Source organism: Micromonospora sp. NPDC000442, from assembly GCF_042898635.1.
In the GTDB taxonomy this organism is placed as follows: Bacteria; Actinomycetota; Actinomycetes; order Mycobacteriales; family Micromonosporaceae; genus Micromonospora.
Genome location: NZ_JBIAYZ010000015.1, coordinates 56,418 through 113,752 on the forward strand (window position 1 = coordinate 56,418; position 57,335 = coordinate 113,752).

Genomic DNA, 57,335 nt, shown 5'->3' on the forward strand with positions numbered 1-57,335 from the left:
CACACCGCCGAGGTCGGCTACCGCTACCTGCGCAACCTGCGGTTCTGACGAGTCGCCCGGGCGTCAGGGCCGGCCGTGACGGGCCCTGACGCCCGGACACACTCCGGAATCTCGACCGGGATGACCGCCGTAAGGACCGGCTCAAGGACTCCATCGGCGAGGCCTACGTTGCGCAGCTCAGCAGGGCCAGCAGCGGACTCAACGACGCTGCGGCCGAGGCCCCCTCCGGCCGACGATGGCGGGCGGGGTTTCTGGGATCGCACTTGTCCGACCGGTGGCGCTGCCCCTACGTTCACGGTATGGCGCGCCGGCTGTCACTGTGGATGGTCTGCGCGACGGGGTGGTGGCTCGGGTACGGCTGGATCGCCGCCCGGAACTACCAGCAAACCACCGCGGAGTGGGGCATCTACGTCCCGTGGTCGGAGGTGCTCACCGCCGAGCTGATCACGGCCGTGCTGTGGATCCCGCTGACCGTCCTCGCTCTCGCCCTGGCGGCCCAATTCCCCCTCGGCCGGCCGACCCCGCTCGCCCTGGGTGTGCATCTGGCCGGGCTGGCGGTGGCGGTCCTCGGACGCTCGTGGGTCGTGCACCGGCTCGACGAGTGGTTGGGCTGCTGGCCAGCCTTGCCGCTGCTCGCCGAGTTGGCCATCGACCAACGCCAGGAGCACGCGTTCACGTACGCGTTGCTGATCGGGGTCGGTCACGCGCTGCACTACGCGGCGGCGCACCGGCGGCGCGAGGCCGAGCTGGCCCGCGCCGAGCTGGCCCGGCTGCGCGCACAGATCCGGCCGCACTTCCTCTTCAACGCGCTCAACGCGATCGCGGCGGTGGTGCACGAGGACCCGGACCGCGCCGAGCGCATGGTCGTCAACCTGGGGACACTGCTCCGGCAGGCCCTGGAGCACGGCGACGACCGGCCGGTGCCGCTCTCCGCGGAACTGGAGCTGACCCGCTGCTATCTCGACATCGAACAGCAGCGCTACGGCGGCCGGCTCCGGGTGTCCTGGGATGTCTCCCCCGACGTGGCGGAGGCACTGGTGCCGCCGCTGGTGCTTCAGCCGCTCGCCGAGAACGCCGTCCGGCACGGGCTCGCGCCCCGGGCCGGCGGCGGCCGGGTGCGGATTGTCGCGCACCGCGAGGGTGACACGCTGCGTCTGGCGGTCGAGGACGACGGCGTCGGTCCGGGTGCCAGGTCCGGTTCGGGTGGCATCGGGCTGGCCAGCGTCCGTTCGCGGCTGCGCGCCGCGTACGGTGCCCGGATCGAGTTGACGGCCGGCGTGCGGCCGGGTGGCGGGTTCCGGGTGCTGCTGCGCGTGCCGTGGCGGTCGGCGGGCGCGCAGCAGGTGTCCGCGTCGTCCACGGCGGGCGTGCGGTGATCCGGGTCCTGGTGGTCGACGACGAGCCACCGGCCCGCCGACGGCTGATCGCGCTGCTCGGGCACCATCCGGATGTCGCCGTGACCGGTTCGTGCGGCACCGCTGACGAGGCGGTGCACACGATTGCCGCGGACCCGCCGGACGCGGTCTTCCTCGACGTGGCGATGCCGGGCGGGGACGGCTTCGCCGTGCTGGACGAAGTCGCCCACCCACCGGCGGTGGTCTTCGTGACCGCGCACGGCCAGTACGCTACGCGGGCCTTCGACGTCGCCGCGGTGGACTACCTCGTCAAGCCGTACCACCGGGAACGGCTGGCGATGGCGCTGGACCGGCTCCGCGTGCACCTGCGGCAGCATCGGCCTGCGGTCGGGCGGCTCGCGGTCGGGACCGGCGGACGCACCCACCTGCTCGACCCGGCGGAGGTGGACTATCTGCGAGCCGACGGCAACTATGTGCGCGTGTACGTGGGCACCGCCAGCTACCCGGTGCGGGCCACCCTGACCGGGCTGCTGTCCACCCTGGATCGCACCGCGTTCCTGCGGGTGCACCGGTCGCTCGCGGTCCGCCTGGACCGGGTGCGTGACGTGCAGACCCTGCGCCACGGCGAGCTGGCGCTGCGGCTGCGCACCGGGGCGTTGCTGATTTCGGGACGGGCCTACCGTGACGAGGTACGGCGGGCACTGGGCCTGCACGCCTGACCGCTCCCGTTCATCCCACACCCGCTCCCACCCGTCACGCCCGTGGGCCGAGGTCGAACCGTGCGGCGGCACGATCGGCCCATGCGTGAATACGTGGCGTCGATGGTGACAGTGGCACTTTTGGGATGTCCGGGTGGCTCCGGGCCGTGGGGCGATCCTCCCGACACACCCGAACCGGTCGTGCCCGGCGTCATCTCGACCGACGCGTACGAATGGCGGCTGGCACTGACGCCGGATTGGCGGACGGTGTACTTTCCGCGCAGCGAGGGCTTCTTCCCGGCCACCCGGCAGGCGACCATCATGGTCTCCCACTGGACGGGTAACGGTTGGACTGCACCGAGAAGGGCACCGTTCTCGGGACGGTACCCGGACATGGATCCGGTCCTCAGCCCCGACGGGCGGACCCTGCACTTCTCCTCGATCCGTCCGGTGAACGGGCAGGAGCGGACCGACGCGGACCTGTGGCGGGTACGGCGTACGCCCGGTGGTGGGTGGGGCGAGCCGGAGCATCTGGGAGCGGTCAACAGCTCGGCCGACGAGTTGTACTCGTCGGTCGCCGCGGACGGCACGCTCTACTTCGCCAGCGATCGGGCGGGCGGCCTGGGCGGATGGGACATCTACCGAGCACGACCGCGACCGGGCGGTGGGTACGGCCCGGCGGAGAATCTGGGCGCGCCGGTCAACACGGCCGGCTGGGAGTTCAACCCGACGGTCACCGCGAACGGTCGGATGCTGCTGTTCACCGGGTTGAACCGGGCCGGCGGTGCCGGCAACGGCGACATCTGGGCCAGTCGCCGGGTAGCGGACGGCTGGTCGGAGCCCACGGGTGTCGGGCCGGTGGTGAACACGGCAGCCGACGAGTACCACCCGTCGTTGTCGCCGAACCAGGACCGCCTCTTCTACGTCGTCGACGGGGACATCCACCAGGTGGCGATCGACGCGCTGGAGCTGCCCCGCTGATCATCCTGGTCGCGCCGAACCGATCGTCGCGGTCAGTCGGCGAGCCGTCGATCCCACGGCTGCTTCCCGGAATCGGGGGTGGAAGCCGCCGCTGAGGCCCGCGGACAGGTACCTGTCCGCGGGCCTCAGGTCGGATCGGGTGGCGGGCTCGGGTGGCGACCCCTCCGCGGCGACAGCCGACCAACGGCCAGCTGAGCTTGACTGTACGTAACAGTCACGTTCCGGATAGAGGTCTCCCAGTCGCAGGATGACCGTTGTCGACACTTTGCTCTGCTTCACCCCACGCAATGGCTCCTGAGCAGGCCCGACAGCCGCCGGGCTGGTGGCACCGCCGCCGACCGATCGACCACGCGGACTGGCCTATCGCAGTCGGCGGGCGGGGAAGCGCGTCGGTGGGTCGGCGATGGCGGCCTGGGCGGCGATCAGTTGGAGTTCCCGGGTGCCGGCCGCCAGGGTGGCCTCCAGCACCGCGAAGATCGATGCGGTGGTGCGTTCCAGCGCCGTGGCGGGCGAGCCCGTCGTGGACAGGTGCGCCAGGTACAGGGCGGCGGTGACGTCGCCGCCGCCGTTGGGGGTGATCGGCAGCAGCGGGGTGGTCACCGCCCAGGCGCCGGCGTCCGACACGGCCACCACCTCCAGCGAGCCTGCCGGCAGGTCGCCGTGCAGCACGCTTGTCACCAGGACGTGCCGGGGCCCGGTCGCGCGTACCGCGTCGACGGCCGCCAGCAGGTCGTCGATCGTGTTCGTCGGGCGGCCGGCGAGGAACTCCAACTCGAACTGGTTGGGGGTGACGATGTCCGCCCGCGGCACCACCACGTCGCGCAGGTACTCCGGGATGCCGGGCCGGACGAACATGCCCCGGCCGACGTCGCCCATCACCGGGTCGCAGCAGTAGAGGGCGTCCGGGTTGGCGGTCTTGACCAGGGTCACCGCGTCGAGGATCACCGCACCCATCGCCGGATCCCCCTGGTAGCCGGAGAGCACCGCGTCGGCGTCGCCGAGCACACCACGGTCGGCGATGCCGGCGATCACCTCGGCGACGTCGGCGGGGGCCAGCAGCGGGCCGCGCCACGCGCCGTAGCCGGTGTGGTTGGAGAAGTGCACGGTCAGCACCGGCCAGACCTCGTGGCCGAGCCGCTGCAACGGGAACACCGCCGCCGAGTTGCCGACGTGACCGTAGGCGACCGAGGACTGGATGGACAGGATCTTCACCGTCACATCATGGCGGTCGGCGACCCTCGATGGGGCCGGGGTCCCGCTACCCAGCCGCGGCGGCAGCCGGGCGACCGGGCGGCGCTGAGCCGACCGGGCGGTAGTGAGCCGACCGGGCTGGTGGCGGCTCAGCGCCTCGGCATGGTCAGCACGATCCGGCCGGCTGCCCGACCGTCGGCCTGCCGGGTCCACGCGTCGGCGACCTCGGCCAGTGGCACGGTCTCGTGGGTCGCGGCGAGTCGGCCGGCGGCGACGTGGTCGGCGATCTCCCGGATCGCCTGCGCCCGTTGCACCGGGTCCAGTTCGTTGTTGGTGTAGCCGAGGATGCGCAGGGAGCGGCTGCGTAGCGTCGCGGAGTCGAAGGGTGCCTGGTCGCCGGCCGAGCTGCCGAGGTTGACCAGCCGGCCGTGCGGGGCGAGGGTGCGCAGCGCCGCGGCGGCCGGTACGCCGAACAGCGGGTCGAGCACGACGTCGGCCGGCCCGTCGCAGGCGTCGACCAGCCGGCCGGCGAGGGTGTCCACGTCGTCGGTGTCGGCGAGGGGCACCACGGCGTCGGCGCCCAGCAGCCGGGCCCGTTCCCGGGCGGCGGCCGACCGGGCGGCGGCGACGACCCGCCGGGCGCCGTGCAGCCGGGCCAGTTGCACGGCGGCCTGACCGACGACGCCGCCGGCGCCGAGGATCACCACCTGCTCCCCCGGGCTCAACTCGCCACGCCAGGTCAGTGCCATCAGGGCGGCCACCGCGGAGAGCCCGAGGGCCGCCAGGATGGTGTCGACGCCGTCGGGCAGGACGACCACGTCGGCGTACGGCACGACGCAGTGTTCGGCCATGCTGCCGTCGCCGGGACGCATGCCGGCCGCCGTGGCGAACCACACGGGCGTGCCGTCGTCGAGGTGACCGACGCCCTGGACACCGGGCACGTACGGGGTGGCGGGCGGGCCGAAGTACGAGGTGCCGGTGGCGCAGAGGACGTCCAGCGGGGTGATCGGGGCGGCGGCCACCCGGACCCGCACCTGCCCGTCGCCGGGTCGCGGTGGTTCGCGACGTGCGACGGCGGGCGGGCGGCCGCAGGCGGTGATGACGGCGGCGTCCATCAGGTGGCGATGTTCGGGTACGGCAGCGAGAAGTGCGCCAGCCGGCGGGCGTACTCCTTCTGGAACCCCAACGGTTCGGGGTGGTCGCGTTCGAACATGGCGATGAACAGGGTCAGGGTGAGAAACGGGTGGGCACCCAACTCGAACAGCTTGACGTAGTCGTGGGTGGTCAGCGCCTCCCGTTCGATCTCGTCGAAGCGTAGCCAGGTGCTCGCCTCGGGGACGTGACAGTTGAGGATCTGGTTGGCGCGTTCGGCCTCCCACCAGGTGACCGTGCCGCGCGGGTCGTCCCGGTAGCGCTCGACCAGGTCGGGGTCGCGGTCGACGGTGTAGAGGAACTTGTTCAGCAGGTACCTGCTCACGACGTCACCGTCCCCTGGTCGCCGCCCGCCGGCACCCCGTCCGGATACCAGGTGAAGTACGCCTCCATGGTGTGGAACAAATCGAGCGTGTCGACGTAGTCGGCCTTCGCGCCCTCACCGGCGACGCCCATCATCAGCATGAAGTCCATGAAACCGTGGGTGGCGTTGCCGGGGGCGTGCAGGCTGTCCAGGGTCACCTCGGACAGGCAGCCCTCCAGGTCGCCGCTGGCGATCCACTCCACCGCCCGGCGGTCGAACTCCGGGTCGGGGCCGTGCGGGCCGAACTGCCGTGGCCCGCCCAGTTCCAGCGACAGGTGTCCGGTGCCGACGACAGCGACCCGCTGGTCGCCGGGCCAGGACTCGACAAGTTCGCGGATGGTCCGGCCCAGTTGCACGAAGCGTTTCGGCTGCGGCAACGGCGGGGCGAAGATGTTGGTGTAGACCGGCACGATCGGCAGGTCGGCCTCGGGCCGCAGGGTGATGATCGGGCAGGTGATGCTGTGGTCGATGCGCAGCTCGTTGCTGTACGCCAGGTCGAAGCCGGCGTCGAGGCCCTCGCGGAGCAGGTACGCCGACAGGTCCTCCTGGCCACGCAGCACCATCCGGGGCAGGCCGAACTCGCGTTCCTCGTTGTACCAGTTGGCGTCGTAGAACGGCGCCTTGCCGATGAGGAACTGCGGCATGTTGTCCAGCCACAGCTGGTGGAAGTGGTCGGAGCCGACCATCACCAGCACGTCCGGCCGGGCCCGGGTGAGCGTCTCCCGGAATGCGGTGATCTTGCGTACCCATTCGTCGGCGAAGGGTGGCCGGTCCTCACCCTGGGCGGTGCTGGCCCGGTAGTAGAAGGGGTGGTGGGTGGAGGCGATGACCGCGGCCAGTGTGGCCATGGACGGCTCCTCTCAGGACGGGTCGGGCGTGGTGTAGGTGGCGTTGCGGTCGACGGTCAGGTAGACGTCCATGCCGATCGGGGTGCGGCGTTCCTCGGCGAGGTGCCCGAGCAGGCCGGCGGCGCGGGCCAGCAGCGCGAAGCCGCGCAGCAGGTCGACCGGCAGGCCCAGGTCGGCCATGGCCGCGCCACACACCCCGGCACCGTTGAGCGGCAGGGTACGGCCCAGCACCTCCGGGTGGACCCGACCGATCGCCTCGAACAGCCGCAGGTGCGGCCCGCGCAGCTTCTCCTCCTCGGCGATGCGGATCAGGACCGGCGTACGCGGGTCCTCGGTCTTGTGCACGGGGTGACCGAGTCCCGGGACCAGCCGCCGGGCGGACCGGGCGGCGGTGACGGCGTCGCGGGCCAGGTCGTCGAAGCCGGCGTCGTCGGTGGGCAGGGGGCCGTCGACGGCGGCGAGTGTGTCGGCGAGGAACCGGCCGCAGTCCTCGGTGACGCCGAGGAAGCGGGAGCCGCCGCCGAGCAGTCCGGCGGCGAGGGCTCCCTGAAGTGACTCGGGGGCGCTGAGGTAGGTCAGTCGGGCGGCGATGGCCGTCGGGGTGAACCCGTGGTCGGCGAGCGCGACCAGCACCGCCTCGAAGACGCGTACCTCCGACGGGGTGGGGCGACGCTGCGCGACCAGCCAGAAGGCGAGTTCACCGAAGCCGACGCGGCCCATCAGGTCGGCGGCGAGATCCTGGCCGAGCAGCCGGATGGTGCTGGTGTCGGAGGTGCCGATCGACGTCGGGAAGCTGGTCACGGCTGGTCCTGCCTCTCGGTGAGCCACGTACGGATCTCGGTGCCGTGCTCGTCGAGACCGGGCGGTGGCAGGTCGTAGCGGGCCGGGGTGGCGGAGAAGGTGATCGGGTGCCGGACGCTGGGTACCGCCCGGTCGCCCGCGCCGACCTCGACGACGGGGTGGAGGTCGAGTTCGTCGGCGAGCGCCACGCCGCCGTCGATGGTGTTGATCGGCGCGCACGGCACGCCCGCCGCGATCAGGTCGCGGAACCACTCGTCCTTGCTGCGGGTACGCAGCCGCTCCAGCAGCAGTGGGCGCAGTTCCTCGCGGTTGGCGGTGCGGTCCTGGTTGCGGCCGAAGCGTGGGTCGGCCACCAGCTCCGGTACGCCGAGCACCTCGCAGAGCTTGGCGAACTGGCCGTCGTTGCCGGCGATGACGACCAGTTCACCGTCGGCGGTGGGCAGTGGCTCGTACGGGAACAGGCTCGGGTGGGCGTTGCCCATCCGGTAGGGCACGGTGTCTCCGGCGACGTAGGCGCTGGAGTGGTTGACCAGGCCGGACAGCGCCGAGGAGAGCAGGTTGACCTCGACGTGCTGGCCGTCGCCGTCCGCGCCCCGGTGGTGCAGGGCGGCGAGGATGCCGATGGTGGCGTGCATGCCGGTCATCACGTCGAACACGGAGATGCCGGCCCGGTACGGCGAGCCGTCCGGGTCACCGGTGAGGCTCATCAGGCCGGAGATCGCCTGCACCATCAGGTCGTAGCCGGGCAGGGCGGCACCAGGGCCGGTGCCGAAACCGCTGATGGAGGCGTAGACGATGCGCGGGTTGGCGGCGGCGACCGTGTCGTAGTCGAGGCCGAAGCGGCGCAGCCCGCCCGGCTTGAAGTTCTCGATCAGCACGTCGGCGCGGCCGGCGAGGGCTTGGGCCACCGCCAGATCGTCGGGGTCGCGCAGGTCCAAGGCGATGGAGCGCTTGTTGCGGTTGATCCCCAGGTAGTAGGTGGAGACGCCGTCGCGTACCGGCGGCATCCAGGTGCGGGTGTCGTCGCCGCCGGGGCTCTCCACCTTGACCACCTCGGCGCCCATGTCGGCCAGCAGCATGGTGGCGTACGGCCCGGCCAGGATCCGGGAGAAGTCGGCGACCAGCAGGCCCCGTAGTGGACCACCGCCCGCCGTCGGTTCCGGTTCGCGTCCGTGCTCGACTGCCATCGACATCCCACTCCTGACCGCTAGGCGGACATCTGTCCGTGACTGCCGAGTATTCGAGCGGATGTGCGCCATGTCAACCGTTGACACCTCCGGGAAAAGGCACCCACACTTGCGCCCAACGTAGGTCCGCCCGCAGTACGGACAGATGTCCGCAGACGTGGGCCGGATTGACCACCGCTGGGAGTTGACCGCCATGAGCGCACCCGTATCAGGCCCGAGTCCCGACCGTCCCCTGCTGTTCCGCAATGCCCTCGTCCTGACCATGGACGACACACACCGCGTCCTGCCCGGCACCGACGTCCTGGTCGTCGGCGAGCGGATCGCCGACGTCGGCGTCGGGCTGGCCGCCCCCGACGGCGCCACCGAGATCGACGCGTCCGGTGGCATCCTCATGCCCGGAATGATCGACACCCACCGGCACATGTGGCAGACCGCGATGCGCGGCTACGGTGCCGACTGGACACTGACCCAGTACTTCGTCTGGTACTACCTGGAGTCCGGCAAGCTGTTCCGCCCCGAGGACATCTACGCCGGCAACCTGCTCGCCGCCATCGAGGCCATCGACGCCGGTGTCACCACCACCGTCGACTGGTCACACGGGCTGCAGAGCACCGACCACGCCGACGCCGCCGTCGACGCCCTGCGGGAGGTGCCCGGCCGATTCGTGCTCGCGTACGGCAACATCCAGCAGGGGCCGTGGGAGTGGTCGACGAGCCCGCAGTTCCGCGACTTCGTCGAGCGTCGTTTCCACAGCCGGGACGACATGCTCGGCCTGCAACTGGCCTTCGACGTCACCGGCGACCCGGCCTTCCCCGAGCGGGCCGCGTTCGAGGTGGCCCGGGAACTGGACCTGCCGGTCACCACGCACGCCGGGGTGTGGGGCGCGACGAACGACGACGGTATCCGGCTGATGCACGAGAACGGCTTCATGACCCCGTCCACGGTGTACGTGCACGCCGCCACGCTCACCAACGACTCGTACCATCGCATCGCCGCCACCGGCGGCTCGGTGTCGGTGTCGACGGAGAGTGAGCAGAGCGCGGGGCAGGGCTACCCGCCCACCTGGGCGCTGTGCCACCACGACATCCCGGTGTCGCTGTCGATGGACACCAGCGTCTGGTGGAGCGGCGACCTGTTCTCCGCGATGCGGACCACGCTCGGCGCCGACCGCTCGCGTGAGCACCTGGAGGCCCACGCCCGGGCCGACACCGTCACCCACTGCCGGCTGCGCGCCGAGCAGGTCGTCGACTGGGCCACCCGGGGCGGCAGCCGCGCGCTCGGCCTGGACGACGTGGTGGGCAGCGTGGCGACGGGCAAGAAGGCCGACCTCGTACTGATCAAGAACGACCGCTCGCCGGTGATGTTCCCGATCCTCAACCCGTACGGCCATGTCGCGTTCCAGGCGCAGCGCGGCGACGTGCACAGCGTGGTGGTCAACGGTCGACTGGTCAAGCACGACCACCAGCTGCTCGGGGTGGACCTGGCCAAGGCCCGCCGGCACGTCGAGCAGACCATCGACCACCTGGTCGGCGAGATGGGAGCCGAGGCCTGGGCCAAGGGCATGAACCCCGACATCCCGGAGACGAAGATCCAGGAGAACCCGTACACCTACACCGAGTGGGACGCCGGGTCGGCGCAGTGGAAGCATTGAGCGGCACGTGACCCTCGGAAGGCAGGCAGTGATGGCACGCGACGCCCGACCCGACTTCATCGAAGCCCTCGCTCGTGGCCTCGACGTCCTGCGCTGCTTCCAGCCCGGTCGACCGGTGATGACGCTCAGCGAGATCGCCGGTGCGACCGGGCTGGCCCGGCCGACCGTCCGCCGGATCCTGCTCACCCTCGAGGACCTCGGCTACGTACGCTCCGCCGAACGGGGCTTCGCCCTCACCCCCCGGGTGCTCGAACTCGGCATGACGTACATCAACGCCCTGGGCGTGTGGGAGGTCGCCCGGCCGCACATGCAGCGGCTCGTCGCCCAGACCAACGAGTCGACGTCGATGGCCCAGCTCGACGGCAGTGACATCGTCTATGTCACCCGGGTCGCCGTACCGAAGATCATCACGCTGGGGGTGAGCATCGGCACCCGCTTCCCCGCCCCCGCCACCTCGATGGGCAAGGTGCTGCTCGCCGCCCTGGACGAGGAGACTCTCGACCGGGTGCTCGCCGTGCCCGGCCGGTCCGGCATCACGCCCCGCTGGCAGCCCGACCGGGCCGCCCTCGACGCGTCGCTGCGCGAGGTGCGGGCCCGGGGCTGGGCCCTCGCCGACGAGGATCTCGCCCCGGGCATCCGGTCGGTCGCCACCGGCGTCCGCGACGGCCGGGGGCGGGTGGTGGCCGCCATCAACGTCACCGTCCACGCGGCCGAGACGTCGGTGCGCACCCTCACCGATGAGCACCTGCCGCGCCTGCTCTGCACCGCCGCCGACATCAGCCGGGACTGGGCGCTGCTCGACGCCGTGCCCAGCGCGCTCCAGGACGCGACCGTCGAGCCCGCCCCCGTTCCCGCCGCCCGGGTCGACGCCGGCACCTGACCTGTCGAGCTGACCGCACGAACGGATCGCGCCGGGCGACGCTCCCGCCGCTATCGCCCGTCGCGCAGCGTGAGCACGTACGTGGCGGTGAGCGCGACCGTGCGGTCCGCGTCCTGGGACAGCTCGGCGAGGGCACGCGCGGCCGTGGCACCGGGGATGTCGGCGAGCGCCTGGGTCAGCCGACTGCGTACGGGTGAGGCGACGCCGTCGGCGCCGAGGCGCGCGACGAGTCGGCCGGCGATCTGCTCCGCCAGGGCGGGCTCGCCGGCCAGCGCGGTCAGTGCGTCGGCCGCGTCGGCCTCGTTCGTCTCCTCGACGACCATCTCGATCAGGGTCGGGATCGCCTCGGCCACGCCACGTGCCCCGAGCGCGAGCGCCGCGTACCTGCGGACGACGAGGTCGGGGTGGGTGAGGGCGTCCCGCAGCAGCGCGGTCGCGGCACCGTCCGGGATCTCGGCGAGGGACTGCACGGCGCGTTTGCGTACCTCGGCGTCGGGTGCGTCGAGGCCCGGTGCCAGCAGCGCGGGTGCGCCGTCGGCCGATTGCGCCAGCGCCCAGCGAAGGGCGCCGGCGACATTCGGGTCCGACTCGCTCAGTACCGCCTCGACCAGGGCCTCCACCGGTACCGCTGCCTCGCCGGCCGAGGACAGGGCGGCGCGTTGGCGTCTCCCGGCGTGCTCCGAACCGAGGGCGTGGAGCAGGGCGACGGTCTGGAGCACCTCCGCCCAGTCGGCGGGTTGCGCGGCACCGATCCGGCGCAGACGGGTGAGCAGCTCCGTCTGCGCCGCGATCCGCTCCCGGGTCTGCTGGATCAGGTCCGCCACGAGCTGTGCGGGGGCGAAGCCGGGATCGTCGAGCGCCCGCCGGACCTCCCGCAGCGACAGCCCCAACGATCGCAGGCTCTCGATGTGGAAGATCCGCCGGATGTCGTCGCTGGAGTACTCCCGGTACCCGACGCCGCTGCGTCCCGTCGGCTCCACCAGGCCGAGCGACTCGTAGTGCCGGAGCATGCGGGCGCTGACCCCGGAGCGTCGGGCCACCTCACCGATCAACACCGCCGGTCACCGCCGCCGATCGTTGCCGCCGAGGGCCACCACGCGCGTCGCCTCCTCGATCGCGAACTCGAAGCCGGCGTCCGGGTCGCGCAGCAGACGCTCCGTGGCGCTCGCGTGCTGACGCACCCCGGTGTCGGGATTCCGCACCGCGGCCTGCAGGATCGGCGTGATCACCTCACCGAGCGCGATCAGCGCCCGGCTGAGGCTCAACTGCGTCTCCCGCCCACCGCGCCCGAACTGGGTGGCCAGCACGTCGGCGAGGGCGGCCTCGTCACCGTCGGGTACGAGGACTACCGCCGCCCGCCAGGCGCTGCGGGCCACCTCGTCGTCGGCGTCGGTGAGCAACGCCCGGCTGATCGCCGGCCACGCCCGCCGGTCCCCGATCTTGGACAGGGTGTGCAGCGCCTGGCTTCGTGCCTGGGCCGACGCGGAGCGCAGTTCGTCGACGAGTCTGGGGACGGTCAGTGCGGCCGGGTGGCGGGTGAGTGCCCAGGTGAGCATCTCGCGCACCGAGAACTCGGGCTCGACGGCGCACCGCGCGACGAGGGTGTCGATCGCCCCCGGGTCGGGGCTCGTGCCGACGGCCAGCGCCGCCCGCAGCCGCACCGACGGGTTACCGCTCTCCAGCCCACGCAGAATCCGTACCGCGTCCGTGGCCTCCTGTGGCTTGCTCATGCCAACCACCTCCCTCGGCACAGTGAAGACCTTGTCACTCTGTCAAGGTCAAGCCGTCCTCGCCGGAAACACCGGGAGAAGGTGGTGGCCGGGCCGGGTGCGCGAGCCCGGGGGGCCGCGACCGCTCGGCGGCGGTCGCGGCCCTCCGGACCGGGTCAGCGCTTCGGTGCCTTGACCTTCTGCTTGTTGTGGTTGTTGCCCCGGCCGTCGGGCTTGTAGTTCTTCTCCACGTTGCCGGCCGCGTCCACCGAGAACCAGTGCACGGTCGTGCCGGCGGGAATGGTGAGCGTCTCACCGCCCTCCCGGATGCCGGCCGAGCCGTAGAGCGTGGAGTCGTAGGTGGGTCGGCTCCGGTCGAGGGTGTAGAACACCGCCGCCGGTTCGCTTGTGGAGAAGGTCACGTCCACCATGCCCGGGGTGGCGCTCGCGCTCACCGACAGCGAGCTTCTCGGCCTCTTCCGGTCGGTGTCGAAGTCCCGCGCCACCCGCAGCATCTCGGTCAGGCCGTTGGAGAACTCCATCGTCTCGGCGTGCGCCTCGGCCCAGGCCGGTTGGAACGACGTGCCGACCTCGAAGTTCCAGGCGTAGATGCCGTACTTGTACCAGAGCATGTCTCCGGAGTTGCCGGCCGCCGAGTACAGCACGTCGGCGATCGGGCCGGTCCGGGCCGGGGTGACCGCCAGGTTGCGGTGCCGCTTGATGGCGGTCAGGATCCGCGACGACGCGCCCCAGAACAGCGACTCCTCGGCCAACGTCGGTCGGGGTGCGGAGACCCGGCCGGGGACGGCGTACGAGCCGGGCGACCACATGAAGTAGTTGCCGGACGAGTGCAGGTTCATCGAGAACGTGATGTTCGGCCGAGACGCCAGCCAGTCGACGTTGCGGTTCTCGGGCTCGGACAGCTCGCTCGGCCCGGCGTAGGTGCCGCTGGTGCAACTTGTCGACGCGCCCGCATAGCCGTCGAACAGGCTGTACTCGGTGTAGTTGCGGTTGTTGTCCACGCCCCACGAATTACGGCCGAGGAAGTCCGCCGACCCGTCCTGCGGGCAGTGGTTGGTCATGTTCTTGCGCTGGGAGTTGAAGTCGTAGAACGAGTAGTGCCCGCCGTCCGGGTTGACCGACGGAGCGATCCAGATGTCGAGGTTGTCGACCAGCTCGCGGGTCTTCCGGTCGTGCGCGTAGTTGCGCAGCAGCCGCTCGGCGGTCTCGATGGTGACCAGCGGCGGTACCCACTCCCGGGCGTGTTCCTGGGCGTAGGCGAGCACCCCGAGCCGGGAGCCGTCGCGGTGCTTGCCGATCCGGATGGCGTACACCGGATGCGGGTCGCGGGAGACCGAGGCCGGTGCGGCGAGGCCGTCGGAGAGCGCGGTCCGCGCGACCGGCGCGACCACGCCGGTGCCCGGGCTGCCCCGATAGGTGTACGCGGTCAGCAGCGTCCCCGCCTGCGCGTTGAGCGCGGCGACGACCTGCTCGGCGGTGCTGGTGACGGTGCCGCTGCCGTCGGTGGCGAGGTCGACGTGGACCTGGGTGCCGGTGACGGTCACCGTCAGGGGTGCGTCGGCGACGCCGGGGTCGGCGAGTTCGACGGAGATGTCGTTGCCGCCCTGGTGGCCCCAGGCCAGCGAGTCGACCGCGACCCGGCTGGCGTTCGCGGTGCCGAGCACGGCCTGCGCCTTACGCCGGTAGCCGTTGGTCCGGTACGGCAGCTCGACGATCTCCGAGATTTTCGGGTACTGCGCGGACAGGGCCTTGATCCGGTCGTACAACTCGGTGGGGGTCAGGTAGCTGGCCACGAAGTCCTTCATGTAGCCCGGCCCCTCGGGATCCTCGGGCGGGATGGGCAGCCACTCGTTGACCTTGGCCACCGCCACGTCACCACTCGGGCTGGTGATCCGCACGTACGCCGGACGGCTGGTCACCTGCGCCGCCCCCCGGTGGTAGAGGTAGACACCGGCGTCGACGAACCGGGAGATCGTCTGGGTGCCGCCGGAGCCGATCTCGGTGCCCGGCCCGCTGTCCCGCTCGACGGTCAACGGGCTGGCGTCGGTCTGGCCCTGCGCCCATTTCGCCTCGACCGAGAGCACCTGCGTGTCGCCGGAGGTGTAGTAGTCCGCCCGGATGATCGTGACGTCGGAGACCGTGGACCGGGCCGAGAAGTCGGCTGCGGCCGCGTACTCCCGGTTCTCGGCCAGGTGGGCGGCGATGGTGGCCTCCCGCTCGGCCACCCGCTGCGCCGCGTCGTCCGGGGTGTGCAGCACCTGGCCGAAGGTGAAGCCGGCCCGGGTCAGCGTGGCGACCTCGTTGCCGGTCACCACGGCGTGCACGACGATGCCGTCACCGGTGTGGGTGATGTGATGGTCGAGGTCGACGCCGGTGGCCACCAGGGCGTCCAGTTCGGCGCTGTCGGCCAGGATCACCTCGACCACGCTGGCCCGCTCGTCGGCGAGCCGGCCGAGGTCGGCGGGCGCGGTCACCGGCGCGGCGGCCTGCGGCACGATCGCCGCAGCGGGATTGACCAGCAACAACACGGCCGCGGAGGCGGCCAGGACGGTGGCGGCGGGCAGCTGGGGTCGCCAGCGCAAGCCCGTACGGACCTTGGACATGAGGCGGTCGCCCCTCTTCTCGGCGCGCGGCACGGAGGCAGCGGGTTCAGCGCGGATCCGCCGGGCCGCCCAGCCTGCGGGACGGCCACGGCGACGCGCTCGGCGGTCGACGCTGCCCGCATCGCCGATTACGCAGCGTCGCGCATCCGGGTCGTTGGAGTGATCGAGATGCCGACATCCTTCGCCCGCAGATAGGGATCTGTCAATCGTCGGCGGCCCCGCCCCCGGTGACCGCGCCCACCTCGCCCGACCGTCCCGGAACTCGTGTTTGACCTGCGTGCAGACTGGAGATCAAGAGCGTGAGGCTCGACTACGAGGGGGATCACGCGTGTCCGAGAACGCCACCGACCGGCACCACCACACCACCGACCGTCCGGCCGGGGTCACCGACCCACTGCTGTGGCGGCTCGCCCTGGACGTCGCCGACGCGCACGCACCGGGCGAGGACGGTGGCTGCACCCACCTGCTGTGCTCCGGCCAGAACTGGCCGTGCGAGCCGTGGCAGCAGGCCCAGCGGGCACTGAACCTCGCCCAGGGCGGTGCGGACGACGAGACCACGGCCCCTGCCTCCGTCCAGGAGGACAACTGGACGGCCCCGACGACCCGGCCGACCTGGTCGACGGACGGCTCCCACCACCAGTCCGCCGCCTGAGCGTGCCAGCCCGTCGAGGGCTGTCAATGTAACGTTGACGAGTGCCTGACCCGCTCGATCAACTCGCCGGCATCCCGGTCACCCGGGAGCGGCTTGACGACACCGAACTCGATCTCATCGACCGGGCCCGGCAGGATGGCGCGACCTGGAACCAGGTCGCCGAAGCCCTCGGACTGGGCAGTCGGCAGGCCGCCGAACAGCGCCGCCAGCGGCTGGCCGCCGCCCGTGCGGCTCGCCGGACCACCTCCGACAGACGCTGGCCAGCCGAGGTCGGGGCGTTACGCGCCCTGCTCGCCGAGCTGCGGCGCTGGACCGACGCCGACCGCCGCTGGGACGCTCGCTTCCCCCGGGCCGCGCTGACCCGCCGTACCATCGCCCTCGCCCTGGAGGCCGAGCCGGGCGCCCTGTTCGACCTGGCCGCGCGGATCCGCGCCGACCTACCGGTAGCCGATCCCGGCCTGCCAGTCCCGGTACGCGACGTCGCCCGCAACCTCACCATCGCCCTGTCAACCAGACGTTGACATTGGCGTCCGCATATTGCCTCGATGCGACTCAACACCCGAGGCTGTGAGCCACCTTTACTGCTCAACACCCGAGGTGGCTCGTGCGTCGGAACGCGATCCTGTTCGTGGCGGTGTCCCTGCTGTCCGGTCTCGGCGGCAGCGCCATGGCCCTGGTCGCCGGGATCTGGATCCTCGACCTCACCAACTCCCCCGGCCTGGCCGCGCTCGCCGGCCTCTGCGGATACGCCCCCACCCTGGCCGGCCCGTGGCTCGGCGCCGTCGTCGACAGGTTGCCCCGCCGCCCGCTTGTCATCGCGACCAACCTGACCGTCGCCGCCGTCCTGCCCAGCCTGCTGGCGGTCCGTGGCCCCGGCCAGGTGTGGCTGCTGTTCTGCGTGGCCACGGTCTACGGCATCGCGTACGTCCTGGTCGACGCGGGCGAGAGCGCCCTGCTGCCGGCCGCCCTGTCGGGTGTCCATCTCGGGCAGGTGAACGGGTGGCGCTCCAGCGCCCAGGAAGGCGTCAAGCTGGTCGCCCCGCTGGCCGGCGCCGGCCTGTACGCCTGGCAGGGCGGCCAGCTGGTCGCGCTGCTCGCCGCCGTCCTACCGGCCCTCGCCGCGGCCGGCTACGCGGCGCTGCGCCTGACCCGCACGCCGCCGCCGGTCGCGCCCCCGGACCGGGGGGTCAGAGTCGGGCTCACCGTCCTGTTCGGCGCGGTGTCGATCCGGCGGCCGGTGATGCTCGCCGCGGTCGCCATCGGCATGTCCGGTTTCACCACCGCCGCCGGCTACGCCGTCGTCACCGACACGCTCGGCCTACCGGCGACGTTCCTGGGTGTACTACTCAGCGCCCAGGGTGCCGGCTCGGTCGCCGGTGGACTGGTGGTCGGCCGGATGATCGCCCGATTCGGCCCGACGGCGGTGGCCCTGGCCGGGGCCGAACTCTTCGCCATCAGCTGCCTGGGCAGATGCCTGCCGTGGTGGCCAGCGGTGGTCGCCGCGTCGGTGGTGACCGGTCTGGGGTTGCCGTGGGCGCTCGTCGCGGCCGTCACCGCCGTCCAGACACACAGCCCCGACGCACTGCTCGGCCGGATCGCCGCCACCGCCAACACGATCATGTTCGGGCCGATCGCGGCGACGACTCCGCTCGGCTCCGCCGCCGTACAGCTCGGCGCCCGGCCACCGCTCGTTCTCGCTGCCGCCGTCTGCCTCACCGCCTGCGCGCTGACCTGGCGACGTCGGCGCGACCGGACACCGTCGCACCCCTCCCCCGTGTCAGCCGGTCGTCCCGGGCTCACGCCGTGCGCCGAGACGCCGGACGGCCTCAGTGCGAGAAGGGCTCCAGACACCCGAATTCGGCAGCCGAGCCGCGGACCTCGACCATGACTCGTTCGGGCCGCACGTCCCCGATCACACAGCCCACGTCCGCGAAGCGCACCGCGTACACCGCACCCGGCGGGGGTGTGGTCTCCTGCCCGATCGGCGTTCGCATGGCGGTGACCTCGATCGCGTCTGCCGTGATGCCCAGGTCGAGCAGCACTCGCTGAGTGGACGCCGGCGCGAAGTCCCCGGCCGCGCGTAGTGCCTCAAGCTTGGGCCGGATCCGCGCGGCGAGCTTCTGCCCGGTGCGCTGGTCCGCGGCGGAGAGCTCGTGCCGTCGCTTCCAGCCGTTGTTGTCGGCATGGTTGGGGGGTGCATCCCCCTGCGGAGCGACCGGCTTCGCCAGCGCGGTGGGCGACGCCGACGTGCTCGTCGGTATCGCCTGCGCGTCGTCGCCCCCGGTGCCCGGGGCCGCGCAGCCGAGCAACAGCACGGCCAGCGAAGCAGCAGCCACCGACAAGCTGGTCTTCCCTGCCCGCATCATCGACCCCCGTCGTTTCGAATCCGAGGATCAGATTGTACGAGGCTCGGGCGGGTCCCGGCGGTCACCGCTGACTCTGGCCGCTTGTTCGTGGGCCTGGTTGAGGATCGCCTCGGCCTCCCGTCGGGCTGCGGTGACAATCGCCTCGCTCTCGCGCCGCGCCTCGGCGCGGTGGTCGTTGGCCTGTTCCTCGGCGAGTTTGAGGACCTGTTCCACCCGGGTGCCCAGGCCACCGAGACCGGGTCGCGGACGGTTCCGCCGTCGTGGGGCAATGACCGTTGCACCTGTGCTCGTCGCATCGCCTGCCACTCCGGCGTCCTCGTCGCGGTCCACCGGGTCGTCCCCGACGAGATCGGATTTCTTCCTACCGACCAGGAAGAACACGACACCGAGCACCACGATCGCGACGCCGGACCAGAACGCGGTCGCACCAAGGGCAGGACCGGTTACCACGCCGACGCCGAGCCCGACAAGGACGGCGGCAGTCGTGACCGGCTTGCGCATCGGTTCTCCTCGGATGGTTCGTCGGCATACGGTTCCAGCATGACCAGCACGTCAACCCGGCTCGTCCCCGACGGCCGCCCTGACGCAGGAGGAAAGTTGGACCAGCCGAGGTCGTAGCCCTTGCGGAGGCTTGGGCGACGGTGGCCCGGCGCGGTCCGTGGATGATGGACGCGTGAAGCCCGCATTCGTACTCCTGCACAGCCTGTTGCTGGGGCCTCTGACCTGGGCTCCGGTGGGGTTGGGAGTCACCAGCCGGATAAGCCAGGCGTGGGCGGATATCCGAGACGGGTCCGGGCCCACGCCACGATGCGTTTGGTGACCCAGTCGTCCATCGGCCTGGTGAGCTGACCTCGGTACCGCCACAGTCCTGGCGGTCCGGGGTCGCGGCGTAGCAGGTGGGTGAGGTCGGTCGGCACTTCACCGTCGAACGGGCCGGTCACGAGTTGGCCGATGCGTGCGACGTCGGCCGGGTCGACCTGGACGTCCTTGTCGCCGGTGATCGCCAGCACCGGCCTGTCGATGGCGGCCAGGTCCGGGCCCGGGTCGTGGGCGAGATACTCACGTAGCCAACGGTCGGTGAGGCGCGAGCGGGGCATCCGGTCGTGTCGGACGGCGGTGGACCGGCGGATCCGGTCGCGCTCGCGGGCCTGACGGCGCACCAGCACCGGGCCCAACGGCCGCAGTAGCCGTGGCAGCGTGGCCGCGATCCGGTCACTCTGCCAGGCCATCACCTGGTCGCCGGGCTGTGCAGCACCCGCGAGCAGCACATATCCGGCGGGCGGTGGAACCGCCCGTACGAGGTTGGCCGCCACCACCGCTCCGGTCGAGTGCCCGACCACGAAGACCCGCTCCGGGTCCACCGCGGGGCAGGCGCGCAGCGCGGCGAGGGCGGCTGCGGCGTCGCGGCACTCGTCGTGGAAGCCAGTGCTCAAGTAGTCACCCTGCGAGGTACCCACGCCCCGCTTGTCGTAGCGCAGAACGACGCAGCCGTCGTGGGCCAGTGCCACCGCGAGTGCCCGGCCCAGCCCCAGCGCCATCCCGGACATGGCGGAGTCGCGGTCGAGTGGCCCGGAGCCGTTGATGAGCAACGCGCAGGGGTGCCGGCCGTCCACGTTGGGCCGGGTGAGCGTGCCGGCCAGCACCGCTCCCACAGCTCTGATCTCGACAGTGTGCTCCCGCACCGGATCCACCTTCATTCTCACTTCTGAGAATCAGAGGGTTCAAGTTAACATTCTCGATTGTGGGAATCAATGCCGAGCCGGCGAGATCCAGCGCCGGAATCGTGGAGACCGTGCTGCATCCGGGCCGGTTGCGCATCGTGCACGCGCTGATGCACCGCGAGCTGACCGCGCGCCAGCTCAGCGCCGAACTCAGCGACATCCCTCAGGCGTCGCTCTACCGACACGTCGGACGCCTGGTCGACGCGGGGGTGCTACGGGTGACCCGCGAGGAGCGGGTACGTGGCGGCACGCAGCGCACGTACACGGTGGTGGAGTCCGCGGTCACCCTCGGCCCCCACGACTTCGACGCCGCCACACCAAGCGACCACCAGCGCTACTTCGCCGCGTTCGTCGGCGCGCTGGTCGCCGGGTTCGAGCAGTACCTGCGGGCGACCGACGCCGCCCCCACCCGCGACGGCGTGGTGTACCAGCAGATTCCGCTCTGGACCACTCCTGCCGAATCGCGCCAGCTCGCCGCCGCGATCACCGATCTCGTACGACCCCTGCGGACCCGGTCCGAGGGTCAGCGACGGCGCCGGACGACGTTCGCCATGGTGCTGCACCCCGACCCAGCCACGTAGCGGGCTTCGCCGACCAGCGCTCCGGTCGATGGCTACCCGACCGTTGCGTTCAACCCCTCGCCGCCGTGGCCGTCCGCGATGAGCGCTTCGACCCGCGCCGCCACCTCTGCCAATCCGCCATCGCCGAGACGTCGGTCGGCCCGCAGCGCGATGAGATGACGGACGACCGTCAAATGTTCAGTGAGGTCTGCCGGACCTGGCGGGTAGGTGGCCCGCTGCATCTCCGAGACGGTGGCGGGAACCGCCGCCACGACGTGGCCGAGTTGAGTACTCGCCGTACGGGAGAACTCGACCACGTCGACACCAGCCGCGCGTGCCGTTTCCAGGGCTCGTAGCAGGCCGAGTTGGGCGTCGTACCAGACGCCGAACAGGGCGAGGTCCCACACCGCAGCTCCTTCCGGCGCTTCACCGACAAAGCGTGGCGTGCTCAGCAGACCGAGGATCGTCCGGTGCTGCTCGAAGGCGTACGAAGATCCGCTGTACAGGATGGTCGCGGTATCCGTGCCGATCATCTCGGGCGAGGCTTGGATCCCCGCGTCGAGGTAATGTGCGCCTGCGCTGGTGACCCGCCGGGCCGCTACCCGCGCCTCACTGGCGGTCCCCGTGTACATCCCGACAACCGTACGCCCGGACAGGTCCATGTCGATCTGGGCAAGGCACTGCTCAACCGCTGCGAAGTCCTTGAGGGTCAGGAACACGAGGGAGCTTGCTGCCACCGCCTCCCGAATGGACCGCGCTGGTAGTGCCCCGGCGGCCACCAGGTCGGTTGCCCGACCTTCGGTACGGTTCCACACCGTGACATCGTGTCCGCTTCGCAGTAGGCGATATGCCACCGCGCTACCGATCGCTCCGGTGCCGATGATCGCGACCCTTGCTGCCGACTTCTCGGTTCCACCCATGGCGCGATCCTCGGACCTCAACCTAGCTTGAGGTCAAGCGGACGACGGTGGTGAGCCGGGGATCAGATGGTGAAGCCGCCGTCGACGTTGATCGTCGCCCCGGTGATGTAGCGCCCGTCCGTGCTGGCGAGGAACGCCACCGTGGCAGCCACGTCAGCGGGGTCCGCATAGTGGCCGAGGGCGGTGAACCCGTTGATCGTCTCGGCGTTGGGGCCGTCGGCCGGGTTCAATTCGGTGTCCGTGGCCCCTGGGTTCACCAGATTGACGGTGATCGCCCGGCCACCGAGTTCGCGTCCGAGTGCCTTGGTCAGTCCGATCAGGGCGGTCTTGCTCATCGCGTACAACGAGAAGCCCGGAAAGACTGCCCGCTCGGCCACGTTGCTACCGATGTTGATAATCCGCCCACCGGCCGACATGTGGCGCACCGCAGCCTGGGAGGCGACGAACGGCGCCCGGACGTTGACCGCGACGGTCTGTTCGAACTCGTCCATGCTCAGGTGCTCCAGCGGGCCGAGCAGGAACGCGCCGGCGTTGTTGACCAGGATGTCCAACCGACCCCATTCGTCGGCGACCCGGTCGACCGCGCCGACCACGGCCGCCGGGTCGGCGCTGTCCGCCCGCACGGCGACAGCCCGCCGTCCCGCGGTCTTGATCTGATCGACCACGTCGTCGGCGCGTTGCTGATTCCGCTGAAACGTCAGCGCCACATCGGCGCCCTCCTCGGCCAGGCGCAACGCCACCGCTGCGCCAATCCCACGACTACCGCCGGTGACCAGAGCCACCTTGCCGTCAAGTGCGTTGTTCATGACGCAAAGCCTGGTCGACCGAGGGTCAACTGTCCGGCGGAGATCGGACGCCGCGTTCGCAGCCGACACCAGCGGCCCCACCGGTCCGCTGGCGACCGGTCATCCGTAGTGGTATCGATAGCCGCCGCCTCCAGCGTCACGCCCCTCACCGCGATGCCGGCGCCTCCTCGGCGTCCCGGTCGGGGCAGCAGACGGTCAGGGCGGCGGGCACGGCCCGTACCTTCAGCTTCCGTGCCGTGCTGCGGGCGCCGCCGTCCAACTCGTACGTCTTCGGCTCGGCGAATCGGACCTTGACCTTGCGTCCCCGGGTGATCCGCACGAACTTCGAGTCCTCGGAACGGCCGGTGGCCATCTTGCCGAGGGTGCGCGCCCAGTCGACGGCCCCGCTGGCGGTGGAGACCCCGATCTCCAGCGCGCCGCTGTCGGGGCGGGCATCGTCGAAGGCGGGAATTCCGCCGGTGATGGTGCCGACGTTGCCGAACAGCACGCAACTGGCCTCACCGTCGAACCAGAGGGCACCGTCGACGGTGATCCTGGTCCGGGTCAGCTCGCCACGCACGTGGCGCAGCCCGGTCCACACGTAGGCGAGCCGGCCGAGGCGGCCCTTCATCTCCCGGTCCGCCTCGCGGATGAGATCACCGTCGAACCCGGCACCGGCCATCACCGCGAAATGCTCGCCGTTGAGCTTGCCCAGGTCGAGGCGGCGACGCCGGCCGTGCAGGCCGATCCGCACCGCCTCCCGCAGGTCCTCGGGAATGCCCAGGTTGGTGGCGAAAAGGTTGGCGGTGCCGGCCGGCAGGATCGCCATCGGGACCCGGGATCCGGCGAGGGTGTCGGCGCAGCGTTGGACCATGCCGTCGCCGCCCCAGACGAGGACCAGCTCGGCACCCTTGTCGAGCGCCTTGCGGACCTTCTTCGGCGCCTTGCGACTCTTGGGCACCTCGTACCAGAGCAGGTGCTCGACGCCCGCGCCGACGAGGGCGGCGCGCAGCTCGTCCAGGCCGCCACCGAGGTTCTTCTTCCGGTGGGCCACGACCGCGACGGTGCCCACCGCCACGACGGGGGCCGGCCGGTCCGGATCCACAAGCACACTCGCACTCATGCCGGCGACTGATACCCAGCCACCAGAAACTCCACTCCTGGGTGCTACTACCGTGGTTTCGGCGCAGCGAGCCAGGCGAGGGGTTGACCGGTGAGGGCGGCGTCGGCGAGGCGGTGAGCTGACGCCGTCTTCAAGGCGGCTCGGGAGCTGTCGATCCACCGCTGAACATCACCGATGCCCTGGTGGCGATATTCCACGGCTTGGACAAGGCATTCGAGTTTGTCGGCGTCACGAGCGACAACGGCTTCGAGAGTCTCGCCGGCCTCGTACTCGGCTACCGCCGCGGTGATGGCGTCGGCCACGGCGGGTGGACAGGCGGCGACCTGGTCGGCGGTGACCGTGGTGTTGGGCACGGCGGTCAAGTACCGCTTGGCTATGTGGGGGATGTCGGTGGTCCGGGTCTCCTGGGTGTCGTGCAGCACACACAGCATGGATACCCGGGCGGCATCGGCGCCCTCCATCGCCGCGAGCATCATGCCGATGAGCGCGGTGCGGAACGAGTGCTCGGCGATCGACTCGGGGTGCGCGACACCGGCAAACCACCAGCCCGTGCGGGTCGCTCGCTTGAGCACACCCGCCTCGAAGATGAAGCTCATCGCCCCAGCGGCCGCGTGGTCGTCGCTCATGTGACCGTCCTCGTGCCCGTGATTCCGTCCGCCCGCAGGCTGTAGACGATAGACGTTAGTTCCTGCCTGGACTGAACCGAGATGCTGTCGCTGTCGAGCAGTACGGCGCTGCGGGCGGCCAACGCATGTCCGGTAGCAGGGTCATCGTGGGCAAGTCCGCGTCGAGCAGCGAGCAGAACCCATACATTGTGAATGTTGAGGTCCACGAACGGATGTTCAGGGCGTAGACGCGCAACCAAGTGACGGAGAAGATGTGAGCCGCGCCAGTCGGCCCGGGCGGTGGGCATAAAAAAGTCGTTTCGCTGACGATAGGGGATTTCACCTACCCAGTAGGCCGAGTAGTTCAGCGCCGCGTTATGGCAGGCGTCGTCCGGGTGGGCCTCAGCGATAAAGGCGCGGAGTGGCTCCGGATCGCCTTGGTTGGCCAGCGAGGTGACCACCGATCGGGCGTTGGGCCACATCGCTGACCAAGTTTGGATGCGGGTTATCCTGCCGGCCGTCCGGGCGTTGTTCTGCGCGAGCCAGATGGCGGATTCCTTCGTGGGATCTGTGCCGGCAAGGAAGCAGGCCTGTCGGTGCAACAGGATGTGCGGGTGCCGGCCGGCCGCGGCACGTTCGACAAGTACGTGAAGGTGCTCGAAGAAGATGCGACGCTCATCGGCCGCGAGGATTGGTCCACTGGCTACCGGGCCTCGCCGAGGGTGGGGCGACGAACAATCTCTGACGAAGCTCGGTGCCCGGCCAAGAACCGCCCAGACGATCAGATCGCTCAGTTGATGGGTGAGCACCGACCAACCGAGAGGTTGCTCAGCAAGCTCGCTTCGTTCCACCTGCTCATCAAGGACGCGAGACAGGATGAAGTCCGCTTCGGCAGCATCGTCGACCGCAGCAAGCATGCGCGAGCTGGCGCCTAGCATGCCGAGTTTTTGCCGGATCGTGATTGCGTGCCCGAAGGGTACGGCGGTGAAAGGCCGCCGCCCGGACTCCCAGCTCTGCACGGTCGCGCGGTCGACCCCCAGCTTGACGGCCACCTGTTCCTGCGTCATTGGAATGGACTCACGGATCAGTTTCAGCAGGTAACCCGTCACCCAGCCGCGCGACCTGGGGGATCGACCGTCAACCTTCACCCGCAACCCCCACGTTGACCGGCAGTCGACGTTCATCCGCCGATTGATTACCTCCATGCGCCGGGATGCCGTGCCCACCCGTACTGCTGGTGAGTCCAACCACCGTCGCCGCGATCGTAGCCTCGCAGTTACCGAGCGTGCCATATCCGGGCTGCAACTCGGGCCAACCTGCCAGGAGGGACACAAGGATGCCGAAGGCACCCAACAACGAGTCAGCGGTCGCCCGGGGCGAGCAGGTCGAGGCGGCTGAGCGGGACGCCGCGCGGCGGCGGCTGCTGGAACAGGCCGAGGCGGAGCGCGTACCCGTGGAAGACATCACGCGGGCGGTGCCGGATCGGCGGTGGCGGCGTGACCGGTAGGGGCGAGGTGCCGATCGGGCGGCGGGTGGCGCAGTGGCGGGCCCGGCGGCGGATGACCCAGCAGGCGCTCGCCGACCGGTTGGGCAAATCGAAGAGCTGGGTGGACAAGGTGGAACGGGGTGCCCGCGCCCTGGACAAGTTCTCGCTGATCCGGCAGATCGCCGACGTGCTGCGGGTCGAGCCGGCGGTGTTGCTCGGCGAACGGCCGGCGACGTTGGTCGGCGCAGTGCCGGTGGACGGGCTCGACGGGGTGCGGACCGCGCTGGCCCGCTACGGAGGGCTCCCCCAGGTGGGGTGCCAGGTGCCGGCGGTCGAGGTGCGCCGGCAGGTCGGGCACGCCTGGCTGAGCTATCAGCATGCGCGGTATCCGCAAGTGGTCCGGCTACTGCCGGGGCTGCTGGACGCCGCCCGGGGCATCCCTCGCGACGACGCCGAACTGCTGGTGCAGGTGTACCGGATCGCCTCGGCGGTGCTGGTGAAGCTGGGCGAACCGGATCTCGCCTGGCTGGCCGCCGACCGAGCGGCGACGGTGGCGGGTGGTGACGCGCTCCTGGCCGGCACGGCGGCCGTCGCGGTCGGGCAGGCGTTGCGCGCCGCGGGTCGGGAACGGCTCGCGTTGACGGCGACCTTCGACGCCGCCGTACGGCTGGTGCCGACGCTGACCGGGACGGCGGGAGACGCGCCGGAGCCGACACCGGGTGCATCTGCGGTGGGTGGCACCCTGCTGCTCCAGGCCGCCTTCGCCGCCGCCACCCGCGGTGAGGTCCGCCAGGCCGGGCAGTTGCTCGACCGGGCCGCCGACCTCGCAACCGGCGCTCGGGATCGTGCCGGTGTCGGCCAGAACGGCGAGCAGCATCCCGGGGAGGACGGGCAGCGCACGTGTTTCGGGCCGGTCGTCGTGGAGTTGGCGCGGGTGCTGGTGGCGGTCGAACGGGGCGACGCGGCCGAGGCGGTGTGCCGGCACGAGATGGTGATCCGGCGCGACGGGTGGCGACGGCTGCCGGCCGAGTACCGGGGTGCCTACCTGGTGGACGCCGCACGGGCGTACCTGCTCGCCGGTGACCTGCTCGGTGCCGGCCGGATGCTGGTCGCCGCCGACGCGGTGGCACCGGCCGAGGTCCGGTCGCGGTCGTCGGCGCGTACGCTGCTGGCCGACATCGCCCGAGGTCGACCCGCACCGGCCGGCGTGGCGCGGCTGACCACGCTCGCCGGCCTCACCCGCTGACCTGCCGCCCCGACGACACTGGAACCGACATCGTCCCCCTCTCGGACGAGCCGCAGCTCCGACACGTTCCTGACGCCCACCGCCACGGTCATGCCCGCTGCCGGGATCGAGTTGGTGCCACTCGATCCCGGCAGCGGGCGCGATTCCGACCGCGGGCGCGGCTACAGGGTGCGGGCGAGGCGGTCGGCGAGGATCCGGGCGAACCGCGACGGGTCGGCCAGGTCACCACCCTCGGCGAGCAACGCGGTGCCGTAGAGCAGCTCGGCGGTCTCCGCCAGGGAGTCGCCGGTGGCGCCCTGCTCGTGTGCCTTGCGCAGGCCGGTGACGAGCGGGTGGGTCGGGTTGATCTCCAGGATACGCTTCACCTTCGGCACCGCCTGCCCCGTCGCCCGGTACATCTTCTCCAGGGTCGGGGTGAGGTCGTGGGCGTCGCCCACCACGCAGGCGGGTGAGGTGGTCAGCCGCGACGACAGCCGGACCTCCTTGACGTTGTCCGCCAGCACGGTGCTCATCCAGCCGAGCAGGTCGGCGTACTCGGTGCGCTGCCGCTCACGTTCGGCTTCGGCCTCGGTGCGCTCCTGCTCGGTGTCCAGGTCGACCTGCCCCTTGGCGACCGAGCGCAGTGTCTTGCCCGCGTAGCTGCCCACCCGCTCGACCCAGACCTCGTCGACCGGGTCGGTGAGCAGCAGCACCTCGTAGCCCTTGGCGCGGAACGCCTCCATGTGCGGGGAGTTCTCGATGGTGGCCCGGTTCTCGCCGGTGGCGTAGTAGATGTCGTGCTGACCCTCGCGCATGCGTTCGACGTAGCCGGCGAGGTCGGTCTGCTCGGCCGGGTCGTGGGTGGAGGCCACCGACAGGATCTCCAGCAGGGTTTCCTGGTTGTCGGTGTCCGCCAGCAGGCCCTCCTTGACCGCCGGCCCGAACTCGGACCAGAAGGTGCGGTAGCGCTCCGGCTGGTCGGTCTTGAGTTCCTTGACCGTGGCGAGGATCTTCTTGACCAGGCGGCGGCGTACGGCGCGGATCTGCCGGTCCTGCTGGAGGATCTCCCGGGAGATGTTCAGCGAGAGGTCGTGGGCGTCCACCACACCCTTGACGAACCGCAGGTAGTTGGGCATCAACGCGTCGCAGTCGTCCATGATGAACACGCGCTTGACGTAGAGCTGCACCCCGCGGCGCCCCTGAGGGGAGAACAGGTCCAGCGGCGCGTGGGAGGGGATGAACAGCAGCGCCTCGTACTCGAAGGTCCCCTCCCCCCGCATGTGGATGGTTTCCAGCGGGTCCGCCCAGTCGTGGCTGACGTGCTTGTAGAACTCGTGGTACTCGGCCGGCTCGACCTCGCCGCGCGGGCGGGCCCACAGCGCCTTCATCGAGTTGAGCGTGACCGTCTCGATGGTGGTGGGGGCGTCGTCCGCGCCCGGACGCTCGACGGTCATCCGGATCGGGTGGGCGATGAAGTCGGAGTAGCGTTTGACGATCTCCCGGATCGTCCACTCGGCGGTGTAGTCGTGCAGGTTGTCCTCGGCGTCGGCGGGCTTGAGGTGCAGGGTCACCGCCGTGCCCTGGGGAGCGTCGTCGAGCGTCTCGATGGTGTAGGTGCCCTCGCCGGTGGACTCCCAGCGCGTACCGCCGCTCTCACCGGCCCGCCGGGTGACCAGCTCGACCCGCTCGGCGACCATGAACGCGGCGTAGAAGCCGACGCCGAACTGACCGATCAACTCCTGCGAGGCACCCGCGTCCTTGGCCTCACGCAGTTGCCGCAGCAGCTCCGCGGTGCCGGACTTGGCGATCGTGCCGATGACGGAGACGACCTCGTCGCGGCTCATGCCGATGCCGTTGTCCCGCACGGTGAGGCTGCGGCCGTCCCGGTCGACCTCAATCGCGATGTGCAGGTCGCCGGTGTCGACGGCGAGGTCCTTGTCGACCATCGACGCCAGGCGCAGCTTGTCCAGCGCGTCGCTGGCATTCGAGATCAACTCGCGGAGGAAGACATCCTTGTTCGAGTAGATCGAGTGGACCATCAGCCGGAGCAGCTGACGCGCTTCGGCCTGGAACTCCAACGTCTCGGCCCGGTCGTTCACACCAAGTCCCTTTCCGATCGTCAACACGACGGTTCGCGGAAAGGATACGAGTCGTCGCGCTACGCGTGCGCCGGGTGGTCCGGTCCGTGGGCATCGGCACCGCGCGTGTCACCGGTCGGTGCCCGGCACGGCGCCGGCCCGCCCCGGGATTCGGGGCGGGTCGGCGTCCGGGACCGGGTCAGCGTCGACGGCCATAGGTGCCGGCGACCAACGAGACGCCGACGGCGGCGAAGGCGATCTGGATGAACAGCTCGATCCAGTCGATGCCGGCGGTCTCGTCGACGCCGAGCACGCCGGCGAGCAGCGTGCCGAGGATCGCGGCGACGATACCGATCAGGATGGTCAGCAGGATCGGAATGCGCTGGCGGCCCGGCACGACGAGCCGGCCGAGGGCACCGATGACCAGACCGATGAGGATGGCGGTGAAGAAGCCACTGATTTCCACGAGAGCCGTCCCTTCGATTGTCAGAGTTGAGCGACGATGAGGTGCCCTGCCCCGCAGGGCCGGCAAACGCCGCACCGGACCTCCGCGGCCGTTGTCACGCAACCGTCGTGCAACCGAAGGGCTTCCGTCATCCGGACCGTCAACGCGGGTTGATCAGCACTGCGTAGTCGGCCGCGGTGAGCGGCCCGGACGACAGTGAGCCGTCCGCCCGGGGGACGCTCAGCGGCGTGTCACCCTCCAGGAACAGCACCGCCGTGACGTCGGTGCGGGCGCTGAGCGTGCAGACGATCTGACCGTACGCCAGCCGACCGTCGCTGCGGCCGGTGTCCACGGCGGTCAGCCCGACGGTGACCCGGGCCAGCCCGTCGACGAGCTCGACCACCGCGCTGGTGAAGGCTCCCGGCAGGGCACTGGTCAGCCCGTCGTCGCGCTCGGCGGGGGTCGGCCCGGCCAACAGGCCCCGCAACTGCGCGTCGAGCGCGGGCACCTGGTCGGCGCGACGGATCACCGGCACCAGGCGTTCGTCTCGGGAGAAGTAGAGCACCTCGGTGACCGCGCCGGTCTCCGCCGCCGTCGGTGCCGCCGTGGCGGTGGACGGGAAGGGCACGGGTGGCGGGGTGACCGCGCGGGGTCGGTCCTCGGCGGGCACCCCGCAGGCCCCGAGCAGGGCGAACACGGCGGTGCCCACCGCAACCCCGGCCATCCGACCGGCGCGGACGGTACCCCCGGCCCTGGCGGTCCGCCCGACCCGGACGGTGCGCGCCGCTCGGACGGTACGCCCGAACCTGACGGCGGCGGAGGGGGTCATGAGATGCTCCCGGGCAGGGTGATGCGGAACCGCGCGCCACCCTCGGGGCGGTCGCTGACGGAGGCGTCTCCGCCGTGCGCGGCGGCGTGTTGGGCCACCAGGGCCAGCCCCAGGCCGGTGCCGTCGCCGCCGCCGCGGTAGTTGGCCGCGCGACCACGGACGAAGCGGTCGAAGATCATCTTGCGGTCCTCCATCGGCACTCCCGGGCCCTCGTCGTCGACCTCGATCACGCCCACGTCCGCGGCGTGGGACAGCCGCACCCCGACCGGCCCCGCGCCGTACCGCTCGGCGTTGTCCAGCAGGTTGGTCAACACCTGGGTGACCCGGCGACGGTCCACCCACCAACTGGGCGGCGTCCCCGCCGCCAGCTGCACCATCGACTCCGGCAGGTCCCGGTCGCGGCACGCCTGGCGGGCCAGCTCGGGCAGGTCGACCGGCTCCCGGTGCACCGGCTGGTCACCACGGGCCAGGTCCAGCAGGTCGTTGACCAGTTGCTGGAAACGGTCGATCTCGTCGGCGACGAGCCGGGCCGCGGTGGCGGTCCGCTCGTCCTGGCCCTCCCGACGGCGGGACAGCACACTCGCCGCCGCGGCGAGGGTCTGCAACGGCGAGCGCAGCTCGTGGCTGACGTCGGCGGCGAAGCGCCGGTCCCGGTCGATCCGCCCGGCCAACTCGTCGACCATCCGGTTGAAGGAGGTGGAGAGGCGGGTCAGGTCCGGGTCGGTGTCCGGGGCGAGCCGGGTGGTGAAGTCACCGGCCGCGATCCGCTCGGCCGCGTCGGCGACGGCGGTCAGCGGGCGCAACCCGTGCCGGGTGGCGTACCAGCCGAGGGCCGCCCCCGACCCGGCGACCACGATCGCCACCGCGGTGAGCGCCAGCGCCAGAACCTGGAAGGTCTGCTCCAGTTCCCGCAGTGAGGCGATCTCGTAGAAGGCGGTCGACTCGGACAGCGGCACGCCGACCAGCAGCACCGGATTGTCATTGACGCGGACCCGCTGCACGGCCGGCTCCCCCGCCGAGACCAGGTCCTGAAGCCGGGCCGGAACGAGTGTGGTGAGCCCGTTGTCGGCGCTGCGGGCGTACCACTCGCCGTCGAGCAGCACCAGGGGTCGTCGGCCGGTGCCGGTGTCCAACGCCCGCAGCGCCTCCGCGACGTCCGGGTTCTCGGTGTTCAGGCCGGCGCGGACCACCGCCGCGTCGTAGTACGCCGCCCGCAGCAGGGTGCGCTCCCGCTCGTCGAGCAGGGTGCGGCGGGTCAGCTCGTACGACACCAGGGCCATCGAGGCGGACAGCAGCAGCGCGCCGATCGCGAACGCGGCGGTGACCCGGGCACGTAGTCCGAGACGTCTCATCGTTGCAGTTTGTAACCCAGGCCGCGCAACGTCACCAGATGCCGGGGGTTGGCCGGATCGGCCTCGATCTTCTGGCGCAGCCGACCGACGTGCACGTCGACCAGCCGTTCGTCGCCGCTGTCGTAACCCCAGACCCGGCTGAGCAGCTGCTGGCGCGAGAGCACCCGGCCGGCGTGTTCGGCCAGCTCGCACAGCAGCCGGAACTCGGTACGGGTGACCGCGACCGGCTCGCCGGACCGGCGTACCTCCCCCGCCTCGGGGCTCACCTCCAACTCACCGAAGGCGAGCACCGGCACCGGCTCCGGGCCGTCCGACGCGGTCACCGTGCGACCGCGTCGGCGCAGAGCGCGCAGCCGAGCGGTCAGTTCCTTGATCGCCACCGGCTTGACCACGTAGTCGTCGGCACCGGCCTCCAGGGCGGCGACGATGTCGTGGGTGTCGTCGCGGGCACTGACCACGACGATCGGCACGTCGTCGTCCCGGCGCAGCTGGCGGATGCCCTCGAAGCCGTCGATGCCGGGCAGCATCAGGTCGACCAGGACGTAGTCGGCGGGATCCCGGCGCTGCGTGCGCAGCCCCTCCTCGGCGGTGGCCGCTCCCCGGGCCTCGTAGCCCTCGTCCTCCAGAGCGAGCAGCAACGCCAACCGGATCCGGTCGTCGTCCTCGATCACCAGTACCGCTGTCATACCGGAATCATCCCCAAGCCCTGACCGCCGGGCCAACCGCGATCGGCAACAGGGTGTTTTGTCACGCAACTGTCATCCGTCCGCGCGGTGCCCGCCAACCCCGCTGGGCAGGGTGAGAGCCACTCGGAGACCGCAGGAGAGGGGGCCTTGGCCGTGACCGCACCACGACGCCCCGAGTGCTCGGTGCCGCTGGTGGAGGTGTCCATCACCGAGTTCGATCTGAGCTGCCTGCCGGAGACCGGCGCGGTCCTCGATCAGCTGCTGGCCCTGCGTCCCCAGCAGGTCGTGATCGATCTGGCCGGCTGCCGGCACATCGACGCCGCCGCCATCGGTCTGCTCCTCGACGTGCACCGCCGGATGGTCCGCGCCGGAGGTGTGCTGGCGGTACGCAATCCGAACCCGCGCATCACCCGCATCCTGCAGACCGCCCGGCTGGACCAGATCCTGCCGGTGCACACCGACGCCGCCGCTGCGGCCCCGCTGACGGAGGCGGGAGCCACGTCGGTTTCCGCCGCACCGGGTGCCTCGCCGGGCGGCGAGGCACCGCAGCCGCGCGCTGCCGCGTACGGCCGCGCCGCGGTCACCGTGCGCACCTGACACACCGCAGCCGACCGCATCAGATCGTGAGTACGAGGAGCAGCATGACCAGCGCCGGGATCGTCACGGCTCTCGCCGTCGGCCTTGCCGTCGGCGCGCTCGGCCGACTGGTCCTGCCCGGCCGACCGGCCGTGCCGCTGTGGCTCACCATGACCATCGGTGCCGTTGCCGCGCTGCTCGGTGCCATCACCGCCTGGCTCGCCGGCGTGCAGGGGTTCAGCCTGCTGGGCCTGGTCGTGCAGGCCGGGCTCGCCGCGATAGCGGTGGTGGTCGTGGTCGCCACCACCGGCAAGGAACGCTCCGACTCCCGCTAGGGAGTCCGCACGGCGACGGTGCTCCGCCGCCGCCCCGAGTCCCGTACCCCGGCCCACCGGCCGCGGCAACGGAGAGGAAGCAGGATGACCGTCGTACCGGACGACAACCTGATGACCCTGATCTGCGACGTCTGTGGTGAGACCACCACCGGCACCGCCTGCGTGCTGCCCGACGCCGAGGTTGTCTGGACGCTGGTCTCCGACCACGGGTGGAGCGGTTCACCGTTCGCCACCGGTCCGCACCGCTGCCCCCGGTGCAGTGCGCTGCCGCCGGGCACCCCACCCGGTGACGGCGACCGTGGCGGGTCGGGCGGCGTCGCCGAGGTGGCGGCGGCACCCGCCGACAGCGACCTCGACCCGGACGCCGGCGACGCGCTGCGGGCCGCGCTGCGTGGGGCGTTCGACGTGGCCGGGACGGTGGTGGTGGACCTGACCCACGTGCAGGTGATCGACTCACTCGGGCTGGGCATGCTCGTCCGGGCGCACCGGGACGTACGCGAGCAGGGCGGGCGGCTGTGTCTTGCCGCACCGTCGAGGTTCATCCGTACCGTGCTGCACACGATGAAGCTCGACGGGGTTTTCCCGATCTTCGACAGCCTCGACGCCGCTCTCGATCAGCTGCGGACCGCAGCGTCGCAGAACGCCGTACCGGCCGGCATCTCGTCGGTCGACGTCACGCCGGTCGACGTTCCGCGGCCCGCCGCCGAGGTGCCGTCGAGGCCCACGGCCCGCCGCCGTCGGACAAGCCGCATCACCGTCTGACCTCGGCCGGCCCTTCCACCACCGATTCCGCCCACTGCTGCCACCAGGCCTCGTCGGTGAGTTCACCGACCACGCGCAGCACCGACACCAGCGCGCCGGTGTCGGTGTCGCCGGGTCGCAGGTCGGCCAGCATCCGCTCCAACTCGTGCTGCCGGGCTCGCATACCCAGGCCGACCAGTTCCTTCCCCGCGACGGTCAGCCCGACCCAGGCGGCCCGACGGTCCGCCTCCCGCTCGTGGCGTGCCACCAACCCCTTGCGAGCCAGCCGGTCGCACATCCGGGTGGCGGTGGATGACTGCACGCCGAGCAGCTTCGCCAGGTCGATCATCCGCTGCGGCCCCGGCACCAGCACCACGAGCGTGCGGAACTGTTGCAGCGTGACATCGGCGTCGATACGCGCCAGCGTCCGCATGGCGACGGCCACCATCACCCGGCTCAGCGAGACGAGGGCACCGACGAACTCGTCAGCCGGCTCGCCACGTACCTCGCCGTCGATCGCCATGGGTTCGGACTGGATGGTCATGTCCTCCATGCTGGCACAACACGGCCGGATCGGGCTGACCCGTTCAGATGGGACGCAGCTGACAACATCGACAATGGCCAACAGTTCCGGGTCGGCCGGGCCCTCGCCGAACGGTCGCCGCCGGCTACGACACGACGGAGAGGGTGTGCCGGGCCCGCGCCGAGCAGCACCATCGCCCCGGGAACGCGCTCCAGCACCCGCGCCCTCGTGCCCCTCCTCCGCCGGCTGGAACATGAGCACCACGTCGCCGGCGAGGTGGTCACGGGCGGCGGCCAGGCGCCGGGCGGCTCCGATCAGCGCGGCGGTGTGCAGGTCGTGCCTACGGAGAGCACCGTCGATTGTGTACGGGTCAGCTGGAGACCGATTTCCGGAAAACGGTGCAGCTCACGCCTGATCTCCACGAGGTCGGCGTCGACCGAACGATGGTGGCCAGCGGTCACCGTGCCCGACTCTAGCATTTATATGGACCGTGGCACGTTACGGGAAGGTTGACTGCAATTCACGATCAAATTGCGCGGTTAATTGCGGAGACGGTCGCCGGACGCACCGTCCGAGGCCTCCTGCGGGAACGGTGCCGCCGGCGGACGCGACACCCGCGCGGTGCGCGCGATTCTTGAACTGTGGCCTGAAAAAGGGCGCTGAGCAGCTAAGAAGCGAGGACGCCCACCATCGCTCAGATAGCGCTCGGCGGGTCACTTGATCACCTAGGGTGAGCCTAGCATCGATCGATGCAGTCGTGCAACGAACGCCGGCTGACTGACCGATCAGAGCCCATCAAACTGGTCGTAAACAGGGTGAGCCACCCCGGAGGCAGCAATTCAGAACCACTTACCGATATGAGTCATATAATTGACGGTTGTCACCCGCGAAACACCTATGTAGATTTCGGTGGTCGCCAATTCGCCGACGTTCTTCTCGTCTCGGGACAGCTCGGAGGTCGGTAATCCATGCCCGAATCCCGCAATGTCGACGTCAGACCCGCGAAACGCCGCGGAACGCTCGGGCTCCTGCTCGGCGTGGTGCTGGTGACGGCCGGCGTCCTGTGCCAGCTGCCCGACGTGAAGATGATGATCGACCATGCCCGGATGGGGCCGGCGGAACCCGGCATGGAAGACATGCCCGGCATGAAGGATATGCCCGGCATGGAGGGCATGGCCCCCGGCGAGCCGATGGACATGTGGACACCCACCATGATCCTCGGCATGCTGCTGCTCCTCGTCGGCCTGCTGGTGGCCGGGCGGGCGTTGTTCGCCGGGGTCCAGCGACCGGATTCCGAGAGCGTCACCGTGGAGTCGATCGAGCATGGTCGGCTGCGACCGGCCTACTTGATCACCTGCGCGGTGCTGACCATCGCCCTGGTGGTCGACATCATGAAGCCACTCACCCTCGGCTTCGTCATGCCCGGCATGAGCGACGAGTACGGCATGTCGCTCGAATCGATCTCGATCCTGCCGCTGGTGGCCCTCACCGGCACCGCGGTCGGTTCGGTGGTCTGGGGCCTGCTCGGCGACCGGTACGGTCGGCGGACCGCCCTGCTCCTGGCCACCCTGCTGTTCATCGCGACCTCGGCGTGCGGCGCCATGCCCACCTTCGAGTGGAACCTCGTCATGTGCTTCACGATGGGCACCTCCGCCGGGGGCCTGCTGCCCCTGGTGTTCACGCTGATCGCCGAGTTGACCCCACGCCGGCACCGTGGCTGGGTCGCGGTGACCGTCGGTGGCATCGGTGGTCTGGGCGGTTACCTGGCGGCCAGCGAGGCGGCACGCCACCTCGAGCCGGCGCTGACCTGGCGCGCGCTCTGGCTGATCGGGCTGCCCTCCGGGCTGCTGCTGTTGCTGATGGCGCCGTTGATCCCCGAGTCGCCGCTGTACCTGCTGCGCGCCGGGCGGCGCACCGAGGCGGAGGCGGTGCTCCGACGCTACGGTTCCCATCTGGGCACCACCCCACCGGCCAACGGCGCCACCTCACCGGCCACCGGCACCACCGCGACACGCCCCGGCGTCGGGGCGATGCTGCGGGCGTATCCCGTCGTGACATCGGTGATCGGTGTGGTCGGTGTCGTCTGGGGCCTGGTGAACTTCGGCTTCCTGGTCATGCTGCCCGCGCAACTGCGCGAGGCGGGCCTGGCCGGTGGTGTCGCGAGCGGGCTGCTGGCCGACTCGGCTCTCTACTCCACCCCGGCCCTGGCTCTCGTCGTGCTGCTCTACGCGGCCTGGAGCGGGCGCCGCGCGCTGGCGCTGTTCATCGCGATCACCGCGATCGGGCTCGGCGGAGTGGCCGTCTGGACCAGCACCAGCGGCGGGACACTGCTGCTGCTGGCCTCCATCGGCCTGCTGGTGCTGTCGCTGTCCGCGGTCAACGCGATGCTGCTGCCGTACAGCGCCGAGATCTACCCGACCGCGATGCGGGCCACCGGCTCCGGCTTCGCCGGTGCGGCCACCAAGGTCGGCGGCATCCTCGGACCGTCCACCATGCTGCTGGTGCTCTCCCTCGGTGGCGGGCTCGTGTTGCCAGCCATCGCGCTGGGTGTGCTGTGCCTGGTCGCCACGGTACTGCTGCTGGTGTTCGGGCCGGAGCTGGGCGCCTCCGTCGGGCCACTCGCGCGTCGCGGGGGCGGCACCGTACCGGTGGACCGGACGGGCGCCCCGCCACCCACCGACGCGGCACCGCGCCTGTCGCCCGGCCTCGACGCGACGGCGACCCGGCCGGCGGCGTCCGACGACGACGATCCGAAGGACGCCCGCACCGCCGCGACACCCACCCGCATGTAGTTGCGCAACCACTGTCGGCACGGGAGCCTCTACCACGGCGGCGGGCGTGACAACCAAAAAAGAACGAGGAGCATCGATGGCCATTGAGGACGAAGGTCGACCACGGGGCGCCCGGCTGGTGCTGCTCATCCTCTTGGTGGCACAGATCATGGCGACGATGGACAACTCCATCGTCGCCGTGGCCACCAAGACCATCAAGGATGACCTGCAGACATCCGGCGCCGTTCTGCAACTGATCCTGTCCGGGTACACGCTCGTGTTCGCGGTGCTCGTCGTCACCGGCGCGCGCCTCGGCGGTGACGTGGGGCACCGGCGGCTGTTCATGATCGGGCTGGCCGGCTTCACCGCCAGCTCCCTGATCTGCGGGATCGCCCCGACCGCGGGCACGCTGGTGGCCGCTCGCCTGCTGCAAGGGGCCTTCGGGGCCATGATGGTGCCGCAGGTGCTCTCGGTGATCCAGCTCGTCTTCACCGGGTCGGCCCGGGCCCGCGCCATCGGGCTCTACTCGATGGTCCTGGCGCTCGGGGTGGCCGCCGGCCAGATCGCCGGTGGCGTGATCGTCAGCGCCGACGTGCTGGGCAGCGGCTGGCGAGCCGCGTTCCTGGTCAACGTGCCGATCGGTTTGGCCCTGCTCGCGGCGGCACCACGCTACCTGCCCGGACACACGCCCGGCTCGCGGTTCCAGCCCGACATCACCGGCATCCTGCTGCTCGCCACCTCGATGGGTGCCGTGGTCGCACCGCTGGTCTTCGGGCGTGAGCAGGGCTGGCCCGCGTGGGCGCTGGCCAGCGTCGCCGCCGGCACGGCCGGGCTCGTCCTCTTCGTGCTGTACGAGCTGCGGCTGTCCGCCCGGGGCGGACAGCCCGTGCTGGAGATCGACGCGCTACGGCCGCGAGGCGTCAAGTCGGGACTGCTGGCCTGCTGCATCCTCAACTTCGCCTTCGCCGGGGTGCTGTTCCCGCTCACTCTGCACGTGCAGAACGGGCTGGGCTACACGCCGCTACAGGCCGGGTTGATGTTCATTCCGTACCCCGTGGGTTTCGCGGCCGTCAGCCTCACCTGGACGCGGCTACCGAAACGTTTCCACCGTCCGCTGCCGGTTGCCGGCCTGCTGGTGTTCGCCCTGGCCCTGGCCGCACTGGCGGTCGTCGTGGCCGGCGGCTGGCCCATTCCGGTGGTGTCGGTGCTGTTGATGCTTGCCGGCGCGGGCATGGCGGCCGGTTTCAGCACGTTGGTGGAGCAGACGGCCGCGGCCGTGGGCCCCCGCTACGCCGCCGCGCTGTCGGCCCTGGTCTCGACCGGAACACTGCTGGCCAGTGTGGTCAGCGTGGTCGTCGTCGGCGGCATCTACCTGGCGACCGCCGAGAACGACCCGAGCCGCTCCGCTCTCGGACTGAGCCGTAGCCTCTGGGTCGACGCCGGTCTGCTGATGCTGGGCTTCCTGCTGGCCTACCGGACCTGGCGGCTGTCCACTCGGGTCGAGGCCGAGGCGGCACCGAGCACCGGAACCGCCGAGGAGATCGAGGCCGAGCCGGCGTCCGACTCCGGCGAGGAGGCTCCCGCACCGACCGGAGCGCGCCCCGCCCCGAGGTGAGAGCGGCGTCGCCGCCGGCCACCATGCTCGCCGGCCCGCCCATGGCCGGTGCGGGCCGGCGCGGTCACGTCGTTCCGCGGCGGGCCCGCGTCGTCGGCCGCGTCGCCGTACCCGGACATCGGGAAGGCGACGCGGCCGATAACGCTCGGAGTTCAGCCGGCGTCGAGCACCCGCGCCACCTGGCCGTCGATGAGGGACGCCAGCGCGGGCAGGTGCGCGGGGGACCACATCGAGTAGTGGTCGCCCGGCAGTGTCACCACCTCCATCGCCGGGCTCCACCGGCGCCAGGCCGCGCGGCTGACCTCCCGCTCCGCCTGCACCAGCACCGTCCGGCCGGCGTACGGTGCCGGCTGGTACCCGTAGATCGCCCGCATGTTGGCGCGGAACACCGCGTACCGGTTGGCGACGAAGTCGGCCCGCACGTCCGACGGGATCAGGTTCTGCCGGACGAGGAAGTCGGTAAGCGCCGCGATCGGGTCGACCGCCTCGACCACCGCACCGTTCAGCGCCGGCGCCGGTGCGGCGGAGAGTCCGGCCAGGTCGGCGACGAAGGTCTCCATCACCTGGCGCTCACTCGGCAGTGGCAACGGACCGGGCTCATTGGAGTCGATCATCACCACGAGGTCCGGTGCCGCACCCGCCGCGGCGAGCTGCCGGGCCATCTCGAAGCAGAGGAAGCCGCCCATCGACCAGCCGGCGAGCAGGTACGGCCCGTGCGGCTGCCGCTCGCGCAGCGCGGCGACGTACCGCCCGGCGAGCGCCACCAGGTCGTCGACCGGCTCGATGCCGCCCTCCAACCCTGGCGCCTCGAAGCCGTCCACCGGCTGCTCCGGATCCAACGCCCGGCTCAGCGGCAGGTACCAGTACGGCGAACCGGAGACCGCGTGCGGGCAGTAGAGCCGGGGCCGCGAGCCGGTGGCCTTGAGGGTGACCAGGGGCGACGCGTCCACGACCGGTCCATGGTCGACGAGCCGCGCCACCGCCCGGACGGTCGGCGTGGCGTAGAACTGCTTGAGCGACACCGACGTGCCGATCCGTCCGGCGATCCGCGCCAATACGTGCGCCGCCTGGAGCGAGTGCCCGCCGAGGTCGAAGAAGGACGCCTCCGTACCCACCCGCGGCACCCCCAGCACCTCCGCGAAGATCTCCGCGACCTGGCGTTCGGCCGCGGTGACGGGGGCCGCGCCGGTGTCGTCGGTGTCCGCCGCCTCCGGTGCCGGCAACGCCCGCCGGTTGACCTTGCCGCTGGTGGTCAGGGGCAGCGCGGGCAGTCGGACGAACCGGCCAGGTACCAGGTGGGCGGGCAGTTCGGTGGTCAGGTGCGTCCGCAGCGCCGCGTCGTCAGCCGGTTCGGCGGCGTCCACCACGTACCCGACGAGCCGCTGCACGCCGTTGCCGTCGCGAACCACGGTCACCGCGGCCCGGGTCACCCCGGGATGCCGGCTCAGCAGCGCCTCGATCTCGTCGAGTTCGACGCGGAGGCCGCGCAACTTCACCTGACCGTCCAGCCGGCCGCCGAAGTGCAGCCGTCCCTCCGCGTCCCAGTGACCACGATCGCCGGTGCGGTAGACCCGCCCCTGCGGATCGAACGGATCCGCGGTGAATCGGCGCCCGGTCAGCTCGTCGTCGTTGAGATAGCCGGTGCTCAGCGCCGCGCCACCGATCAGGATCTCCCCCGGCACCCCGACCGGGACCAGGTTGTCCCAGCGGTCGACCAGGTAGGTGCGGCGGTTCGGCATCGTCCGGCCGATCGGCGGTGGGGTGGGTGCCGACCAGTCCGTGCAGTCGTGGGCGAGGCAGCCCACCGTGGCCTCGGTCGGACCGTACAGGTTGACGAACCGACGCCGGCCGGGGCGAGCCCACCGGGCCACCAGGTCGGCGGGGCAGACCTCGCCGCCGACCAGCACCTCCCGCAGCGCGTCGAACCGGTCGGTGTCGTCCTCGACCAGACCGAGGGTGGTCGGGGTCAGGAACAGGTGCGTGATCCGTTCGGCCGCCAGCACCTCGGCGAGCCCGCCCGGCGAGAGCAGCCGGTCCTTGCCGATCACCACCACGGTGGCGCCGGAGGTGAGCGCCGCCAGCACCTCACCCGCAGCCAGGTCGAACACCGGCGCACAGCCGTGCAGCACCCGGTCACCGGGCCCGCAGCGCCACTGGTCGCGCATCCAGTCCAGGTAGGTGACGAAGCCCCGGTGCGGCAGTTGGACGCCCTTCGGATCACCCGTCGTGCCCGAGGTATGCAGCACGTACGCCAGGTCGTCCGGGCCGGTCGACGGCTCCGGGTCGAGCCCGGCGCCGGAATCCAGGTCGCCGGTGTCGAGCAGGAGTGTCCGCCACGGACCGTCCGGCACCCCGCCGGCATGCTCGGTGCGGGTGAGCAGCAGCCGGGCGGCGCAGTTGGTCAGGATCCGGCGCAGCCGGTTCGGTGGGGCGGCGGTGTCCAGCGGCACGTACACCCCACCGGCGTGCCAGATCGCCAGCGGCGTCAGCACCTCGTCGACGCCCCGGTCCAGCAGCGCCGGCACCCGGTCGCCGGGGCGCAGACCCGCGGCGCGCAGGCCGGCCGCCCGCCGCGCGGCCCGGTCCAGCAGCTCCCGGTAGGTCAGCTCGTGATCGCCGTGCCGGACGGCCACCGCGTCGGGGGTGCGCTCGGCCTGGGCCCGGACAAGCTGGTGAACGGTGGCCGGTGTCACCTCACGTCGCTCGCCCGCACCGAGGGTCAGCACCCGCTCCCGTTCGGCGGGATCGAGCATCGGCAACCGGGACAGCGCCGTGGCCGGGTCGGCCAGACCCGCGTCGAGCAGCCGCGCGACGTGGTCGAGCATGGTGCGTACCCGCCGCGCGTCGAACAGGTCGGTGGAGTACTCGGTGAGCACCGAGTACCGGTCGCCGTGGTCGACCAGGCTGACCATCATGTCGAAGCGGGACCGGTCCAACCGCAGGTCGACCGGGGTGCTGTCGGTGCCGGGCAGCGTCGGTCCACCCCAGGTGGACCCGTCGAGCAGCTGCACGGCCACCTGGAACAGCGGATTGCGGCCCGGGTCGCGGGGCGGGGCGAGACGCTGCACCACCCGCTCGAACGGCGCGTCCTGGTGCTCCCACGCGCCCAGGCAGGTGTCCCGGGCCCGGTCGACGAGGGTGGCGAAACTGGGATCGCCCGAGGTGTCCAGTCGCAGCACCCCCATGTTGGCGAAGAACCCGACGACGCTCTCCAGTTCGGGTCGACTGCGCCCGCTGAAGGTGGTGCCGACGGCCAGGTCGTCGGTGCCGGTGTAGCGGGCGAGCATCGCCGCGAAGGCTGCCACCAGCACCATGAACGGGCTCGCACCGGTCTCCTTGGCCAACGCCTGCACCCCGGCGTGCAGCTGCGGATCCATTCGCTGCTCCAGCAGCGCACCCCGGAACGACGCGGTCGCCGGCCGGGGCCGGTCGGCCGGCAGTTCCAGGGTGGGCAGGTCGGCCAGCCGCTGCGCCCAGTAGCTCAGGTGGTTGTCCAGTTCGGCGGTGGCCAGCTGCTGATGCTGCCAGCGGGCGAAGTCCGGGTACTGGAGGGACGGCGGGGCCATCGGCGCTCGCGTGCCGTGCCGGTGGGCGTCGTACGCGGCGGCCAGCTCCCGCAGGATCAGCCCCATCGACCAGCCGTCCACCACGATGTGGTGCGCCGCGACGGCGAGAGCGTGCTCGGTGGGGCCGAGCCGGACCAGCCGGGCCCGGAACAGCGGGCCACCGGCCAGGTCGAACGGGCGGTGCACCTCCTGCTGCTGGAGCAGGGCCAGCGCCGCCGGCCGGCGCCGCTCCTCGGGCAGCTGGGACACGTCGTCGACGACCAGGCTGGCCGGCCCCGGCGGCAGCACCCGCTGGTACGCCGTGCCCTCGACGCTCGCCACGACCGTGCGCAACGCCTCGTGCCGCCCGGCCACGTCGTCCAACGCCCGCCGCAGCGAGGCGGTGTCCAGCTCGCCGACCAGGTAGGAGGCCTGCACCAGGTTGTACGTCGGCTCGGCCGGCGCGAGCTGGGCGAGGAACCACAACTGCTCCTGGGCCCGCGACAGCGGCACTTGCTCGTCACCGGCCGGGCGCGCGCTGATCGTCGCCGGCGCCTGCCGGCGCTGTTGACGCATCCGTTCCAGCAGCAGCCGCCGGCGCTCGTCCAGTCGGGCTACCCTGCCGTCGAAGGTCTCGTCGGACATCTCACTCCTTTCAGGACACCGCCGGCCCCGCCGCCACGGCGGCGGGGCCCGCGGACGCGACCGGCGATCACTCCGCCGCCAGCAGCCGTTCCACCTCGTCGTCGCTGAGCTGCTCGATCTCGTCCAGCAACTGCCACTGCGCCGCCTGCTCGGCGGCCCGCCGACGTCCGGCCAGCTCGGCCAGGGCCGCGACGGTCGGTGCCGCGTAGAAGTCCCGCACGGTCAGCGGCACACCGAGCGCGTCGTTGAGCCGGCCCACCGCCCGGATCGCCTGTAGCGAGTTGCCGCCGCTGAGGAAGAACTCGTCCTCGCGGCCCGCCCGGTCCAGGCCGAGCAGCTCGGCGAAGACCCCGGCGACGAGCCGCTCGTCGTCGGTGCCGGGCGGCACGTACGCCGAACGCGCCGCACCGGCATCGGGGGCGGGCAGCCGCTTGCGGTCCACCTTCCCGGTGCGGGTCAGTGGCAGCTGCCCGAGGCGCAGCACCACATTCGGCACCATGTACCCGGGCAGCTTCCCGGCCAGCGTCGCGCGCAGCGCCTCGACGTCGTGGTCCGACAGCTCACCGACCACGTACCCGACCAGGACCGCCTCGGCGCCCGTGCCGTGCACCGCCGCGGCGGCACCGCGCACGCCGGTCGCCGTACGCAGGGCCTGCTCGACCTCGCCCAGCTCGACCCGCAGGCCACGCAGCTTGATCTGCCCGTCCCGACGGCCGAGGAACTCCAACTGGCCGTCCCGGTTCCACCGGGCCAGGTCACCGCTGTGGTACGCCCGTCCTTCGCCGGCCCGCTCGTCGGCACCGAACGCCGAGGCGGTCAGCTCCGGCCGGTCGAGGTAGCCACGCGCCACCCCAGGCCCGGCGATGACCAGCTCACCGGGCACACCGACCGGCGCCAGGTCGCCGGTGTCGTCGACGACGTAGACCCGCCGGTTCGGCATCGGACGGCCGATCGGCACCGTCGCGGCCGGTTCGGTGCCGGCCGGGCACTCGTACCAGGTGCAGCCCACCGTGGCCTCGGCCGGCCCGTACAGGTTGAGCACCCGCCGGCCGTCGCCCTGCCAGGCGGCCACCAGTGACGGCGGTGCCGGCTCGCCGGCCATCATGACCGAGCGCAACTGCGGTAGCCCGCTCGGATCGAGCAGACCCAGCACCGTGGGTGTGGTGAAGATGTGCGTCGCGCCGGTCTCGCGAGCCAGCTCGGTCAACGCGCCCGGGCGGTGCACGTCGTCGTGACCGGCCACCACCACGGCCGCGCCCGCCGTCAGGGCACCGAACAGTTCACCGACTGCCAGGTCGAACACCGGCGCGCAGCAGTGCATCATCCGGGACCGCGGCTCGAGGCCGAAGTCCGGCACCATCCAGTCCAGGTAGCCGGCGACCATGCCGTGCTCGATCAGCACGCCCTTCGGTTCGCCGGTGGAACCGGAGGTGTACAACACGTACGCCAGCGACGCGGGCGTCAGGTCGGCCAGCCACGGCTCGTCGGCCGCCGGCGGCAGCTCCGCCGCCGGGTCGACGACGGTCACCTCGGTCAGGGCGTCGAGCCGCGCCGGGTCGCCGACCACCACCCGGGCGCCGGTGTCGCGCACCTGGAAGGCCAACCGGCCCGCCGGCGCGGCCGGGTCCATGGGGGCGTACGCGGCGCCGGCCCGCAGCACGGCCAGCACGCTGACCACCTCGGCCACGCTGCGCTCCAGCAGCACCGGCACGACATCCCCGGTGCCCACCCCCGCGGCGCGCAGTCGGGTGGCGAGCCGACGGCTGCGCTCATCGAGTTCGGCGTAGCTCAGCCTGCCTTCGGCGGCGATGACCGCGGTGGCCTGCGGGGTACGGGCCACGCTCGCCGCGAACAGTTCCGGCAGCGTGGCCGGTCGGTGCGACCGCCGCTCGCCCTGGGCCAGTGCGAGCAGTTCGGCCCGTTCGGTGTCCTCCAGCAGCGGCAGCGCCGACAGCGGTGTCTGCGGTGCCGCCACTGCGGCCCGCAGGAGCCGCTCCAGGTGGCCGAACATCGCCTCGACCCGGGCGGTGTCGAACAGGTCCGTGGCGTACTCGATCCGGAAGGTGATCCCGTCGGTCTCCTCGTACGCGTTGATGGCCATGTCGAAGCGGGAGACGCCAGGGTCGACATCGAGGAACTCGGCGGCCAGCCCGGGAAACCGGAAATCCACCAGGTCGCCGCTGAGCAGGTCGATGGAGACCTGGAAAACCGGGTTACGGCTGGGGTCACGACGCCGGTTGAGTCGACCGACGACCCGCTCGAACGGCGCGTCCTGGTGATCCCAGGCGGCCAGCAGGGTGCCCATGGTGCGGCGGACCGCCTCGCCGAAGCTCGGGTCGCCGGAGAGGTCGGTGCGCAGGGCCAGCATGTTGACGAAGAAGCCGACCAGATCCTCCAGCTCGGGACGGCTGCGGCCGGCGCCGGCGGTGCCGACCACCACGTCATCGACGCCGGTGTAGCGCATCAGCACCGTCTTGAAGCCGGCGAGCAGCACCGCGTACGTGCTGGCCTGCTCCTGCTGGGCGACCCGGCGCAGGCCCTCCAGCACGTCGACGGGCATCCGCCGCACCAGCAGGGCACCGCGGTTGCTGGCCGTGGCCGGGCGGGGGCGATCGGTGGGCAGGTCCAGGGTGGGCGCGTCACCCAGCTGCTGCGCCCAGTACGCAAGCTGCGGCTCCAGGTCACCGTCGTCGAGTTGCCGGCGCTGCGCCAACGCGTGGTCGGCGTACTGCAACCGCAGGGCGGGCAGTTGCGGCTGTCGGTCGTGCCGCAACGCGTCGTACAGCTCGGCGAGATCACGCACCAGCAGCCCGGCCGACCAGCCGTCGGCGCAGATGTGGTGCAGCACCATGCTGAGCACGTGTTCCTGGCCGTCGAGGCGGATCAGCCGGGCCCGCAGCATCAGGTCGCGACCCAGGTCGAACGGCTCGGTGGCGTCGCGTTCCAACTCGGCCCGCAGCGCCTGCTCCCGGTCGTCGGCGGCCACCCCGCCCAGCTCGTGCACCGTCAGCGGCACCTCACCGGCCGGTGACACCAGCTGGTAGGGGGTGTCGTCGGCGGCGCCGAACGTGGTGCGCAGCGCCTCGTGGCGGGCCACGACGGCGCTCAAGGCCCGGCCGAGCAGTTCGACGTCGAGCGGTCCGGTAAGCCGTACCGGCACCGGGATGTGGTAGGTCGGCTGACCGGGCGCGAGCTGTTCCAGGAACCAGAGCTGCTCCTGCGTCGGCGACAGCGGCAGCCGCTGCCCCTCGTGCCCATCGGCTGCCGGACCGTCCTGCCCGGCGAGCGCCGCCCGCGCCGCCCGCAGCCGCTGTTCCAGGTCGGCGATCTCCTGCTCCAGCCGGGCCCGCGTCGGGTCGGTCACCGGCGCCGGGTCCGCGCCGGCCGGGGTCGCGGTGTCGGCGCTCGACTCCGCCCCGGCGAGCAGCTGCGCGATCTCACTGACCCGCGGCTTGGTGTAGAAGTCACGCATCGTCGCGCTGGCTCCGCCGAGCTCGGTGATCCGGGACAGCACCCGGGCCGCCATCAGCGAGTTGCCGCCCAGCTCGAAGAAGTTCGCGTCGGCACCGACCCGCTCGACACCGAGCACCGCCGCGAAGATCTCGGCGACCCGCTCCTCCTCGGGGGTGCGCGGCGCGACCAGCTCCACCTCGGTCGATCCGGTCTCCTCCGGAACCGGAAGCCGGTTACGGTCCACCTTGCCGACGCTTGTCAGCGGCAGGACCTCCAGCGCCACGAAGACGTGCGGCACCATGTACGGCGGCAGGTCGGCCAGCAGGTGCTCGCGCAGTTCCTCGGTCGGCGGTGCCGCCGCACCGGCCGGGACGACGTAGCCGACCAGCCGCTTGCTGCCGGGGCTGTCCTCGCGCAGCGCCACCGCCGCCTCGGCGACGCCGGGATGCGCGGTGAGCGTCGACTCGATCTCCTCCAGCTCGATGCGCAGCCCGTTGAGCTTGACCTGGGTGTCGATGCGGCCGAGGAACTGGATCTGGCCGTCCTCGGTCCACACGCCCAGGTCGCCGGTGCGGTACATCCGCTCCCCCGGCCGGTACGGGTCCTCGATGAACTTCTCGGCGGTCAGCTCGGGCCGGTTGAGGTAGCCCCGGGCGAGACCCTCACCGCCGGTGACCACTTCGCCGGGTACCCCCACCGGTTGCAGGTTGTTCCACCGGTCCAGCACGTAGGCCACCCGGTTGGGCATGGCCCGGCCGATCGGCGGTTGGCCGATCCAGGTGCGGTGCTCGCACTCGTAGAAGATGCAGCCGACGGCGGCCTCGGTCGGTCCGTAGCCGTTGATGAACCGGCGACCCGGGGTGTTCCAGCGATTGATCAGGTCACCCGTCACCGCCTCGCCACCGGCGATCATGTACTTCAGGTCGGGGTAGGCGCCCGGCGGGATGCGGCCCAGGATGGCCGGCGGCCCGCCGATGTAGGTGATCTTCTCGGAGATCAGCAGCTGCCCGATCACGTCCGGGTCGGTGCGGTGCTCCTCCGGCACGAAGACCATGGTCACCCCACGGGTCAGCGCGGTGAAGATCTCCCCCTCGGCGAAGTCGAAGATCGGCGCCATGTGTTGCAGCAGCCGGTCGCCGGGGCCGAAGTCGAAGATGTTGCCGAGCCAGAGCAGGAAGGTGTTCAGCGCGTGATGCTCGATCATCACGCCCTTGGGCTTGCCGGTCGATCCCGACGTGTAAAGCACGTACGCCAGGGAATTCTCGTCGGCCAGTTCCTCCAACGGCGCCGCCCCGGCCGCCGCCGCCACCAACTCGTCCCACTCGGTGTCGACGAGCACCGGCGTGGCGGCGGTGCCTTCGGGCAGCCGGTCGGCCAACGCGCTGCGGGTGACCACCGCCTTGGCCGCGGTGTCGTCGAGAATGAACTCGATCCGGCGTACCGGGTGGCCCGGATCCATCACCACGAACGCGCCGCCGGCCTGCTGCGCGGCGACCATGCCGACGATCAGGTCGAAGCCCCGCTCCAGCAGCAACGCCACGATGTCGTCCCGGCCCACGCCAAGCGCCCGGAAGCGGTGCGCCAGCACCCGGGCGCGGCGATCCAGCTCGCCGTAGGTCAGTTCGGCCCCGTTCAGGGTGGCCGCCACCAGGTCGGGCCGCTCGGCGGCGAGCCGCGCTATCTGCACGTGCACCGGTTCGCGGGCGCGCTCCCCCTGCGGTCCCTGCCAGGTGTGCAGCAGCAGCGTCCGCTCCTCCTCGTCGAGCAGCGGCAGCGCCGACAGCGGGGTCTCGGGGGCGTCGACGGCGGTCCGCAACACCCGTTCCAGGTGCCGCAGCAGCCGCGCCATCCGCGGCTCGTCGAACAGGTCGACCGAGTAGTCGGCGACCAGCCGCAGCTGGTCGGGGCTCTCGGTGGCGGTGATGGACAGGTCGAACGGGTGTCCGCCCGGGTTGGCGTCCAGCGAGGTGACGGTGAGGCCGGGCAGGTTCGGCTCGGTGCTCTGGGTGGCGCTGCCCAGCAGTTGCAGACCCACCTGGAACAGCGGGTTCCGCGAGGGGTCGCGGACCGGCTGGATCCGCTCGACGACCTTCTCGAACGGCACCTGCTGGTGCTTCCACGCCTCCAGCACCACGCCGCGTACGCGGGTCAGCAGATCCGCGAAGGTCGGGTCGTCGTCGACCTCGGTGCGCAGCACCACCATGTTCACGAAGTAGCCGATCAGTGGCTCCAGCTCGGCCGGCTCCCGACCGGTGGTGGTGGTGCCGACGACGATCTCGTCCTGTCCGCTGTAGCGGGCCAGCACCGCCTGGTACGCCGTCATCAGCGTCATGAACAGGGTGGCGTTGTTGCGGGCGGAGAGCTGACGCAGCCGGTGCAGCAGGTCTCCGTCGAGGGTGCGGGACACCGCGGCGCTGCGGTAGGACATCGTGGCCGGACGTGGCCGGTCGGTGGGCAGTTCCAGGGTGGGCAGCCCGCCCAGCCGCTGCTGCCAGTGGTCGAGCTGGTCGGCGAAGACCTCGTCACTGAGCTGGTTGCGCTGCCAGGCCGCGTAGTCGCCGTACTGCACGGGCAGCGGCGCCAGCGCCGGTTCGCGGCCGGTGTGGTGGGCCGCGTACAGCTCGGACAGCTCGTTGGTGAGCACCGCCTGCGACCAACCGTCGGAGGCGATGTGGTGCATGGTGACGGCGAGCAGGTGGTCGGCGTCGTCGAGGCGGACCAGCAGCGAGCGGAACAGCGGCCCGTCCGCCAGGTCGAACGGTCGGCGGATCTCCTCCTGCACCCGCCGCTGCGCCTCCGCCAGCCGCACCGCCGGGTCCGCCACGTCGCTGAGGTCGTCCACCACCAGGTGGTGCGGTTGCTGCCCCGGCTCGGCGATGTGTTGGTGCGGGACCCCGTTCTCGGCCCGGATGGTGGTCCGCAGCGCCTCGTGCCGCTCGACGATGTCGGCCAGCGCGCGACGCAACGCCGACAGGTCCAGCTGTCCCTGCAACCGGAACACCGACGGCACGTTGTACGTGGACTGTCCCGGCACCAACTGGTCGAGGAACCACAGCTGTTCCTGCAGGTAGGACACGGGCGCGCGGTCGGCGTCCCCCACCCGGCGGGGAATCCGGGTCGACGGGCGTTGGCGTTCGGTCAACTGTGCACCGACCTGCTTCAGCAGCAGGGCACGCTGCTCGGCGGTCAGGGTGGAGAGGCGTTGGGCGTGCTGGTTCATGTCGCTCCTCGGCACGGACTGCGGTGACGACGGTCGGATGGGTTCGGAAGTCATCGGTAGTGGCTGCCTATGGCGGACAACGCCTCGTCGAGGATGTCCAGGCCCTCGCGGATCTCCCGCTCGGTCGCGGTGCACGGCGGCACGACGTGGACCCGGTTGGTGTGCAGGAACGGCCAGAGCCCGCGCTTGCGGCAGGCCGCGCCCAACTCGTCCATCGGGCCGGGCGGTCCGCCGGGCGGCCCCAGCGGCGCCAGCATCTCGCGGGTGTCCCGGTCCCGCACCAGTTCCAGTGCCCAGAACACGCCCAGTCCGCGTACCTCGCCGATGACCGGGTGCCGTTCGGACAGCTCCCGCAGGCCGGGTCCGAGCACCTCGGCACCGAGTTGGGCGGCGTTCTCGACGATCCGTTCCTCGCTCATCGCCGTGATGGCGGCCACCGCCGCGGCGCAGGCCAGCGGATGGCCGGAGTAGGTCAGGCCGCCGGGGTAGGGCCGATCCGCGAAGGCGTCGAACACGCGCGGCCCCATCAGCACCCCGCCGAGCGGCACGTAGCCGGAGTTCACCCCCTTGGCGAAGGTGATCAGGTCAGGTACGACGTCCCAGTTCTGCACCGCGAACCAGCGCCCGGTCCGGCCGAAGCCCGCCATCACCTCGTCGGCGATCAGCAGGATGCCGTGCCGGTCGCACAGCTCGCGGACGCCCGCCAGGTAGCCCTCCGGCGGCACCAGCACACCATTGGTGCCGACCACCGGTTCCAGGATCACGGCGGCGACGGTGCCCGGGCCTTCAAGCGCGATGACCTGCTCGAGGTGGGCCAGCGCCCGCTGCGCCTCCTCCGGCTCGGTGCGGGCGTGGAACGCGGTGCGGTACAGGTAGGGGCCGAAGAAATGGACCACGCCGGCCGTGCCGGTGTCGACCGGCCAGCGGCGCGGATCGCCGGTCAGGTGCAGCGCCAGGTGCGACGCGCCGTGATAGGAGCGGTACGCGGCCAGCACCTTCGGCCGACCGGTGACCAGGCGGGCCATCCGCACCGCGTGCTCCACCGCGTCGGTGCCGCCGTTGGTGAACAGCACCCGGTCGAGGTCGCCCGGTGCCCGTTCGGCGATCAGTCGGGCCGCCCGCGCCCGCTGGTCGTTGCCGAACGCAGGGCTGACCGTGCACAACCGTTCGGCCTGACGCTGGATCGCCGCCACCACCTTCGGATGCTGGTGACCGATGTTGACGTGCACGAACTGCGAGGCGAAGTCGAGGTAGCGGTTGCCGTCGTAGTCCCAGAAGTACGAGCCGAGCGCCCGGGCGACGGGCATCGGCCGAAGCTGCCGCTGGGCGGACCAGGAGTAGAACAGGTGGGCCCGGTCCTCGGCCAGGATGCCCTGCGCGGTGTCGGGCAGCGGATCGCTGTGGTGGTCGTGCGCGCTCACGCGGCTGCTCCCGTTCGACTGAAGTGGTGGATACTGCCGGGCATCGATGAGCGAGAGGGGTGATGGGCGTGCCGAAGCTGGCCGTGGTCTCCGGAGGTGGCACCGGAATCGGTCGGGCGATCGCCGAGGAACTGGCCCCGGAGCACGAGGTGGTGCTGCTCGGCCGGCGCGCGGAGGTGCTGCGGCGCACCGCCGAGGAGTTGTCCGGCGAGCACCGTCGGGTCCGGGCGGTGGTCGCCGACCTGTGCGAGCCCGAGGACGTACGCCGCGCCGCCGACGAGATCACCGTCGGCGGCCGTACGGTCGACGTGCTGGTCAACAACGCCGGGGGCAACTTCGCGCCGCACCCGGCCGACGATCTGCCCACCCTGCGTGAGCAGTATCTGCGCAACCTCGGTGGCAACGTGTTGCCGGTGGTGCTGCTGACCCAGGCGCTGCTGCCCGCCCTGCGTCGCCCGGGCGGCCGGATCGTCACGGTGACCTCCATCGCGGCGTTCCGTGGCAACGCCTCCTACGGGGCCGCCAAGGCGGCGCTGCACCCGTGGTCGACGGAGTTGGCCGCGCGGCTCGCCGGTGAGGGCGTCACGGTCAACGTGGTCGCGCCCGGTTACGTGGGCGGTACCGAGTTCTACCGGGACCGGATGACGCCGGAGTTCCACCGGCAGCGTTCGGCGCAGGCGCCGGTCGGCCGTGGCGGCACGGTGACCGACGTCGCCGCCCTGGTCGGCTACCTCGCCGGTGCCACGGCAGGTTTCGTCACCGGCCAGATCATCCAGATCAACGGCGGTGCGCTGATGGGCCGGGGCTGATCCGGGGCCGGCCGATCGCCGCCGGGCGGGCCCGTGGTGGGGCACGTTGCCGGTCCGGCGGTGCGTCGGCCGGTCCCGTCGCGGGTCACCCTTCACCCGCGACCTGCCAGCCACTTGCGCGCCTCCGCCACGGCGCGATGGGTCAGGTCGGTCGACGCACCGAGATAGCGGGCCGGGTCGAAGATCACCTCCACCTCGTGGTCGGGGAGCAACCGGCGCAGGTCGGCGCAGCCGTCCAGGGACTCCCGCAGCGAGCTACCGGCGTCGTGGGCCTGCTGGCTGAGCTCGTAGACGCGCTCGTGGGCGGTCTGTTTGCCGACGTGCGCGCCGAGGGCGAGCATCAGCCGCTCGGAGGCCAGCTGGTCGGCGACGACGCGGGTGTTCTCCCGCAGTCGGTCGACGTTGACGGTGAGGCCGCTGACCAGTTCCCGGGTGATCTCGCAGGCGGCCAGGGTGTAGTGGGACACGTCCGGCACGCACGCCCACTCCACCCGCAACGCCCGCGAGTCCCGCTCGTGGTCACCGATCATCCCGCTGTACGCGATGCCCGCCTGGGCGGCGGCGAGTTTCGCCATCACCACCACCTGCTCGCACCGCTCCGGGTTGCGCTTGTGCGGCATGGTGCTCGACCCGACCTTGCCGTACCGCCACGGCTCGGTGACCTCGCCGAACTCGGGGCGGCCGATGGTGCGGATCTCGTCGGCCACCCGGCCCAGGGTGCCGGCCACCATGGCGAGCGTGGTGACGAACTCCACCACCCGGTCCCGAGCCACGTGCCAGCCGATCGTCGGTACGCCCAGACCCAGCCGGGCCGCGAAGCGCTCCAGCAACCCGATGCCCTCGGTGCCGAAGCCGGCCATGGTCCCGGCGCCGCCGAACAGCTGCGCCACCACGACCCGGGAGCGGACGGTCGCCAGCCGCTCGGTGTGCCGCAGGATCTCGTCGATCCAGCTGGCGGCCTTGAGGCCGAAGCTCATCGGCAGCGCCGCGCGGGCGTGGGTGCGCCCCACCGCCACCGTGTCGGCATGTTCCTCGGCCAGTTCCACCAGGCAACCGAGAATCTCGCCCAGTTCCCGGTCGATCTCGTCGAGGGTGTCCCGGATCTCCAGCGACTGCCCGGTGTCCTGGATGTCCTGGGTGGTGGCACCGAAGTGGATGAACTCTCCGGTGCCGTCCGGGCAGGCGGCCTGGAACACCCGCAGCAGGCCGACCAGCGAGTGCCCGGAACGTTCGATCTCCTCCTGCACCGCGTCCAGGTCGATGCGCTCCAGCCGGGCCGCCGACACGATGCCCTCGACCACGTGCCCGGGAATCATGCCCAGCTCACCCTGCGCCTGGGCGAGCGCCGCCTCGATGTCGAGCCAGCGCTGCTTGCGACAGACGTCGCAGTAGATCCGCCGGCTGGCGGCGGTCGCGTATCGGTTGCCGTAGAAGCGGGAGTCGGTGATGTGGCCCCGCTCGTGGCGGCAGGTGTCGGCCTGATGGGCGTGGGTGACGGACATCGGTGCCTCCGTGGTTCAGCGACGAACGGGTCGGCTGGTCGCGGTCAGTGGTCGGGTGAGGAACGGACTGGTGCCGTACGGCGGCTGATCGCAAGCCACGCGGGCGGCGGCGGCCGTGTCGTACGCGACCTGCCGCAGCGGCAGGTGACGGCGACGGGCCTCGTCGGTCAGGTGGTCGATGAGCTGACGCATCAGCTCCGTCACGCCGTCGAGCACCCCGCGCGGGCTCGGGCAGCGGGCGGGCCCGAACAGCGCCTCCATCGACGCGGATCCGCCGATGCCGCCGACGAAGTCGGGCACCACCAGCACTCCGGCCCGGTGCAGCGCGTGCTCCGCCTGCGGGCTGAGCCCGCAGTTGGCGCCGACCACCACCACCGGTGCCGGCAGCCCGCCGGCCCGCTCCGCCGGCAGCCCGTCGGCACCGGCGGCGAGCAGCACCAGGTCGGTGGGGAGGTCGAGGAGCGCGGCGGCCGGCATCCGTCGGGCGTGCGGGGCCAACTGCGGCACCGGGGTGCCGGCCGGCTCGGCCAGCATCGCGGCCACGTCCAGCCCCCGCGGATCGGCGACGCAGCCGTACTCGTCGGCGATCCCGGTGATCCGCACGCCCTCCTGCACCAGCGTGTACGCCGCCGCGCGCCCCAGGTTGCCGAACCCCTGCAACGTGCAGGACAGCGGGCCGGGCAGGGCACTGGCCCGGGCGGCCATCACCGCCGCCTGGGCCAGCGCGTGCCCGGCCCGGCGCTGGGCCAGGGTCAGCGCGCCGACGTGCTGGTCGAGGAGCGCCATCCGGGCGACGAACTCCGCCTCGCTGAACTCCTGGGCGCCGCGGACGGCGTACTTGATCGACGGGATGCCCTCCAGCAGGGCGAGCTGTTCCAACTCGTCCCAGTGGGTGCCCATGTCGCAGCCCATGCTGAACCGGGTCATCAGCTGCTCGCGGAGGAAACGGAGGAAGCGGCGCAGTGCCGCCGCCTTGCCCGGCGCCCGCGGGTCGTAGTCGATGCCGCATTTCGCGCCGTCGACGTTGATGCCCAGCAGTCGCTCCTTGAGCGTCATCCGGGACGCCAGTTCTCCCAGGTCCGCTGCGGTCAGCCCGGGTTTGACCCGGCAACCACCGGCGGCCAGCCGGCAGTCCAGCCCGTCGTAGACCAGCCAACCCCGGAACCCCTCGATCGGGTCCACGTACTCGATGACAGCGTTCACGACGTCCCCCGCGATGATGGTGCGGACCCACTCGCTGCCCGGCCCTCACCCAGGTACGCGACCAGGCAGCGGGCGGTCAGCAGGCAACGCGGGAGTCCTCCGTCGACCACCAGCAGGGCGGCGGACGGGTCGGACAGCATCGGCAGCACCTCCGGCAGCGGCAGGCCGGCACCGACCTGCGGCGGCGGTGGGCTCAGGTGGGCACCGACCGGTTCGTCGGCGCCGGCGCCGGCGGCGTACGCGCCGGCCAGCGTCGCCTCGGTGACGCAGCCCAGGATCTCCGCCAGCCGCAGGGGCGGCGGCGCGGCACTTACCAGCAGATGCGTGGTGTCGGCGTCGCGTAGCAGCTTCGCCGCGTTGGCCAGCGTCTCGTCCGGCCGGATCAGCGGCGGATGCCCACCGGTCGCGGCGTCGCGCACCCTCGGCTGATCGGTGGGCGGGTCGTACAGGCCCAGGCCGGCGAGCCAGTCGTCGTTGAAGATCTTGGACAGGTAGCCACGGCCGGAATCCGGCAGCAGCACCACGACCAGTGCCTGCGGTCCCGCGGCGGCGGCGACCTGTACGGCCGCGGCGGCGGCCATCCCACCGGAGCCGCCGGTGAGCAGGGCGTCCTCGCGGGCCAGCCGGCGGGTCATCAGGATCGCCTCATGGTCCGCGACCGCGATGACCTCGTCCACCACGGACGGGTCGTAGGAGTCCGGATAACTGGGCTGACCGACCCCTTCGACCAGGTACGGCCGCCCGGTGCCGCCGGAGTAGATCGAACCGTCCGGGTCGACACCGACGATCCGGACCGTCCCGCCGGAGACCTCCCGGAGGTAGCGCCCGGTGCCGGAGATCGTGCCGCCGGTGCCGATTCCGGTGACGAAGTGGGTCAGTCGACCCTCGGTCTGCCGCCACAGCTCCGGCCCGGTGGTGTGGTAGTGCGACTCCGGGTTGCTGCGGTTGGCGTACTGGTTGAGCTGTATCGCGCCGGGCCGTTCGGCGGCGATCCGGGACGCCACGCTGCGGTACGAGTCGGGATGCTCGGGTCGCACGGCGGCGGGACAGACCACCACCTCCGCCCCGTACGCCCGCAGTACGTCGATCTTGTCGCGGGACACCTTGTCGGGGCAGGTGAAGACGCAGCGGTAGCCCTTCTGCTGGGCCACGATGGCCAGCCCCACCCCGGTGTTGCCGGAGGTGGGTTCGACGATCGTCCCGCCGGGACGCAGCAGGCCGTCCGCCTCGGCCGTCTCCACCATCCGCAGGGCGATGCGGTCCTTCACCGAGCCGCCCGGGTTCAGGTACTCCACCTTGGCGTAGAGCGGGGCCGAGCCGGGCGGCACCACGTTGCGCAGTCGCACCAGCGGGGTGTTACCGATCAGATCGGTAAGCGATTCGTGCAGGCTCACGCGACACCCACCTCCATGCCCACCGGGCCGCCCACGCTCATCCGGCGGTACGCCGAGATCCAGGACAGGCTCGTGCGGACGTCGACCACGACCGGGCCACCGTGGGCCAGGGCCCGGGCGAGGCACGGCTCCACGTCCTGCTCCGTGGTGACCGCGAGACCCAACGCGCCGTACGCGCGGGCGAGCGCGACGAAGTCGGGATTGTCGAGGTCCGTGGCGATGACCCGTCCGGGGTAGGTCCGTTCCTGGTGGGCCCGGATGGTGCCGTAGCTGCCGTTGTTGGCGATCACCACGATCAGCGGCAGTCGGCGGCTCACCGCGGTGGCCAGTTCGGAGCCGGTCATCAGGAATCCGCCGTCGCCCACGATCACCACCGTCGGCCGGCCGGTGCGCAGCGCGGCGGCCACGCCACCGGGCACCCCGAAACCCATGGCGCTGGAGCCGACTCCGAGCATCCTCGCGTCGCCGGTCAACCGCAGGTAGCGGTAGAGCCAGCTGGTGAAGGTGCCGGAGTCGAGGGTGACCACCACGTCGCCGCCGGTCAGCTCGTCCAACCCGGCGACGAGCGCGCCGAAGGCCAGGCCGTCGTCGCTGGGATGTTCCGACCACCGGGCCTTGGCCACTTCGAGCTGGTGCAGCTCGTCGACCCAGCCGACCCGACCCGCGTCCACCCCGGCCGGTTCGAGGTCGGCCAGTTGCCGCAGGAACTGCACCGGGTCGGCGGCCAGCCCGACCGTCGGCGGGTGGGTGCGGCCGAGCCGCTGCGGATCGGGGTAGACGTGCACCAGCGCCTGCGCGGGGTTTCTGGGCCTCGGCAGCCGCCGGGACAGCGTGGTCACGTCGTCGAGCCGGGTACCGACCGCCAGCACCAGGTCGGCGCGGTCGAGCAGTGCCCGCTGCCGTTCCTGGGTGTTGTTGTGCAGGTGGCCGGCGTAGCACGGGTCCCGGTTGTCGAACAGGTCCTGCCGCTTGTTGCTGGTCAGCACGGGCAGGTGGTGCCGGTGGGCGGCGGCGGCCAGCATCCGCCGCCCGGCCTCGCCGCCGAGCGCGCCACCGGCCAGCAACAGGGGACGTTCCGCACCGTGCAGCAGGTCCCGCACCCGGTCGAGATCGTCCGGCGCGGCTCCGGTCGCGCCAGGCTGCCAGCCGGTCGGCACCGCACCGCCCGGGTCCGGCATGCCCAGCACGTCCTCGGGCAGCACCAGGACCACCGGCCCCGGGGTTCCGGACTGGGCCGTACGGAACGCGCGGGCGACGAACTCACCGGCGCGGGCCGGCTCCAGCAGCACCAGCACCTCCTTGGCCAGT

At 71.5% G+C, this 57,335-nt stretch carries 47 protein-coding genes and 2 pseudogenes (2 of these 49 cut by a window edge); 18 read left to right on the forward strand and 31 right to left on the reverse strand.

Annotation, left to right across the window (positions count from 1 at the left end):
* The 4 genes from ACFY2A_RS22435 to ACFY2A_RS22450 all read left to right on the forward strand — a co-directional run.
* Positions 1-48, forward strand: partial view of a sugar phosphate isomerase/epimerase family protein gene (locus ACFY2A_RS22435; protein WP_387174295.1) — the final stretch only. Its footprint begins 936 nt before the window's first position; the window shows 48 of its 984 coding nt (coding positions 937-984); the start codon falls outside the window, past its left edge; the stop codon is at positions 46-48.
* Positions 49-299: 251 nt separating this feature from the next.
* Complete coding sequence (locus ACFY2A_RS22440) at positions 300-1,376, forward strand: sensor histidine kinase (RefSeq protein ID WP_387174296.1); 1,077 nt, start codon at positions 300-302, stop codon at positions 1,374-1,376.
* Complete coding sequence (locus ACFY2A_RS22445; protein ID WP_387174298.1) at positions 1,373-2,074, forward strand: LytR/AlgR family response regulator transcription factor; 702 nt, start codon at positions 1,373-1,375, stop codon at positions 2,072-2,074. The genes ACFY2A_RS22440 and ACFY2A_RS22445 overlap by 4 nt, the downstream gene beginning before the upstream one ends.
* 81 nt (positions 2,075-2,155) lie before the next feature.
* On the forward strand, positions 2,156-3,034 hold the full coding sequence (locus tag ACFY2A_RS22450; RefSeq protein WP_387174300.1) for a TolB family protein: 879 nt from the start codon (positions 2,156-2,158) through the stop codon (positions 3,032-3,034).
* A 360-nt stretch (positions 3,035-3,394) separates the two neighbouring features.
* Here ACFY2A_RS22450 and pdxY read toward each other — a convergent pair whose 3' ends face one another.
* The 6 genes from pdxY to ACFY2A_RS22480 all read right to left on the reverse strand — a co-directional run bounded on the left by pdxY (position 3,395) and on the right by ACFY2A_RS22480 (position 8,577).
* Entirely contained in the window at positions 3,395-4,246 is an 852-nt protein-coding gene (pdxY, locus tag ACFY2A_RS22455; RefSeq protein ID WP_387174302.1) for a pyridoxal kinase PdxY, read from the reverse strand.
* Between the two features lie 128 nt (positions 4,247-4,374).
* The gene (locus ACFY2A_RS22460; RefSeq protein WP_387174304.1) at positions 4,375-5,340 is read right to left on the reverse strand and encodes a zinc-binding alcohol dehydrogenase family protein; all 966 of its coding nucleotides are present in this window, start codon (positions 5,338-5,340) and stop codon (positions 4,375-4,377) included.
* A complete protein-coding gene (locus ACFY2A_RS22465) occupies positions 5,340-5,702 on the reverse strand; it encodes a hypothetical protein (RefSeq protein ID WP_387174306.1) in 363 nt (120 codons plus the stop codon). The genes ACFY2A_RS22460 and ACFY2A_RS22465 overlap by 1 nt, the downstream gene beginning before the upstream one ends.
* Positions 5,699-6,589, reverse strand: coding sequence for an extradiol ring-cleavage dioxygenase (locus ACFY2A_RS22470; protein ID WP_093405773.1), 891 nt, complete (start codon positions 6,587-6,589; stop codon positions 5,699-5,701). Before ACFY2A_RS22470 ends, ACFY2A_RS22465 begins: the two co-directional genes overlap by 4 nt.
* A 12-nt stretch (positions 6,590-6,601) precedes the next feature.
* Positions 6,602-7,390 carry a citryl-CoA lyase gene (locus ACFY2A_RS22475; RefSeq protein WP_387174308.1) on the reverse strand — a complete coding sequence of 263 codons (789 nt, stop codon included), beginning with the start codon at positions 7,388-7,390 and terminating at the stop codon, positions 6,602-6,604.
* Entirely contained in the window at positions 7,387-8,577 is a 1,191-nt protein-coding gene (locus tag ACFY2A_RS22480; RefSeq protein WP_387174310.1) for a CaiB/BaiF CoA transferase family protein, read from the reverse strand. Before ACFY2A_RS22480 ends, ACFY2A_RS22475 begins: the two co-directional genes overlap by 4 nt.
* Before the next feature lie 193 nt (positions 8,578-8,770).
* Here ACFY2A_RS22480 and ACFY2A_RS22485 point away from each other — a divergent pair, with 193 nt between their 5' ends.
* Both ACFY2A_RS22485 and ACFY2A_RS22490 read left to right on the forward strand, forming a co-directional pair.
* Entirely contained in the window at positions 8,771-10,228 is a 1,458-nt protein-coding gene (locus ACFY2A_RS22485) for an amidohydrolase family protein (RefSeq protein WP_387174312.1), read from the forward strand.
* 31 nt (positions 10,229-10,259) lie between these two features.
* A complete protein-coding gene (locus ACFY2A_RS22490) occupies positions 10,260-11,108 on the forward strand; it encodes an IclR family transcriptional regulator C-terminal domain-containing protein (RefSeq protein ID WP_387174314.1) in 849 nt (282 codons plus the stop codon).
* 50 nt (positions 11,109-11,158) lie between these two features.
* Here the strand turns inward: ACFY2A_RS22490 and ACFY2A_RS22495 are convergent, their stop codons facing one another.
* The 3 genes from ACFY2A_RS22495 to ACFY2A_RS22505 form a co-directional block, all read right to left on the reverse strand.
* Positions 11,159-12,163, reverse strand: coding sequence for a MerR family transcriptional regulator (locus tag ACFY2A_RS22495; protein WP_387174315.1), 1,005 nt, complete (start codon positions 12,161-12,163; stop codon positions 11,159-11,161).
* Positions 12,164-12,169: 6 nt separating this feature from the next.
* Positions 12,170-12,838 carry a HEAT repeat domain-containing protein gene (locus tag ACFY2A_RS22500; protein ID WP_387174317.1) on the reverse strand — a complete coding sequence of 223 codons (669 nt, stop codon included), beginning with the start codon at positions 12,836-12,838 and terminating at the stop codon, positions 12,170-12,172.
* 155 nt (positions 12,839-12,993) lie between these two features.
* The gene (locus ACFY2A_RS22505; RefSeq protein ID WP_387174319.1) at positions 12,994-15,441 is read right to left on the reverse strand and encodes a M14 family metallopeptidase; all 2,448 of its coding nucleotides are present in this window, start codon (positions 15,439-15,441) and stop codon (positions 12,994-12,996) included.
* A gap of 328 nt (positions 15,442-15,769) precedes the next feature.
* Here ACFY2A_RS22505 and ACFY2A_RS22510 point away from each other — a divergent pair, with 328 nt between their 5' ends.
* The 3 genes from ACFY2A_RS22510 to ACFY2A_RS22520 all read left to right on the forward strand — a co-directional run bounded on the left by ACFY2A_RS22510 (position 15,770) and on the right by ACFY2A_RS22520 (position 17,981).
* Positions 15,770-16,093, forward strand: coding sequence for a hypothetical protein (locus ACFY2A_RS22510; protein WP_387174321.1), 324 nt, complete (start codon positions 15,770-15,772; stop codon positions 16,091-16,093).
* A gap of 41 nt (positions 16,094-16,134) precedes the next feature.
* On the forward strand, positions 16,135-16,614 hold the full coding sequence (locus ACFY2A_RS22515) for a hypothetical protein (RefSeq protein ID WP_387174323.1): 480 nt from the start codon (positions 16,135-16,137) through the stop codon (positions 16,612-16,614).
* Between the two features lie 83 nt (positions 16,615-16,697).
* A complete protein-coding gene (locus ACFY2A_RS22520; RefSeq protein WP_387174325.1) occupies positions 16,698-17,981 on the forward strand; it encodes an MFS transporter in 1,284 nt (427 codons plus the stop codon).
* On the opposite strand, the gene ACFY2A_RS22525 is transcribed toward ACFY2A_RS22520, so the two are convergent.
* The 3 genes and pseudogenes from ACFY2A_RS22525 to ACFY2A_RS22535 form a co-directional block, all read right to left on the reverse strand.
* A complete protein-coding gene (locus tag ACFY2A_RS22525; protein WP_387174327.1) occupies positions 17,920-18,429 on the reverse strand; it encodes a DUF6993 domain-containing protein in 510 nt (169 codons plus the stop codon). The genes ACFY2A_RS22520 and ACFY2A_RS22525 overlap by 62 nt on opposite strands.
* A gap of 105 nt (positions 18,430-18,534) precedes the next feature.
* A pseudogene (locus ACFY2A_RS22530) lies at positions 18,535-18,702 on the reverse strand (cell division protein DivIVA); the annotation flags it as partial.
* Between the two features lie 503 nt (positions 18,703-19,205).
* Positions 19,206-20,141 carry an alpha/beta hydrolase family protein gene (locus ACFY2A_RS22535; protein ID WP_387174329.1) on the reverse strand — a complete coding sequence of 312 codons (936 nt, stop codon included), beginning with the start codon at positions 20,139-20,141 and terminating at the stop codon, positions 19,206-19,208.
* A gap of 59 nt (positions 20,142-20,200) precedes the next feature.
* Between ACFY2A_RS22535 and ACFY2A_RS22540 the strand changes: the two genes are divergently transcribed.
* Positions 20,201-20,761 (forward strand): helix-turn-helix domain-containing protein, encoded by a 561-nt coding sequence (locus tag ACFY2A_RS22540; protein WP_387174331.1) that lies wholly within the window; start codon positions 20,201-20,203, stop codon positions 20,759-20,761.
* Positions 20,762-20,793: 32 nt separating this feature from the next.
* Here ACFY2A_RS22540 and ACFY2A_RS22545 read toward each other — a convergent pair whose 3' ends face one another.
* The 5 genes from ACFY2A_RS22545 to ACFY2A_RS22565 form a co-directional block, all read right to left on the reverse strand.
* Positions 20,794-21,660: an NAD(P)-dependent oxidoreductase gene (locus tag ACFY2A_RS22545; RefSeq protein WP_387174333.1), complete on the reverse strand. Its 867-nt coding sequence runs from the start codon at positions 21,658-21,660 to the stop codon at positions 20,794-20,796.
* Positions 21,661-21,722: 62 nt separating this feature from the next.
* Positions 21,723-22,466: an SDR family NAD(P)-dependent oxidoreductase gene (locus ACFY2A_RS22550; protein WP_387174335.1), complete on the reverse strand. Its 744-nt coding sequence runs from the start codon at positions 22,464-22,466 to the stop codon at positions 21,723-21,725.
* 145 nt (positions 22,467-22,611) lie between these two features.
* Positions 22,612-23,568: a diacylglycerol/lipid kinase family protein gene (locus ACFY2A_RS22555; protein WP_387174337.1), complete on the reverse strand. Its 957-nt coding sequence runs from the start codon at positions 23,566-23,568 to the stop codon at positions 22,612-22,614.
* A gap of 47 nt (positions 23,569-23,615) precedes the next feature.
* Positions 23,616-24,194: an HD family hydrolase gene (locus ACFY2A_RS22560; protein WP_387174339.1), complete on the reverse strand. Its 579-nt coding sequence runs from the start codon at positions 24,192-24,194 to the stop codon at positions 23,616-23,618.
* On the reverse strand, positions 24,191-25,357 hold the full coding sequence (locus tag ACFY2A_RS22565) for a helix-turn-helix domain-containing protein (protein WP_387174426.1): 1,167 nt from the start codon (positions 25,355-25,357) through the stop codon (positions 24,191-24,193). Before ACFY2A_RS22565 ends, ACFY2A_RS22560 begins: the two co-directional genes overlap by 4 nt.
* Before the next feature lie 152 nt (positions 25,358-25,509).
* Here ACFY2A_RS22565 and ACFY2A_RS22570 point away from each other — a divergent pair, with 152 nt between their 5' ends.
* Both ACFY2A_RS22570 and ACFY2A_RS22575 read left to right on the forward strand, forming a co-directional pair.
* Positions 25,510-25,680 (forward strand): hypothetical protein, encoded by a 171-nt coding sequence (locus ACFY2A_RS22570; protein WP_387174341.1) that lies wholly within the window; start codon positions 25,510-25,512, stop codon positions 25,678-25,680.
* On the forward strand, positions 25,670-26,905 hold the full coding sequence (locus tag ACFY2A_RS22575) for a helix-turn-helix domain-containing protein (protein ID WP_387174343.1): 1,236 nt from the start codon (positions 25,670-25,672) through the stop codon (positions 26,903-26,905). The genes ACFY2A_RS22570 and ACFY2A_RS22575 overlap by 11 nt, the downstream gene beginning before the upstream one ends.
* 161 nt (positions 26,906-27,066) lie before the next feature.
* Here the strand turns inward: ACFY2A_RS22575 and htpG are convergent, their stop codons facing one another.
* The 5 genes from htpG to ACFY2A_RS22600 all read right to left on the reverse strand — a co-directional run bounded on the left by htpG (position 27,067) and on the right by ACFY2A_RS22600 (position 32,274).
* Complete coding sequence (htpG, locus tag ACFY2A_RS22580; protein ID WP_387174345.1) at positions 27,067-28,983, reverse strand: molecular chaperone HtpG; 1,917 nt, start codon at positions 28,981-28,983, stop codon at positions 27,067-27,069.
* Between the two features lie 178 nt (positions 28,984-29,161).
* Positions 29,162-29,428, reverse strand: a complete 267-nt coding sequence (locus ACFY2A_RS22585) for a GlsB/YeaQ/YmgE family stress response membrane protein (protein ID WP_363922334.1) — start codon at positions 29,426-29,428, stop codon at positions 29,162-29,164.
* Positions 29,429-29,567: 139 nt separating this feature from the next.
* Complete coding sequence (locus tag ACFY2A_RS22590) at positions 29,568-30,131, reverse strand: GerMN domain-containing protein (RefSeq protein ID WP_387174428.1); 564 nt, start codon at positions 30,129-30,131, stop codon at positions 29,568-29,570.
* Between the two features lie 101 nt (positions 30,132-30,232).
* The gene (locus tag ACFY2A_RS22595) at positions 30,233-31,588 is read right to left on the reverse strand and encodes a sensor histidine kinase (protein WP_387174347.1); all 1,356 of its coding nucleotides are present in this window, start codon (positions 31,586-31,588) and stop codon (positions 30,233-30,235) included.
* Entirely contained in the window at positions 31,585-32,274 is a 690-nt protein-coding gene (locus ACFY2A_RS22600; RefSeq protein ID WP_387174349.1) for a response regulator transcription factor, read from the reverse strand. Before ACFY2A_RS22600 ends, ACFY2A_RS22595 begins: the two co-directional genes overlap by 4 nt.
* Positions 32,275-32,427: 153 nt before the next feature.
* On the opposite strand from ACFY2A_RS22600, the gene ACFY2A_RS22605 reads away from it, so the two are divergent.
* The 3 genes from ACFY2A_RS22605 to ACFY2A_RS22615 all read left to right on the forward strand — a co-directional run bounded on the left by ACFY2A_RS22605 (position 32,428) and on the right by ACFY2A_RS22615 (position 33,947).
* Positions 32,428-32,871, forward strand: coding sequence for an STAS domain-containing protein (locus ACFY2A_RS22605; protein WP_387174351.1), 444 nt, complete (start codon positions 32,428-32,430; stop codon positions 32,869-32,871).
* A 44-nt stretch (positions 32,872-32,915) separates the two neighbouring features.
* Positions 32,916-33,185: a GlsB/YeaQ/YmgE family stress response membrane protein gene (locus ACFY2A_RS22610; protein ID WP_363922326.1), complete on the forward strand. Its 270-nt coding sequence runs from the start codon at positions 32,916-32,918 to the stop codon at positions 33,183-33,185.
* Between the two features lie 84 nt (positions 33,186-33,269).
* Entirely contained in the window at positions 33,270-33,947 is a 678-nt protein-coding gene (locus ACFY2A_RS22615; protein WP_387174354.1) for an STAS domain-containing protein, read from the forward strand.
* Here the strand turns inward: ACFY2A_RS22615 and ACFY2A_RS22620 are convergent.
* Positions 33,937-34,470, reverse strand: coding sequence for a MarR family winged helix-turn-helix transcriptional regulator (locus tag ACFY2A_RS22620; RefSeq protein WP_387174356.1), 534 nt, complete (start codon positions 34,468-34,470; stop codon positions 33,937-33,939). The genes ACFY2A_RS22615 and ACFY2A_RS22620 overlap by 11 nt on opposite strands.
* 198 nt (positions 34,471-34,668) lie before the next feature.
* Positions 34,669-34,809, reverse strand: a pseudogene (locus ACFY2A_RS22625) (M20/M25/M40 family metallo-hydrolase); the annotation flags it as partial.
* Positions 34,810-35,417: 608 nt separating this feature from the next.
* On the opposite strand from ACFY2A_RS22625, the gene ACFY2A_RS22630 reads away from it, so the two are divergent.
* Together ACFY2A_RS22630 and ACFY2A_RS22635 are read left to right on the forward strand one after the other, a co-directional pair.
* Entirely contained in the window at positions 35,418-37,241 is a 1,824-nt protein-coding gene (locus ACFY2A_RS22630) for an MFS transporter (RefSeq protein WP_387174359.1), read from the forward strand.
* Positions 37,242-37,317: 76 nt separating this feature from the next.
* On the forward strand, positions 37,318-38,835 hold the full coding sequence (locus tag ACFY2A_RS22635; RefSeq protein ID WP_387174362.1) for an MFS transporter: 1,518 nt from the start codon (positions 37,318-37,320) through the stop codon (positions 38,833-38,835).
* A gap of 152 nt (positions 38,836-38,987) precedes the next feature.
* On the opposite strand, the gene ACFY2A_RS22640 is transcribed toward ACFY2A_RS22635, so the two are convergent.
* From ACFY2A_RS22640 to ACFY2A_RS22650, 3 genes are all read right to left on the reverse strand, one after another.
* Positions 38,988-43,025 (reverse strand): amino acid adenylation domain-containing protein, encoded by a 4,038-nt coding sequence (locus tag ACFY2A_RS22640; protein WP_387174364.1) that lies wholly within the window; start codon positions 43,023-43,025, stop codon positions 38,988-38,990.
* Between the two features lie 67 nt (positions 43,026-43,092).
* Positions 43,093-49,698 (reverse strand): amino acid adenylation domain-containing protein, encoded by a 6,606-nt coding sequence (locus ACFY2A_RS22645; protein WP_387174366.1) that lies wholly within the window; start codon positions 49,696-49,698, stop codon positions 43,093-43,095.
* Between the two features lie 50 nt (positions 49,699-49,748).
* Positions 49,749-51,119 carry an aspartate aminotransferase family protein gene (locus tag ACFY2A_RS22650; protein ID WP_363922312.1) on the reverse strand — a complete coding sequence of 457 codons (1,371 nt, stop codon included), beginning with the start codon at positions 51,117-51,119 and terminating at the stop codon, positions 49,749-49,751.
* 68 nt (positions 51,120-51,187) lie between these two features.
* Between ACFY2A_RS22650 and ACFY2A_RS22655 the strand changes: the two genes are divergently transcribed.
* Positions 51,188-51,928 carry an SDR family NAD(P)-dependent oxidoreductase gene (locus ACFY2A_RS22655; protein ID WP_387174430.1) on the forward strand — a complete coding sequence of 247 codons (741 nt, stop codon included), beginning with the start codon at positions 51,188-51,190 and terminating at the stop codon, positions 51,926-51,928.
* Between the two features lie 92 nt (positions 51,929-52,020).
* On the opposite strand, the gene ACFY2A_RS22660 is transcribed toward ACFY2A_RS22655, so the two are convergent.
* The 4 genes in view from ACFY2A_RS22660 to ACFY2A_RS22675 are tightly spaced (at most 15 nt apart) and all read right to left on the reverse strand, a layout consistent with a single transcriptional unit that may run on beyond the window.
* Positions 52,021-53,430, reverse strand: coding sequence for an adenylosuccinate lyase family protein (locus ACFY2A_RS22660; RefSeq protein WP_387174368.1), 1,410 nt, complete (start codon positions 53,428-53,430; stop codon positions 52,021-52,023).
* Positions 53,431-53,445: 15 nt separating this feature from the next.
* Positions 53,446-54,633 carry a Glu/Leu/Phe/Val dehydrogenase dimerization domain-containing protein gene (locus tag ACFY2A_RS22665; protein WP_387174370.1) on the reverse strand — a complete coding sequence of 396 codons (1,188 nt, stop codon included), beginning with the start codon at positions 54,631-54,633 and terminating at the stop codon, positions 53,446-53,448.
* Positions 54,630-56,027, reverse strand: a complete 1,398-nt coding sequence (locus tag ACFY2A_RS22670; protein ID WP_387174372.1) for a pyridoxal-phosphate dependent enzyme — start codon at positions 56,025-56,027, stop codon at positions 54,630-54,632. Before ACFY2A_RS22670 ends, ACFY2A_RS22665 begins: the two co-directional genes overlap by 4 nt.
* A protein-coding gene (locus ACFY2A_RS22675) for a thiamine pyrophosphate-dependent enzyme (RefSeq protein WP_387174374.1) crosses the window boundary here: on the reverse strand, positions 56,024-57,335 show its 3' portion. 407 nt of this gene lie beyond the right edge of the window; only the last 1,312 of its 1,719 coding nucleotides appear in the window; the start codon falls outside the window, past its right edge; the stop codon is at positions 56,024-56,026. The genes ACFY2A_RS22670 and ACFY2A_RS22675 overlap by 4 nt, the downstream gene beginning before the upstream one ends.

Excerpts from the sequence above, each read along its gene's own strand:
- ACFY2A_RS22440 (WP_387174296.1), top strand. The coding sequence starts at position 300 with ATGGCGCGCCGGCTGTCACTGTGGATGGTCTGCGCGACGGGGTGGTGG.
- ACFY2A_RS22450 (WP_387174300.1), top strand. The coding sequence starts at position 2,156 with ATGCGTGAATACGTGGCGTCGATGGTGACAGTGGCACTTTTGGGATGT.
- ACFY2A_RS22460 (WP_387174304.1), bottom strand. The coding sequence starts at position 5,340 with ATGGACGCCGCCGTCATCACCGCCTGCGGCCGCCCGCCCGCCGTCGCA.
- ACFY2A_RS22470 (WP_093405773.1), bottom strand. The coding sequence starts at position 6,589 with ATGGCCACACTGGCCGCGGTCATCGCCTCCACCCACCACCCCTTCTAC.
- ACFY2A_RS22480 (WP_387174310.1), bottom strand. The coding sequence starts at position 8,577 with ATGGCAGTCGAGCACGGACGCGAACCGGAACCGACGGCGGGCGGTGGT.
- ACFY2A_RS22485 (WP_387174312.1), top strand. The coding sequence starts at position 8,771 with ATGAGCGCACCCGTATCAGGCCCGAGTCCCGACCGTCCCCTGCTGTTC.
- ACFY2A_RS22490 (WP_387174314.1), top strand. The coding sequence starts at position 10,260 with ATGGCACGCGACGCCCGACCCGACTTCATCGAAGCCCTCGCTCGTGGC.
- ACFY2A_RS22500 (WP_387174317.1), bottom strand. The coding sequence starts at position 12,838 with ATGAGCAAGCCACAGGAGGCCACGGACGCGGTACGGATTCTGCGTGGG.
- ACFY2A_RS22505 (WP_387174319.1), bottom strand. The coding sequence starts at position 15,441 with ATGTCCAAGGTCCGTACGGGCTTGCGCTGGCGACCCCAGCTGCCCGCC.
- ACFY2A_RS22545 (WP_387174333.1), bottom strand. The coding sequence starts at position 21,660 with ATGGGTGGAACCGAGAAGTCGGCAGCAAGGGTCGCGATCATCGGCACC.
- ACFY2A_RS22550 (WP_387174335.1), bottom strand. The coding sequence starts at position 22,466 with ATGAACAACGCACTTGACGGCAAGGTGGCTCTGGTCACCGGCGGTAGT.
- ACFY2A_RS22555 (WP_387174337.1), bottom strand. The coding sequence starts at position 23,568 with ATGAGTGCGAGTGTGCTTGTGGATCCGGACCGGCCGGCCCCCGTCGTG.
- ACFY2A_RS22560 (WP_387174339.1), bottom strand. The coding sequence starts at position 24,194 with ATGAGCGACGACCACGCGGCCGCTGGGGCGATGAGCTTCATCTTCGAG.
- ACFY2A_RS22565 (WP_387174426.1), bottom strand. The coding sequence starts at position 25,357 with ATGAACGTCGACTGCCGGTCAACGTGGGGGTTGCGGGTGAAGGTTGAC.
- ACFY2A_RS22570 (WP_387174341.1), top strand. The coding sequence starts at position 25,510 with ATGCCGAAGGCACCCAACAACGAGTCAGCGGTCGCCCGGGGCGAGCAG.
- ACFY2A_RS22590 (WP_387174428.1), bottom strand. The coding sequence starts at position 30,131 with ATGGCCGGGGTTGCGGTGGGCACCGCCGTGTTCGCCCTGCTCGGGGCC.
- ACFY2A_RS22595 (WP_387174347.1), bottom strand. The coding sequence starts at position 31,588 with ATGAGACGTCTCGGACTACGTGCCCGGGTCACCGCCGCGTTCGCGATC.
- ACFY2A_RS22600 (WP_387174349.1), bottom strand. The coding sequence starts at position 32,274 with ATGACAGCGGTACTGGTGATCGAGGACGACGACCGGATCCGGTTGGCG.
- ACFY2A_RS22610 (WP_363922326.1), top strand. The coding sequence starts at position 32,916 with ATGACCAGCGCCGGGATCGTCACGGCTCTCGCCGTCGGCCTTGCCGTC.
- ACFY2A_RS22615 (WP_387174354.1), top strand. The coding sequence starts at position 33,270 with ATGACCGTCGTACCGGACGACAACCTGATGACCCTGATCTGCGACGTC.
- ACFY2A_RS22620 (WP_387174356.1), bottom strand. The coding sequence starts at position 34,470 with ATGACCATCCAGTCCGAACCCATGGCGATCGACGGCGAGGTACGTGGC.
- ACFY2A_RS22630 (WP_387174359.1), top strand. The coding sequence starts at position 35,418 with ATGCCCGAATCCCGCAATGTCGACGTCAGACCCGCGAAACGCCGCGGA.
- ACFY2A_RS22635 (WP_387174362.1), top strand. The coding sequence starts at position 37,318 with ATGGCCATTGAGGACGAAGGTCGACCACGGGGCGCCCGGCTGGTGCTG.
- ACFY2A_RS22640 (WP_387174364.1), bottom strand. The coding sequence starts at position 43,025 with ATGTCCGACGAGACCTTCGACGGCAGGGTAGCCCGACTGGACGAGCGC.
- ACFY2A_RS22645 (WP_387174366.1), bottom strand. The coding sequence starts at position 49,698 with ATGAACCAGCACGCCCAACGCCTCTCCACCCTGACCGCCGAGCAGCGT.
- ACFY2A_RS22660 (WP_387174368.1), bottom strand. The coding sequence starts at position 53,430 with ATGTCCGTCACCCACGCCCATCAGGCCGACACCTGCCGCCACGAGCGG.